This is a genomic window from Streptomyces sp. NBC_01481 (genome assembly GCF_026339995.1).
GTDB lineage: Bacteria > Actinomycetota > Actinomycetes > Streptomycetales > Streptomycetaceae > Streptomyces.
In genome coordinates, this window is record NZ_JAPEPT010000006.1 from 228308 (window position 1) to 285978 (window position 57671).

The window sequence follows — 57671 nt, forward strand, 5'->3', positions numbered from 1 at the left end:
AGCACCGTGATGTCGTGGCAGCCGGTGGTCTTGGAGACGCCGGGGTTGGTGGGCCCGCCGGGGTTTCCGCCCCCGTCGGGGCCCTCACCCGGGAAGAGCACCGGGAAGTTGACGACGGCCGCCTTCTCGGGGGACCTGCGCGGCACCTTGATGACGGAGATTCCGTCGTGGGGCGGCCGGCAGTCCGGGAAGGTGGCGTTCGGCGAGTACGAGGCCACGTAGATGTAGACGTTGCGGCGCTTCGGCACCAGCGTGTGCGTGTGGGAGCCGCACGCGGTCTCGACGGCCGCGACGTACTTCGGGTTGCGCTTGTCGCTGATGTCGAAGATCTTCATGCCCTCCCAGGACGACTTCTCCGTCGCGGGCTGCGAGGTGCTGCTGCAGGAGTTGTCGCTGCGCGAGGAGTCGGTGGAGAGGAAGAGCAGGTCACCGGAGACTGAGACGTCGTTCTGCGATCCCGGGCACAGGACCTGCGCGACCGTCGTGGGGGCCTTGGGGTTGCTGATGTCGAGGATCCGGAAGCCGTCGTAGTTGCCGGCGTAGGCGTACTTGCCCTGGAAGGCCAGGTCCGAGTTGGTGCCCTTGAGGGCGTCCTTGGGGATGTTGACGAGGTGTTCGATGTTGTCGCTGTGGACGACCGCGTCCACAGGGGGTATCTCGCCGCTCTGGATGGCCGACTTGGTGGCGGCGGCCTGTTCCGACGAGATCGCTGCCTGGGCGGGGGTGTCCCCAGGGTCCGGCGTGGCGGCCGCGGGTCCGGCCGTCAGCAGGGTGGCGAGGAGCCCGGCCGCGGCTGCCGCCACGCCCAGCCGTCTGCGCCGCACTCGGGTGGTGTGCAACAGGGTCACTGAGGTGTCCTCCCTTGTATCCGTTCGCAGTTGAACGGTTGACGGACCCCGGCAGTATCTTCCTTTCCATGTACATCTCAACAGATGGCAACAGAGACTTAATGAAAGTCCTTGATCAACCACGTGCGGAAGAGTGCTAAGACCGTCCCCGAACAACCCAAGTGCCACAGGAGGTCACCGTGTTGAACCGTCACAGGACCGCGCGTGTCCGCAGACCGGTCCTCGCTGGCGCGGTCGCTGTCGCCGTACTCGCCCTGGGCGCCTGCGAGTCGGACTCCGGCGCTCCGGACAAGGCCAAGGGGGGTGCCGGACCATCAGTGGTGGCGCCCGGCAAGCCGGGCGAACCGGCCAGGACACTCTCCGCCGAAGAGGCCGGGAAGGCCGCCCCCGACGACTCCCCCAACTCGGCGGACTTCTCCTACGCGCAGATGATGATCACGCACCACGGCCAGGCACTGCAGATGACCGCCCTGGCACCGGAGCGGGCGGGATCCACGCAGGTCAAGCGACTGGCGGAGCGCATAGCGGCCGCACAGAAGCCGGAGATGGCCGCGATGGCGGGCTGGCTGAAAACCAACGGAGCGGACAAGGGCAAGGGGGGACCGGGCAGCCACGACCACTCTCACGCGGCGATGCCGGGGATGGCCACCGCCGCCCAACTCGCCCAGCTGCGCGCCGCGAAGGGCACCGCCTTCGACGAACTCTTCCTGAAACTGATGATCACTCACCACCAGGGCGCGCTCACCATGGCCACCGACGTCCTCTCGGACGGCAACAACGTCCTGATCGAGGAGATGGCCAACGATGTGATCGCCCAGCAGACCAGCGAGATCAACCGGATGCGCTCGATGTGACGGACAGCCGCGAGGGGCAGGGACTCAGCGGGTACGGCGGCGGTTGTGGCGGGGCGCGAGATAGCCCTCGTCCCGGGCGCCCGCGATGAGCCGGAGCGATTTGCGGCGGCTGCGTCCGGTCACGGCCATCACCGCGAGCACGGGGTCGCGCCCCTCCAGCTGCGCGGCCCGGTAGGCGTCGGCGGCAAGCCGTCGGCCGGCGCTGCCGCGCACCACGACGGGTCGGCGACGGCGGGCCGGGGAGCCGCGCGAGGGTGCCGCCTCGACCGGCGGTTCGGGCAGCCGCTCGGTGACCCCGCAGGCGTCTTCGAGGGGCTCCTCGATCCGGTCGGCGAGCACCGCAAGGCTCTCCAGGGGCAGCGGTGGGTCGGCCCGCAGGTCCTCGATGGCGATCCGCCCGTCGTCGACGACGGCGAGTACATCGATACGGGCGCCGTCGGCGAAGGCCAGCCGGACGTTGAACCAGGGCGGCCGGATCGCGTGGCCGCCGGGTTCCGAGGTGACCCTCCCGGCGCCCTGCAGCTCCCAGACGGGCGGGTAGGGCAGCGCCCCATTCGGGCCATACTGATCATTACTGGTAAGAAACGTAGTTTCTTGCACAATTAACACGTAACCAGCCAAATAGTCCGCTTCCGCCGCGGCACGCACGCCGCACCGCACCAAGGCACCCCGTCAGCTCATCTCCCCAGCCCCGCACCCCGGTGCGATGCTGGAGTCCCCTGCGGGAAGGAGCGCAGCTGTGCTTCGCGTCGCCGTTGTCGGATCGGGACCCAGCGGGGTCTACGCCGCGCAGGATCTCGTCCAGCAGAGCCGGGTGCCGGATGTGCGGGTCCACGTGCTCGACCGGCTCCCCTGCCCCTACGGACTCGTGCGCTACGGGGTCGCGCCCGACCACGAGAAGATCAAGTCGCTGCAGAACAATCTCCGCACCGTGCTGGAGCACGACCGGATCGACTTCATCGGCAATGTGGAGGTCGGGGCGCACGGGCTCGGGCCGCAGCAGCTCCTGGAGCTCTATCACGCGGTCGTGTACTGCGTAGGGGCCGCCAGGGACCGCAGGCTCGGCATTCCCGGCGAGGATCTGCCGGGCAGCCACTCGGCCACCGACTTCGTGTCCTGGTACAGCGCGCACCCTGACGCGGCGGGCAACGGCTTTGCGCTCGCGGCCCGTTCGGCCGTCGTGATCGGCGTCGGGAACGTGGCCGTGGACGTGGCCCGGATCCTGGCGCGGGGCGCGGACGAGCTGCGCCCCACCGACGTTCCGCAGGCGGCGCTCGGAGCGCTCGCGCTCAGCCAGGTGCGCGAGGTGCACATGGTGGGCAGGCGCGGACCCTCGCAGGCGAAGTTCACCACCAAGGAGCTGCGGGAACTGGGCACGCTGCCCTCGGCGGACGTCATGGTCGAGCCCGATGACCTGGCTCTGGATCCGGCGTACGAGGACGCCCCGGCCGCGGCCGCGCTGCCCGCGGTCAACCGGCGCAACCTCGATGTCGTACGCGGCTGGGCCGTACAGCCCTCCCAGGGCCGGGAGCGGCGCATCCATCTGCGGTTCTTCCTGCGTCCGGTGGAGCTGCTGGAGCGGATGGGGCGGGTCGGCGGCGTACGGTTCGAGCGCACTGTTCCGGACGGCGAGGGGGGCGTGCGGGGCACCGGGGCGTACGAGGAGATCGAGGCGCAATTGGTGCTGCGGGCGGTCGGCTACCGCGGTGTGCCGCTGCCCGGGCTGCCCTTCGACGAGCGGCACGGCACGGTGCCGCATGCCGCGGGGCGGGTGCTGCGGGACGGGGTTGCTTCGCCCGGCGAGTACGTCGCGGGCTGGATCAAGCGGGGGCCCACCGGGGTGATCGGCACGAACAGGCCGTGCGCCAAGGAGACGGTGAACTCGCTGCTCGACGACGCGGCGGCGCTGGCACTGCTCCCGGTCGCGGCGGATCCGCTCGCCGTGCTGCGGGAGTCCGGGCACCGTCCCGTCCAGTGGCCGGGCTGGCTGGCGATCGAGGTGGCCGAGGCGGCGCTGGGGCGGACGCTGGGCCGGCGGTCCGTCAAGATCCCTGACTGGTCGGGGCTGTTGACGGCAGCGGGCGTGCGGGGCGGGTGAGCCGACGGGGGCGGCCTTCGGCCGCATGCCCTCGGACGCCGGACGGGCTTGAGAGCCTGGTCCTGTCCGGTCGATCGAGCCCGGCAGGATCGGCCGGACAGGACCTGGTCCTCCGCCGCCGCGAGCGCGCTGTCCAGCAGCCCGGGGAACCGTGCGTCCAGGTCCTCGCGCCGCGGCCCGTTCATCTTGGCCGTGCCCCGAAGGCAGTGCCGCGCGGGCGCCGAGCGGTGGCGGGTGGCAGGATCACCGCGGACCGAAAGGAGCTGCCTCATGTCCCGGCGCGGAGCTGAGCTCGACGAACTCGACCGTAAGATCATCGCGGCGCTGATGGCCGATGCCCGCGCGAGCCTGCGGGAGATCGGTGTGTCCATCGGCCTCTCGGCGCCCGCCGTGAAACGCCGGGTCGACCGGCTGCGGGAGCAAGAGGTGATCGCCGGTTTCACCACCGTGGTGAAACCCTCGGCGCTGGGCTGGCACACCGAGGCGTACGTGGAGGTGTTCTGCGACGACGCCGCTCCGCCGCGAAGGCTGGCGGAGGTGGTCCGCAATCACCCCGAGATCCAGTCGGCCGTGACGGTGACGGGCCGGGCGGACGCGATCCTGCACATCAGGGCGCTGGATGTGGCGCACTTCGAGGACGTCCTGGAACGCATCCGGTCGGAGTCCTTCGTGAAGGCCACCAACAGCTTCATCGTGCTCAACCACCTGCTGCCGAGCAGCCCCGAGGCCGGAACCGGACGCATCTCGCCGGAGATGACGTAACAAGTGGTGGCTCCGGGCCCCGGAGACGCAACATAGTTGCGAGTGCACGCAACTCATTCGTCTTGTTGCTGTGCGTCACCCTCTCTAGCGTGGTGAGCATCCCCCGTCCGAGGAAAGGAAGCCGAGGATGCCGCCCACCCGAACTGCGAAGCAGCGCCGGTACCTTGTCTGCCCTCCGGAGCACTTCGACGTCCGGTACGCCATCAACCCCTGGATGACTTCACTGGAGCCGGTCGACGTCCCGCTGGCCCATAAGCAGTGGGACGCGCTCGTATCCCTGTATCGCGAGCTGGGGCACACCGTCGAAACGGTGGAGCCGGTCGCGGATCTTCCCGACATGGTGTTCGCGGCCAATTCGGCGCTCGTTCTGGACGGCCGGGCATTCGGCGCGCAATTCCACGCACCGCAGCGGCAGCCGGAGGCCGGCCACTACCGGACCTGGTTCGAAGACGCCGGTTTCGAGACGCTCGTTCCGTCCCACACCTGCGAAGGGGAAGGTGACTTCACCCCGGTGGGCGGGTTCATTCTCGCGGGTACGGGATTTCGTACCCTCCCCGCGGCTCACCACGAGGCGCAGGAATTCTTCGGCACGCCGACCGTGAGCCTGCATCTGGTGGATCCGCATTTCTACCATCTGGACACGGCACTCTTCGGGCTCGACGACAGCAACATCGCCTACTATCCGGGCGCTTTCTCGAACGGCAGCCAAAAGGTCCTCAAGAAGCTCTTCCCCGACGCCGTCATATCCACCCGGGATGACGCGCTGGCCTTTGGGCTCAACTCCATATCGGACGGCCGCCATGTGGTGATGGCGCAGGACGCGACGGGCCTCATGGAGAGCGTCGCGGCGCACGGTTACGAGCCCATTCCCGTGGATCTCTCGGAGTTCCGAAAGGCGGGCGGCGGGGCGAAGTGCTGCACTCAGGAGCTCCGCGGGTAGCGTTCGACTCCTCCTTAAGGCGGGGCCAGGCACCACGCCACGGGGCAGCGCGTTCCGGCACATCGCCGGAACGCGCTGCCCCTCGCCCGTTCGGTAGAGCCGCGCATGCGCGCGTGCGTAGCCGACCTCTTTCTGGCGCTGCCGCTTCAGGTCCGGCCGGCCGGCGGCGAGGTGGCCGGCCGGCGGCCACGGCGCTGCTGTTCGCGGCGTCGGGTCTGAGCACCATCCTGTTCCAGACCCGGGTCACCGCGTGGTGCGCGGCGAGGATGGCTCCCGGACGGGCGCTCACCTGGGGGCTAGTCACGATGGGCGCCGCGTTCGAGCCACTGCTCGCCGCCGCACCGCTGTCTGTGCCACAGGGGGAGCCGGTGGGTGGCTGTCGGCCTGCGTGCCACCGGTGCTCTCGGCGCTGCTGCTGGCATTCGGCACGATGATCACGTACCCCTTCGAGATGGACACCATCGTCCGGCTCTCGTGAGACCGCCTTGTCGCCACCCACTACGGGCTCTGCAACACGGTCTGCGGCATCGGCATCACCCTCGGGAATCTGCTCACCGGCGCGTCGCTGGATGCCTCGCGGGCAGCCGGTGTCCCGGCGCTGCCGTGGCTCGCGCTTCTCAGCCTCGGGCTCGGCTGCGCCGCGGCACTGCGCAGGCTGAACCGCTCCGGCAGGCTCACCCGCGCGGCACCGATGAGTTCCGGACCCAGGCAACGTCTCCACTGAGGACGTCCGTACCAAGGAGGTACATCGTGTTGCTCGAGAACAGGAACGCCGTCGTCTACGGAGGGGGCGGCGCGATCGGCGGGGCGGTCGCCCGCGCCTTCGCCCGCGAGGGAGCCCGGGTCCATCTCGCCGGGCGCACCGGCAAGGGCCTGGAGGAGGTGGCCGAGTCCATCCGATCCGCCGGCGGCCGGGCCGACACGGATCAGGTCGACGCCCTCGACGAGGCGGCGGTGGACCGGTTCACGGACGCGGTGGTCGAGCGGGCCGGGAGCCTCGATGTCTCCTTCAGCCTCATCTCGTTCGGGGAGGTCCAGGGGATCGCGCTCACCGAGATCTCCCTGGCGGACTTCGAGCGTCCCGTGCACAACGCCGTACGCGCGATGTTCCTGACCGCAAGGTCCGCGGCTCGGCACATGATCTTGCAGAAGTCCGGCGTGATCCTTGCGTTCGGCGGCTACGGCGACCCGCCCCGCGCGCACCTGATGGGCGGGTTCCAGGTGGCGTTCGGAGCCATGGAGTCGCTTCGACGGAATCTCGCTGTCGAACTGGGGCCGCACGGCATCCGCGTCCTCACGCTCCAGACGGGCGGCGTGCCCGAGACGATCCCCGAGGGCTTGGACTACCGAGATGCCATCACCGACGAGATCGCCGGGCAGACGATGCTGGGGCGGGCGGCCTCGCTGGACGACGTGGGCAATGCGGCGGTCTTCGCCGCCTCGGACATGGCCCGCTCGATGACCGCTACGGCTCTCAACATCACAGGCGGCTCGGTCGTCGACTGAAGCCCTCACTCACCAACATCCCCAACGGGCTGACCTGCACGAAGCCCCGTCCACGAGCCACTGTCAGTGGGCAGGTGCAGACTGGCCCGTATCCGCGACAGAGTCGTCCTGGAGGCAGTAGGCCATGACCGATGTACTTCTGACCGTAGGCACACGAAAAGGGCTCTTCATCGGCCGCAGGCGCGGCGGCACATGGGAGTTCGACGGCCCGCACTTCAACGCTCAGGCCGTGTACTCGATCGGGATCGACACCCGCCGTTCCGTGCCCCGACTGCTGGTCGGGGGCGACAGCGCGCACTGGGGCCCCTCGGTGTTCCACTCCGACGACCTCGGCGCGACATGGATCGAGCCGCCGAAACCGGCCGTGAAATTCCCCAAGGACACGGGAGCCTCGCTGGAGCGGGTCTGGCAGCTGCATCCGGCCGGTCCTTCCACGCCGGATGTGGTGTACGCGGGGACGGAGCCCGCCGCGCTGTTCCGCTCGGACGACGGCGGCGAGACCTTCGAGCTCGTACGGCCGCTGTGGGAGCACCCGAGCCGCTCCCAGTGGGTGCCGGGCGGCGGCGGTGAGGCGGTGCACACAGTGGTGACCGACCGCAGGGATCCGGAGTCGGTGACGGTCGCCGTGTCGACGGCCGGGGTGTTCCGCTCCAAGGACGGCGGCGCGAGCTGGGCCCCGTCCAATCAGGGGGTGTCGGCGGTCTTTCTGCCCGACCCCGACCCGGAGTTCGGCCAGTGCGTCCACAAGATCGCGCAGGACGCGGGCGATCTGGACCGGCTGTATCTGCAGAACCACTGGGGCGTGTACCGAAGCGACGACGGGGGCGCCAAGTGGACCGACATCGGTGAGGGCCTGCCGTCCGACTTCGGATTCGCGGTGGCCGCCCATCCGCACCGCCCCGGCACGGCCTATGTCTTCCCGATCACGGCCGACGCGGACCGCGTGCCCGCCGGGCGCCGCTGTCGCGTCTACCGTACGAACGATGCGGGCAGCAGCTGGGAGGCGCTGGCGGCCGGGCTGCCCGAGGGCGACCATTTCGGCACCGTGCTGCGCGACGCCCTGTGCACCGACGACTCGGATCCGGCCGGGGTGTACTTCGGCAATCGCAATGGCGAGGTGTACGCCAGCGCGGACGACGGTGACAGCTGGCAGCTGCTCGCCTCCCATCTGCCGGATGTGCTCTGTGTTCGGGCGGTGGCCATGGCGTGAGACGGGCATCGCCGCACCAGTAGAGTGACGCCCCGTGGCAGCACGACCGTTGAAAGAAATCGTCGAGCCGGGCTGGGCGGACGCCCTCGCGCCGGTGGCCGAACGCATCGCCGGGATGGGCGACTTCCTGCGCGCGGAGATCGCCGCGGGACGCACCTATCTGCCGGCCGGACCGAATGTGCTGCGGGCATTCCAGCAGCCCTTCGAAGACGTGCGTGTCCTGATCGTCGGTCAGGATCCGTATCCGACGCCAGGGCATGCCGTGGGGCTGAGCTTCTCGGTGGCGCCCGATGTGCGGCCGGTGCCCGGCAGCCTGGACAACATCTTCCGGGAGATGCACGCGGACCTGGGACACCCTCGGCCGGCCAACGGCGACCTCACGCCCTGGACCCGGCAGGGTGTGCTGCTGCTCAACAGGGCGCTCACCACCGCGCCCCGCAAGCCCGCCGCCCACCGCGGCAAGGGCTGGGAAGAGGTGACCGAGCAGGCCATCGTGGCGCTTGCCGCGCGCGGCAAGCCGCTGGTGTCCGTGCTGTGGGGACGTGATGCCCGCAATCTGCGTCCGCTGCTCGGCGATCTCCCGGCGATCGAGTCCTCGCACCCCTCCCCCATGTCCGCCGACCGCGGCTTCTTCGGCTCCCGCCCCTTCAGCCGCGCCAATGAACTCCTCGAACGCCAGGGGGCGCGGCCGGTCGACTGGCGGCTTCCGTGACCGTTCGCCGCGGCCAGTGGGTGCTCGGGGTGGACTCCGGCGGCTCCGGGCTGCGCGCGGCGCTTGCCGACGCGGCCGATCCGGGGCGTCTGGAGACCGCCGAGTCCCACGAACCCGTGCGGACGGGCAGCGGCGGGATCGACGCGCAGCATCTGCTGGATCAGTTGCTTCCGATGGCTCGTGCGCTGCTGGAGCGGACCGGTGGTGGCTCCCTGTCGGCCGTCGCGATCGGCGCCGCCGGGATGGCGACGCTCGGCGGCCCCCTGCGTGCCGAACTCCCCGCCGCACTGGACCGGTCGCTGGGCGTACGGCGTCTGGCGCTCGCCGCCGACGCGGTCACCGCGTACGCGGGGGCACTCGGCCAGCGCCCGGGAGCCGTGGTCGCCGCGGGCACCGGCATGATCGCGACGGGCACGGATCTTCGGGCGTGGCACCGGGCGGACGGCTGGGGCCATCTGCTGGGCGACTGCGGGGGCGGGGCGTGGATCGGCCGGGCCGGTCTGGAGGCCGCGCTGCGCGCCCACGACGGGCGGCGTGGCGGTTCGTCCGGGCTGCTGACCAGGATGGAGTCGGTTTTCGGTCCGGCACAGGAGCTGCCGGGACTGCTGTATCCGCGCTCCGACCGGCCCGCGGTGCTCGCCTCCTTCGCGCCGGAGGTCGCCGGGTGCGCCGCGGCCGGTGACGAGGTGTCGGCGGGGATCCTCGCGGCGGCCGCACAGCATATCGCGGAGGCGGCCGCGGCCGCCTGCCCGCCCGTGTCGGAGGATCCGCAAGGATCCCAAGTCGCCCTCACCGGCGGATTGTTGAAACTGGGCGAGCCGCTCCTGACGCCGCTGAGGGCAGAACTGGCTGGTCAACTACCCCATGCGCGGCTCGTGTCCGCGGCCGGTGATCCGCTCTCCGGCGCGGTGCTTCTGGCGGCCGCGCTCGCCACCGATTCGCTGCTGCTGCCACGCCATCCCACGCTGTTGCACGCACCGGCAGAGCCGCACAGGTGAGGCGTACTGCATTCATCGGATAAATGCGGACAGATAACGCTTGACTGCCCCCTCCCCGAACGGAGGAGCACACAAAACCAGTAGCATGCGGCGCCATGAGCTCCCCCACTGGGCCGGCATCCGGCCTGCCTGTACGAATGCCGCGACCCCGCCAGTCAGGGCGGCACCGCCGCCCGGAACCCGTGGCGGCTCCCGAGGGTGCGCCCGCGCTGGTTCTCGCCGTGCCCGGCGCTCCCGCGCCCGCCACGCGCAGCCTGGCCGAAGAGGTCATAAGCATTGCCCGTTCCGAGCTGCCCGGCCTCGATGTCGGCATCGGCTACCTGGACGGCGACGACGCCCAGTACCCCACGCTCGCGACCGTCCTCGCCCAGAACGCCGCCCGGCGCACCGAGCGCTACGAGATCGCGAAGGCCGCCGGCCGTGAAGTGGCCGCGCCCGAAGGGCCCGCCGCCGTGGTGGTGCCGCTCCTCGCCGGTCCCGACAACGCCCTGATGCGCCGGATCCGCCAGGCCGTCATGGACAGCCGTTCCGCCGCCGAGCTGACCGATGTCCTCGGCCCGCACCCGCTGCTCGCCGAGGCCCTGCACGTCCGGCTCTCGGAGGCCGGACTGGCGCGCGCCGACCGTGCCCGGCTGTTCACCGTGGCCACCGCCGCCGACGGCATCATTCTGGCCACGGTCGGCGGCGAGGAGGCCGTCCAGGCCGCCGGGATCACCGGCATGCTGCTGGCCGCGCGCCTCGCGGTGCCGGTGATGGCTGCCGCGCTCGACCAGCAGGGCGCGGTCGGCGCGATCGCCGAGCAGCTGCGTGGCTCCGGCTCGGTGCAGCTCGCGCTTGCCCCGTATCTCGTCGGTCCCGAGCTGTCCGAGGGCCTGCTCGACGCCGCTGCGAAGGAGGCCGGCTGCGCCGCCGCCGAGGCGCTCGGCGCCTACCCGGCGATCGGCAAGCTGGTCCTGTCGCAGTACACGACCGCGCTGGGCATCGCCCCGCCTCAGGGCTCGCCCTCGCTCTGACCGTCCGGCGGTCTGCCGTACCTGCGCGGAAGGGCCCGCACCATCGAACGGTGCGGGCCCTTCGGCAGGACGCGGCCGGGTGCGGGCGTCCGTACCGCTCAGGCGAAGATCACGCAGGAAGCCGCAGGGGCGGCCAGGGAGCCCGCCCTGTGCGGCACGCCGGTGTCCGGGTCGATGTCGAACCAGGTGACGTCCCCGGAGCGCTCATTGGCGGCGTACAGCCTGCGTCCCGTGGGGTCGAGGGCCAGATCGCGCGGCCAGTGTCCGCCGCACGGCACGGTGGTGACCAGCTCCGCCTGCTCGCGTGTCTCGTCGAGCGTGAGGACGGCGATGCTGTCGTGGCCGCGGTTGGCGGTCCAGAGGTGGCGTCCGTCGTGCGAGACGACCACCTCGGACGGATAGACGGGCCCCGCCAGGCCGGGCGGCAGCACGGACTGCTCGCCGAGTGGTTCCAGCACACCGGCGTCCGCGTCCCAGCGGCAGACGGTGAGGGTCGGCTCCAGTTCGTTCAGGACATAGGCGTGGCTGCCCGCCGGGTGGAAGGCGAGGTGGCGCGGCCCCGTCCCCGGGCGCAGCGCGGTCTCGCCGTGGAGCGTCAGCTCGCCGGCCACTGGGTCGAGTGCGCAGATCCGTACGCTGTCGGTGCCGAGGTCGACCGCGAGCACCCATCGCCCGCTCGGGTCGGGCAGCACCTGGTGGGCGTGCGGGCTGCGTTGGCGCTCCGGGTCGGGGCCCGTGCCCTCGTGCTGCAGGACGCCGGTTGCCGCGCCCGGCTCCCCGGCGGTCCCGAGCGGGAGCACGCTGACGCTGCCCGAGCTGTAGTTGGCGGTCACCAAGTGGCCTTCGGCGAGCGCGAGATGCGTTGGCCCCTCGCCGCACACCGGGACCCTGGAGCCGACGGGCCTCGGCGAGGGTCCGTCGATGTCGAAGGCGGCGACCGCGCCCTCCTGCGTCTCGGAGACGGCGTAGAGGACCGGACCGCGGAGCCCGATCGCGAGGGCGAGATACGAGGGGTCGGCGAGGGCGTCGCTCACTCCCGTCTCCGTCAGCCCGCCGGTCTCCCCGTCGACGGTGGCCGCGATTATCCCGCGGCCACCGGCCGAGGTGAACGACCCGATGAATGCCCGCCCCGCGCTTGCCTCGCCCACAGCGTGTCCCCTCTCCGCCCTCTGGTTGCTTGCCGCGGGGCCGACAGTAGCAGTCGGTCTAGACCAATCCTTCTACCCGCTCCCTTCGCCGCGGGCGCGCGCCTGTGCCTCCGGGTGGTGCACGTAGGCGGGACGCCACTGCGTCGGGTCGTAGGTCCGGTGGAACACGGGCGTCGCGGAGCCCGACATCGGCGGCACGATCCACGACCAGTCGGCGCCCACGCCGCGGCCGCGGCTCTGCTCGCGGTCCACATGGGTCAGGAAGCGACGCGATTCCGTGTGGTGGTCGGTGACGGTGACTCCCGCGCGGTCGAAGGAGTGCAGCACCGCCCGGTTCAGCTCGACCAGCGCCCGGTCCTTCCACAGGGAACGGTCGTCGGCGGTGTCGAAGCCCAGCCGTTCGGCGATACGGGGCAGTTGGTCGTAGCGGTCGGTGTCGGCGAGATTGCGCGCGCCGATCTCGGTGCCCATGTACCAGCCGTTGAAGGGAGCCGCCGGGTAGCAGATCCCGCCGATCTCCAGGCACATGTTCGCGATCGCGGGCACTGCGTGCCAGCGCAGCCCCAGGTCCGCGTACCAGCTCTCCTCCGGGTGGTGCAGCTCCACTTCGAGCACGGCGTCGCGCGGCAGTTCGAAGAAGCGCGGCTTGCCGTCGCCGTCCTCGATGACCAGGGGCAGCAGGTCGAAGGGCGTGCCGGGCCCGCCGGCCCAGCCGAGCCGGAGTGCGAAGTCGGTGAGCCCGGCATTGCGCGGATCGCCGACGGCGGGCCCCTGTGCGGGGGCGTAGCCCGCGTACCGCACGAGCTGCTCGTTCCAGATCCGCGGTCCGGGCCTGCCGGGCGCGTCCGGGGCGAACACGGTTATCAGGGGGCGGATGCGGCCGCCGTTGGTGGCCACCCGCAGATGCTCCACGGACTCACGTGCCACGGAGTCGGCGTCGTCGATGTGCCGGCGGTCGCGTATGCGCAGCGAGCGCCAGTACAGACGGCCGATGCAGCGGTTGCTGTTGCGCCAGGCCACACGCGCGCCGTAGACGAGTTCGGCCCGGGTGTGGCGGTAGGTGCCGGTCGTGTCGATCTCCGCCCGTACGGCGGCGATCCGGGCTTCCGGGTCCCCCACTGCCTCCTCCCGGTGGAAGAGCCGGATGAAGTCCTCGGCCTCCTTGCGCAGTTCGGTGTCCGTGGCGGACGCGAGCGGCTCGGTGTGGCTCACCGGGCAGTGCGCCGCGGCAGACGGAGCCGGCTCCGGTCTTTCCCTATGTGCTCCGCCACTTGCTCCGTCACGTGCTCCGTTCCGGCGCAGATACCTGAGTAGAGACTTCCGCATGGTGCGCACCCCCTGGGTCCCACAGGACGTACGTGGATGCCGCTCTGGTTACCCCCCGAACACACTGATCTACCCTGTGTGTGCCGGTGGAATGTGCCCCGCCCAAGGGCTGTGCGGCGGTTCCCCAGGTCAGGCGGGCACGAGAGGGGCACGCGGAGAGGTACGCAGGGGCGCGTCGAGTTCGCCGAGCGCCTGCTCGAGTGCCTCAAGGTGCGTGAGCGCGGCCTCGGCCCCGGGGTGGTGCCGCGGCGCCGGTACGGAGTGGGCGTGGACCTTCGTCTGCCGGGTGGCGGGCGGCACCAGGGCGTGCACGGCTGCTTCGACGCGGCTGCACGCGGCGGCGAGCCGTGCGTCGTGGGACGCGTCGGGGTCGGCGGCCACGGCGGTCAGGCCGCGCACCTCGCGCGCGCAGTCGTCGAGCAGCCCGATCACCTGGCGGGCACGTGCCTTGCGGGCCCGCAGCGGACTGAGCGGGTGGACGAGCGGCGCGAGGGAGAGCCGTACGCGCCCCAGCAGCACCTCCAGTTCGGCGGCGAGCGGCGCGGGGTCGGCCTGCTCGTCCCCCGCCAGCCGTCGCGCAGCCTCGGTGGTGCAGCCGTGGACGCAACTCAGCGCCCGCCGGATCCAGGCGTCGGTCGCGGCATGCGTGGTCACAGGCAGGATCAGCGCGACACCGAGTGCCGCGCCGAGGGCGCCGACCGCCGTCTCCTGGAGGCGGAGCAGCAGCAGGCCCGGATGCAGGACACCGAGGAGTCCGTACAGCAGACCGGCCATGACGGTGACGAAGAACATCATCCAGCTGTACGAGGGCGCGGCCGTGTAGAAGATGCCGAAGACGCACACCGCGACCAGGGCGGCGGTGGGCGCGGGCGCGCCCGCGAGCGGGATGGCGATCAGCAGACCGGCGGCGATACCCGTGACGGTCCCGACGACGCGGCGGAAGCCCCGTACGAGCGTCTCGCCGCGCGAGGCGGTGTTGACGAAGATCCACCAGGCCGTGCCGACGGCCCAGTACCAGCGGTCCGGCGAGATCAGCTGCCCGGCGGCCAGCGCGACGGCGCACGCGAAGGTCGCCTGGAAGGCCTGGCGGGTGGTGAGGCGGGCGAGTCGGCGGCCGGGGAGCGGTGCCGGTGCGGCGGGCGCAGGCGTACGCCGCTCGATGCACCACAGCCCGAAGCGGACGGCCGACGAGGCGGTGACGGCCAGCGCGACCGCTCCGTACAGCTCCGGCAGCTGGGCCGGGAGCGCGTGCAGGAACTGGGTGACGAAGAACATCATGAAGGCGAAGATCCCCAGCGCATGTCCGCGCGGGCCCCATCGCCTGGCGTAGACACCGCCGAAGACCACCGCGAGCCAGGCGGCGGCGCGCAGCAGCGGCTGATCGTGCAGGGTCGTCGCGAGCGCGAGTACGGGGAAACCGGCGGCGGGCAGCAGGGCGGTGGTGACCGCCTGGCCGCGCACGCTGGTGTCGGCGACGGTGAACAGCGCGAGCATCGCTGCCAGACCGCCGGTGATGGAGGCGACGAGGGAGAGACCGGCGAGCTCGGCGGCGGCGACCGCGAGGCTCACGCCGAGCACTGCGCGTGTCGAGACGCGCAGCCGTACGCGCCCCGGATCGGGGGCGACGAACATCCTCTTCACACCGGTCAGGCTCTTCACCGCGGCCGTCCCGCCCCCTTGCTGTTCGACTTGCTGCGCGGACACGCTCCGCGGACATGGCAAAGGCGCCGCGGGTCCGGTCCGGCTCCGTCGCCGTTCCGGCGCTGCGCGGCGCCGTCTCTCCCCAGAGGAAAGCATCACGGAGGACACCGGCTCAACTCGACCGCCATGGGGTGGGCCATTGGTACAGTTCCAGTCGGCAAATCCGTACCAGAGGGAGACCAGCGGACCATGGCGGTGGACGCTCTCGACACCCGGATCCTGCGGCTGCTGATGGAGCAGCCGCGCACCAGCGTGCGTGAGTACGCCCGGATTCTGGGCATCGCTCGCGGCACCGTCCAGGCCCGGATCGACCGGATGGAGCGGGAGGGCGTGATCACCGGCACCGGCCCGTACCTCTCCCCCGCCGCGCTTGGGCACCCGGTGCTCGCGTTCGTCCATATCGAGGTCACCCAGGGGCATCTGGACGACGTCGGCGACGCGCTCGCCGCCGTACCCGAGATCATTGAGGCCTTCTCGATCACCGGCGGCGGGGATCTGATCACCAGGGTCGCCGCGCGGGACAACGGTCATCTCGAAGACGTCATCCAGCGGCTCATCCAGCTGCCTGGCGTGGTGCGCACGCGTACCGAGATGGCGCTGCGCGAGCGGGTGCCGCACCGGCTGCTGCCGCTGGTCGAGGCGGTGGGCCGGGCGGCCGGCGCGGCACGGTGAGCCACGCCTTGGCATCCTGGAGCGCATGGGCATCGTGCGCACCGCTTCGGTCATCTTCGATCTCGACGGAACACTTGTGGACAGCGAGCCGAACTACTACGAGGCGGGGCGCAGGCTCCTGGCCCAGTACGGCGTGGGGGACTTCAGCTGGGAGCACCACACGCGATTCATCGGCATCGGGACGCGGGAGACCCTGGAGATCCTGCGCGGGGAGTACGGGATCGACGCTCCGGTCGACGAACTGCTCGCCGGGAAGAACCGGAACTATCTGGAGCTGGCCCGGGCCTCGACGGACGTGTTCCCCGAGATGCGGAAGTTCGTGGAGCTGCTGCACACGGAGGAAGTGCCGATGGCGGTGGCCTCGGGCTCCTCACGCGCCGCCATCGAGGCGGTCCTGGCGGGCACCGGTCTGGACGCGTTCATCACCACGGCCGTCTCCGCGGAGGAGGTCGCGCGGGGCAAGCCGGAGCCCGACGTATTCGTGGAGGCCGCGCGCCGCCTGGGTGCCGCTCCCGCCGACTGCGTGGTCCTGGAGGACGCGGCTCCGGGCGCGGCGGCCGCGCATGCGGCGGGCATGCGCTGCATCGCCGTTCCCTACGTCCCCGAGACGGCCGGCGAACCGGCCTTCGGGGCGGCGGGGCTGCTTTTCGCCGGCGGGCAGGGCGAGTTCACGGCGCGGGCGGCGTACGACTGGCTGCGGTCGGCACAGGCCTGACGCCGCGCGGAGTCAGCCGACCCACCCGCCGGTGAGGCCCTGCACGGCCGAGCCGTCCAGGTCGGCGAGCTTCGTGCCGGTGAAGGCGCGGGCCCAGTCGGACGTCTGGACACGGAACGCGGGCCGGTCCGCCACAAGCGTCTCCAGGACGTTTTCCGCGACCTCGGCCGGGGTCTGTGCGCCGCTGAGGAACTGCGAGACAGTGCGGTCCACGTAAGCCCGCAGCGCGTCGGTGTACGGACCCGCTGCGGCGACGGCGGCCTCCGGGTCGACACCGAGGTTGTTGACGAACTCGGTTGCCACGGCTCCGGGTTCGACGACGGAGACGGTCACGCCCAGCTTGGCCGCCACCGGCGCGAGGCTCTCCATGTAGCCCTCGACGGCGAACTTCGCAGCGCAGTACGCCTCGTTGAACGGCTGCCCGACGACCCCGCCCACACTGGTGACGGTGATCAGCCGGCCGCCGGACGCGCGCAGGTGGAGCAGGGCGGCCTTGGAGACGTGAAGCACGCCGAAGAAGTTGACCTCCATGACCCGACGCCCGTCGGCCACGGTCTCGTTCTCGAGCGTGCCGAGGTGTCCGGCACCCGCGTTGTTGATCACGGCGTCGAGGCGGCCGTGGTCGCCGATCACGCCGTCGATCGCGGCGGCGACGGAAGCCTCGTCGGTGACGTCCAGCTGCCGGATGTCGAGCTCGACCCCCGCGTCCGCGGCCGCCTTGCGCAGCGCGTCGGCGCGGCCCGTGTCGCGCAGGGTCGCCACGGTCCGCCAGCCGGCCTTGGCCGTGGCGACGGCGGTGGCCAGGCCGACAGCACCATGCTCAGCCGCAGCCAGGTCTCCCGAGTGGTCGACGCCCTGCAGAGCCGCGGTCTCGTCACCCGCACCCCGTCCCCGCGGGACGCGCGCTCCGTCGAGGTGGCACTCACACCGGAGGGCCGGCGGCTCTTCGAGGAGGCCGACGCGACGCGACGCGCCTGCCTTGCGCCGGTCTTCACCGACCTCCTCGACGCGGAGGATCTCGAAGCGCTCAGCACGGTGTGGCAGAAGCTCAAGGCCAACAAGAACGCCTGAGCAGGACGGCCGGACGGGTCGGCCAATCAGCCGAGGAAGCTCAACCGAACCTGCCTGCGGCTCCCGTGCCCTGAGACCAGTCGGCCCCGAGCGGACCTCACGAGAACCGACCCCGCCATTCCGCGCGTCATGATCTACGGTCCATCAGTCACCTAAGACGGGGGAGGGGCCGTGGAGCAGGCAAGGACAGCGCTCGCCGAGCGAATTGCCGAGCAGAGAAGGGGAGTCGGTGACCCTCGTGCGCTGGTAGGTGAGATGCGGCGCTCGGTCCTTCTCGTGCCGACGGCCGGCGGAGGCCTCTGGTCGGCGCGGTCGGGCGGGGTGCGGTGGATCTGCGGGTTCACCGACGAGGCCGCACTGGCCCGGTTCGCCCTGCTGCACGCATCCGGTGATCAGCCGATGGACTACGCCGCGCTGCTGGGCGCGCGCATCGTCGACGAGGTCGTGCCGTCCCTGGACGAGCCGGCCGGCCTCGCCGTCGACATCGCCACCGAGGACGGGTCGATGTTCTTCCCACCGGTCGTTGGCATCGTCCCGGATGCGGCCGCCGTCGACTTCGGTGAGGCGGAGGAGGGGCGCAGCCATGGGCGGTGACGGGGCGGATCTGAACTTCGACAAGGCGTCCGTCGCGAAGTTCACGCAGGGCGTGGGCGCGACCATCGACCAGCTCGGTGAACTCGGCGGCGCCACCGGTTCCGTGATGGGCAAGGGCTTCTCGGAGCTGTCGATGACCGGGATGGAGGCCGGGCACCACGGCCTCTCGGTCGACTTCGAGGACTTCTGCGAGCGCTGGGAGTGGGGCGTGCGCGCCCTGGTGAGCGACGCCAGCGCGATCGCGAACCGCCTCGGCCTGGCGGCGGGCACCCAGTGGGAGCACGACCAATACGTCGAGGGCGCACTGAAGGTGGGCGTCAATTCCGTGATGGGCGGCAACCCGCACGCCACCGAGGAGGAGATCACGAAGCAGGACTGGGGCGACGTGTTCACGCCGGACTACCTGGACCCGGACTGGAGCGCCGAGTCGTGGGACCGGGCCGGTCAGGAGATGGAGCAGACGTGGAAGGACACCGGCCGCACCGTCCTCACCGAGGGCTACGGCGGCCGGCAGTCGGAGCTGCTGAACGACGAGTTCGGCATCTCCGAGGACCAGTGGAACCAGGCGCTGGACGACACCTTCGGCCCGTCGCCGGAGGAACGCGCCCAGCAGGCACCGCAGCAGGGTGAGTCCGGGGGGAACTGAGCATGGGTATCGGCGACTTCATCAGTGACATCACGCCCGATTCGGTCGAGGACGCGGTCGAGGACGGCGCCGAGTGGGTCGGCAACCGGGTCGAGGACGCCGGGAACTGGACCGCCGACCGGCTGGACGACGTCGGCTGGGAGTCCGGTGCGGACTGGGTACGCGAGCAATCCCGTTCGGTCGCCAATCGGATGGGCGCCGAGGTCGACGAGATGGACCTCGGGCAGACCGAGGACAAGACCAAGCTGATCTACGGCAGCCCGGACACGATCCGCTCCAACGCCAAGAAACTCCGCACCTTCCAGAAGTCCTTCGACAACGCCGGCAAAGGCCTCAAAGGACTCGACTCCTCACAGCTCAAGGGCGAGGCGGCCGAGGCCCTGCGGACCGCCGTGCGCACCCAGCCGCCCAAGTGGTTCACCGGTGCCGACGCCTGCGAGAAGGCGGCTTCCGCGCTGGAGGCGTTCGCCGGCACGGTCACCTGGGCGCAGGGGCAGGCACAGACGGCGATCGACAAGTGGAAGGAGGGCACCAAGGCCTCCACGGACGCCGCCGACGCCCACCGCAAGAAGATCGACCACTACAACAGCGCGGTCGACCGCTACAACGCCCAGCCCGCCGACCAGCGCAACCCGTCCACGCTCCCGCCCTGCCCCGCCCCGACGTTCGCCGACCCCGGCCAGAAGCTGATGCAGGAAGCGCAGGAGATCCTCGCCGAGGCCCGCAAGCAGCGGAACACGGCCGCGGAGACCGCGCGCACCGCGGTCCGCGCCGCCCGTGACAAGGCCCCGGAGAAGCCGTCGTACGCCGAGCAGTTGCGCGACGGGCTCCAGGAACTGCAGATCATGGGGGACCACGTCGGCGGCGGCATCATCAAGGGCACCGCGGGGATCCTGAACTTCGTCCGGGGGATCAACCCCCTGGACGCGTACAACATCACGCACCCGGCCGAGTACGCCACCTCCCTCAACAGCCTGGCCGCAGGGCTGGTGGTCGCCGCCAACGACCCGATCGGCACCGGCCGCCAGATGATCAGCGACTTCATGAAGGACCCGTACGAGGGCTTGGGCCGTCTGCTGCCCGACGCCGCTCTGACTGTGGCCACCGGCGGAGGCGGCGCCGCGGTGAAGGGCATACGCATCGCCGCGGACATGGCTGACGCCGCGAAGGCCCGCAAGCTGGTCGACAACGCCCCGGACGGCACCCACAACACCCCGGACGGCGACCGCAAGGCCGGCGGCGACCCGGTGGACCTCGCCACGGGCCGGATGTTCCTGCCCCAGACCGACATCGAACTGCCCGGCATCCTGCCGCTGGTCTTCACCCGCCGCACCGAGTCCGGTTGCGCGGTCGGCCGCTTCCTGGGTCCCGCCTGGACGTCCACCGTCGACGAGCGTCTGGAGATCGACGCCGTCGGCGTCGTCCACGTCACCGCCGACGGGCTCCTGATCCCGTACCCGCACCCGGTGCCCGGCGCGCCCACCCGGCCGGAGACGGGCAGGGCCCGCACCCTGCTGGCCCGCGACGCCGACGGCGACTACACGGTCACCGACCCCGACAGCGGCCTCACCTTCCACTTCACCGCCCCGGCCGGCAGCGAGCCGGGCGGCGACGGCGACGCCTGGCTGTCCGGAATCACCGAACGCAACGGCCACTCCCTCACCGTCGACCGCACCGAGGACGGAGTGCCGCTGGCCCTGGTCCACTCGGCGGGCCATCAGGTGAAGCTGTCCGTCGCCGACGGCCTGGTCACCGCCCTGTCCTTGGCCGGCGCGGGCGAGGGCGGCGCGGACCTGCCCCTGATGAGCTACGGCTACCAGGACGGCGACCTCACCGCCGCCACCAAGCCGTCCGGCGCCACCACCACCTTCGTGTACGACGACCGCCGCCGCGTCATCGCCTGGATCGACTCCAACGGAAGCCGCTACGACTACGTCTACGACGACCGCGACCGCGTCGTTGCGGAGGGCGGCGAGGCCGGCCACATCCAGATCACCCTGGCCTACACCGACCCGGCCCCCGAGACCGGCCACCACACCACCACGCTCAGTACCGCCGACGGGCACGCGACCCGCCACCTGTTCGGCCCCGGCTGCCGTCTCCTGGCCATCACCGACCCCCTCGGCCACACCACCCGGTTCAGCTACGACCCGCGCGGCAACCTCATGACCCGCACCGACCCGCTGGGCCTCACCACCGCCTTCGCGTACGACGAGGACGATCGGCTCATCTCCGCCACCCGCCCCGACGGGAGCGAACTGCGCACCGTGCGCGGCCTGTTCGGCCTGCCGGTGGAGGTCTTCGGGCCGGACGGCGCCCGTACGGTCCATGAGTTCGACGAACGCGGCAACCGCACGGCGGTCACCGACCCGGCCGGCACCACCACCCGCTACACCTACGACCACGGCGGCCGGCTCACCTCGGTCACCGACGCCCTCGGGGCCACAACACGCGTGGTGTGCGACGCGGTGGGGCTGCCCGTGGAGGTGACCGACCCGGCCGGCGCCATCACCCGCACGGAGCGCGACGCCCTCGGCAGGCCGATCCGCATCACCGATCCGATGGGCGGCGTCACCCGCCTGGAATGGCACGCCGACGGACAGCTCGCCCGGCGCACCGGCCCCGACGGCGCGGTGGAGTCATCGAGTTACGACGGCGAGGGCAACCTGCTCACCCGCACCGACGCCTCCGGTGGGGTCTCCCGCTTCGAGTACACCCACTGCGACCTGCCGGTCGCCCGCACCGGACCGGACGGCGCGCGCTACGAGTTCGAGCACGACGCCGGGCTGCGCCTCACCCGCGTCACCAACCCGCAAGGTCTGACCTGGACCTACGAGTACGACGGTGCCGACAACATCGTCTCCGAGACCGATTTCGACGGACGCACCCTCACCTACCGGCTGGACGCCGCGGGCCGGCTGGCCGCCCGCGTCGACGCGCTCGGCGGGACCATCGCGTTCGAGCGTGACCAGCTCGGCCAGGTGCTCGCCAAGGACGTCGACGGCCAGGTGACGACCTACGCCTACGACAGGGCCGGTCGCCTCCTGGAGGCGACCGGACCGGACAGCGAGCTGCGGTACCAGTACGACCGTCGCGGACGCACCAAGACGGAGCTGGTCGACGGCCGCCCCCTCATGTACGCGTACGACGTCCTGGGCCGCCGTACGCGCCGCACCACACCCACGGGTCACGTCACCTCCTACGTCTACGGCGCCGACGGGCAGGCCCACCGCCTCATCGCCGGCGGCCACCGCGTCGACTTCACCCACGACGCCGCCGGCCGCGAGCTGGCCCGTGTCTTCGGCGACGCGATCACCATGACCTCCGCCTGGGACGAGGCCGGACGGCTCTCCGCGCAGCACATCACCGCCGGCGGACGCGCCGTCAACAGCCGCGCCTACTCATACCGCGCGGACGGTCACCTGACCTCCGTCGCGGACCGGCTGTCGGGCACCCGCACCTTCGATCTCGACCGGGCAGGCCGGGTCACCGCCGTCCATGCCCAGGGCTGGACGGAGCGGTACGCCTACGACGACGCCGGCAACCAGACCTCGGCGTCCTGGCCGTCCGGCCACCCCGGCAGCGAGGCCATCGGACCACGCGCCTACACGGGCACCACCATCACCCGAGCCGGAGGCGTGCGTTTCGAGCACGACGCCCTCGGAAGGGTCGTCCTGCGGCAGAAGACCCGTCTCTCCCGCAAGCCAGACACCTGGCGCTACGCGTGGGACACGGAGAACCGCCTCACCTCCGTGACCACGCCCGACGGAACACGGTGGAGGTACCGCTACGACGCCCTGGGCCGCCGCACCGCGAAGCAGCGGCTGGCGGCCGACGACGAGAGCGTGGTGGAGGAGGTCCGCTTCACCTGGGACGGCCTGACCCTGTGCGAACAGACCAGCCACCAACCGGACCTCCCGCACACGGTCGCCCTCACCTGGGACCACCGTGCCGACGTCCCCCTGGCCCAGACCGAGCGCATCCTCACGCCCGACGGACGCCAGGAGGAGATCGACCGCCGCTTCTTCGCCATCGCCACCGACCTCATCGGCACCCCCACCGAACTGATCGACGAGTCCGGCGACATCGCGTGGCACTCCCGGTCCACCCTGTGGGGCACCACCGCCTGGACCCGCAACAGCAGCACGTACACCCCGCTGCGTTTCCCCGGCCAGTACTTCGACCCCGAGACCGGCTTCCACTACAACTACTTCCGGCACTACGACCCGGAGAGCGGCCGCTACACCTCCCCGGACCCCCTCGGCCTGGCTCCCGCCCCGAACCCCCTCGCGTACGTGGACAACCCGCACAGCGGGTGCGACCCGTTGGGCCTCATGCCCAAGTACACGAAGGAGGAGAAGGCCCAGCAGGCCAGGGAAAAGGCCATCGAGACCGCAGACAAGGTTGTCGAGAGAGCCCAGGGCGACCGGATGAACAAGGCAGGCAACTACCACGGGGACTCCATGCACGGCTTCAGGGACGAACGGGTCCTGGAGATCCTCAAGAGCCCGGACGCGGTGTACCACTCGACGGCGGGCAGCGGAAGGTTGATCTTCCGTCAGGGTGAGGACATCGTGGTGGCGGAGGGTGGCGGCGCCGGCGCAGGCAACGTCATCACGGCATACGGCCCGTCCGGCATCAGGGGCGACTCCGGCGTGAGGGCGCTCGGCGGCTTGCCGACCGATCCCGGTGGGCCGATTACCCACGCAGACGTGGTGGAGGGCAGGATTCCCGCCAAGAACGGCTACATGGCTCCCGGAGTGCAGATTCGATGAGGCGGCAAGCACGATGAGACTCACCCTCGACGGCGACTGGAATGCAACGGTGACGGGCGATCCACTGCGCAGCACCCCGCGTTTCGACTTCCCGGGCCAATGTGTGCGCATTGCGGAGTACGCCGACGTGGAGGAATGGCAGCGGTTCCTCGTGGAGACTTTCGGCAGCCAGGAGTGGCTGTGGGACGCTCCCGACGAGCTCCGGTTCGATCCGGCCGGCCGGGAACTCGTCGGCGTCGGGTTCCGATTGCCCTATGAGTCCGCCGATGCCGAGGACTCTGCGCGCGTTCCCGCCACACCCCCCGTCCATCCGGGCGGCCTCCGCGCGGACGAGGCCCGGGACTTCCGCCTGGAGGTGACCACTGAGCTGTGCCGAGCCCCCGGGGACACCGTGCTGACCTGCCTGCGCGATCTCGACGTGCTCGACGAGCCGCTGGAGGCCCGCATCGGCATCGCCCCCGATGTGGCACTCCTCGTCCAGCACGACACCGTCGTCGGCTGGAGCCTCACCGACCCCGTGCGGTACCTGACAACTGCCTTCGCCGCCCCCGATCCGACTCCCCCCGCCCCGGCCACCCGGCGCCTCTTCACCGCATGCATGGACATGATCACCACGCCGCTCCTCGACGCGGTGAAGAGCCGGAACCCGGCCGCCCTGGCCAAGCTCCGGGAACTCGACCACAGCCTGCGGAGCCAACACGAGGACCGCCACCGAGCCGACGCGCTGCTCGCGCTCCTCGGCGACCTGGTGGAGGACTACGCCGACCGACCCACCGAGCAGAAGCCGTGAAGCCCGGGCCCGGCACTCCTCGTCCAGGGCGACTCGATCGCTGGCCGTCGAGGCGCCCGGTGGACGCCCCCTCCGTTCCTGGCGATCTCCGGACGCCGCCCCGAACCCCTGCGGCTCGTGGCGGAGGACACCAGGTCCTTCGCCCTCCCGCCAGACAGCGGCGACCCCGACCTGGAACGCGCATCTCCGGGAATGCAGATCAGATGAGGCAAGAATGACCATGAAACTGTCGTTCGACGGTGACTGGTCGGCGACGGTGACGGTGACGGACGATCCGCTGCCCATCGCCCCCCGCTTGACGGGCGACTCTGTGGACGTCGCGCGCTACGCGGACGTGATGGAGCGTGAGCGGTTCGTCGCGGATACCTTCGGTAGCCAGCACTGGCTGTGGGACACGCCTGACGTCTTCCGGTTCGACCCGGACAGCCGGAAGCTGGTCGGGGCCGAACTCCAGATGCCGTACCTCTCCGCGTACGCCGAGACCTCCGTTCGCGTTCCCGTCCTACCCGCGGTACGCCAGGGCGGGCTCCGCGCGGACGAGGTCCGGGACTTCCGGCAGGAGATGTGCACGGTGCTGTGCCGCGCTCCCGGGGATGCCGTGCTGATCTGTCTGCGCGACCTCGACGTCCTCGACGAGCCGCTGGAAGCCTGTATCGGCATCGCCCCCGACGTGGCGCTCGTGGTCCAGCACGGCACAGTGGTCGGCTGGACCCTCACAGATCCCGCACAGTACCTGGCGAACACGTTCACGGACCCCGACCCCGACCCGCCCTCCCCCGCGACTCGTCGCCTGCTCACCGAATGCCTGGACCTGGTCACCACGCCGGTGGTCGACGACGTGGTGGACGGTGAGCCGGCCGCCCTGGCCCGCCTCCGGGCCGCGGATGAGGCCCTGCGCGCCCAGCGCGAGGACCGCCACCGAGCCGACGCCCTGCTCGAGCTGATCGCCACTTACGTGGAGGACTACGGGAACTGGTGAACGAGGACGAAGGCCAGGGCTTCGGGTGCAGGTTCGATGGGGTGGCATCCAGCATGAGACTCACCATCGACGACTGGAACGCGACGGTGATGGGCGATCCGCTGCGCGTGGTGCCGCGCTTCGATTTCCGGGACTTTCGTGTGCGCATCGCGGCGTACGCGAACGTGGAGGAATGGCAGCGGTTCCTGCTGGACACGTTCGGCAGCGGGCCGTGGCTGTGGGACACGCCTGACGAGCTCCGGTTCGATCAGGGCAGCCTCGAACTGGTCGGCGCCGAGCTTCATTTGGCCGGAGCGGCCGCCGATGCCGCGGACTCCTCCCGCGTTCCCGCCGCGCCCCCCGTCCGCCCGGGCAGCCTTCGCGCGGACGAGGCCCGGGACTTCCGCCTGGAGGTGACCACGGAGCTCTGCCGCGCCCCCGGGGACACTGTGCTCACCTGTCTGCGCGACCTCGATGTCCTCGACGAGCCGCTGGAAGCCCGCATCGGCATCGCCCCCGACGTGGCGCTCCTCGTCCAGCACGGCAGCGTCGTCGGCTGGAGCCTCACCGACCCCGCTCGGTACCTGACCACCGCCTTCGGCGCCCCGGACCCGGCTCCCCCCGCCCCGGCGACCCGGCTTCTCTTCACCGCATGCATGGACTTGATCACCACGCCGCTGCTCGACGCGGTAAGAAGCCGGGACCCGGCCGCCCTGGCCAAGCTCCGGGAACTCGACCACAGCCTGCGGAGCCAACGCGAGGACCGGCACCGGGTCGACGCCCTGCTCGCGCTCATCGGCGACCTGGTCGAGGACTACGCCAGGCCGACCGAACAGAAGCCGTGAACAGGATCGCACCGCCTGCCTGACGCCCGACCTCTGACGCCTGGTCAGGGAAGGTTCCGTCGAAGCCGTGCGGAAAGGTGGTGCTGCAGGGGCTGACCGACCGCCGCGAGGTCGTGGACGAAGTCGAGCGTGTCCTCGTCCGTCACGGTGTAGCGGCGGCGGGTGGCGTTCACCTCCTTGGCCGTGGGAGTGAGAGCCACCTCGTGGCTCGTGAGGTCGACCGTGCCGGCGACGGCATTGCCGACCAGGATCTCCGCGATGCCGGTGGGCTGGGTGATCAACGCCTCGACCCGTCCATCGGGTTGCAGCCGCCACCAGCCGGCCTCTCGGGCCGACGGCCGCAGCGGGGTACCGTCCGCGTCGAGCAGCCAGGCGCGCGCCTCGTAGTGGAGGAACGGCCGCCCGTCGTGGCTGAAGGTGACCTCCTGCGCGTACGTGAACTCCTTGTCGAGCGTCGGATATCCGCCCCGGCCCCGGCCGACCCAGGTACCCAGCAGCCCGATCACCGGCACGAGCAGTGCGTGCGGTGCGGGTGCCTCGCCCAATCCCAGGGCGTCGGGATACGGGGGCTTCTGGGCGGGGTCGGACATGATGTGCGCTCCTGGGTCGCGGCCGGTGCCGAATGGCAGCTTAGGCGGACGCACCTACCGGCCGAGCGTAGGCTTCGCTCAGCATGAACGCGGCGCGGGGGGCGGAGTACATGACGGCTGAGCCGGCACACAGGTGGGGGTCGACCCTCGATTCGGTCGTGGTGTACGCGCAAGGCGCGGTCTGCCGCCGTCTGACCCGGGGCAGCGTGCCGCCCGACGGCCGGGTGCGGGTGACGGGACTGCCCCGCTCGCTGGACCCGGGTTCGCTGCGGGCCCGTGCCGTGGGCGCCCCCGGGGTGCGCGTCACCGAGGCCCGGGTGGAAGTCGAGGCCGAGCCGCTCGCGACGGGGACGCCCGACGCGTTGCGACGCGAGGTCGAGCGGCTGCGCGACGAGTACGCGGCGGCCGAGGGGCGCCGGGACCGGCAGCTGAGTCTGATCGAGGAGGTCAGGGCTCTCCACCCGGTTCCGCCTGCCCGCAAGCGCGAGGACCCGCACCGCCGCACCCCGGTCGACGCGTGGCTGGGGCTCGCCGACTTCGTCGACGAGCGGCTGACGGGACTGCACACCCGCCTCGTCGAGCTGGAGGAGGCGCTGCGCGAGGTCGAGCACGAGCTCGACCTCGCCGCCGACAGGCTCGACCGCGCATCCACCGACGCACCGCCGGCGCACGTGGAGACCACGGTCTGCGCGGTCCTCACCCTCGACGGCACCGGGGACACGGAGGTGGAGCTGGAGTACGGGGTGCCGGGCGCCGTCTGGGTACCGACGTACCGTCTCACTCACCGTCAGGGCGACGGCAGCGGCCGTCTGGTGCTGCGCGCCTCGGTCGCCCAGCGGACCGGCGAGGACTGGGCCGGCGTACGCATCGCCCTGGCCACCGCCGATCTTCGGCGCCGCACCGACCTCCAGAGGCTCCGCTCGGTCCGCATCGGACGCCGTCAGCCCGCCCCCGCGCCGTCCGGCTGGCGCGAGCCCCCGGCGGGTCTCGCCGACCTGTTCGCTGCCTACGACGCGGCAGGCCCTCGCCCCGCCCCGATCGCCGGACCCGGACCCGAGGCCGTCGGGGCCGGCTCCGCGCCCGGTCCCGTGCCGCCACCGCCCCCTCCCCCGCCGGCACCGCAGAGTTACGGCGGGCCGCCCTCGGCGCTCCCGGTGCCCGGCGGCGCGTACGGTGCTCCCCCGGAGGCCTTCGGCGGCGGCATGCCCGACCTTGCGCAGCCGGCTCGGTCGCGAGGGGCCGGCAGGCTGGGTGCCGGCGGCGGATCCTTCGCCGGGGCCCCCGCTCCCATGGCACCCGTGGCTCCCGGTTCGGCCGCGCCGCCGCCACCCCCTCCGGCACCGGCAGCCGCTCCGCCGCAGCCGAGCGGCGCCGAGCTCGACTATGCCGCCCTTGTCCTGTGCGGCCCTGACGAGCAGGGCGGTCGCAGAGGCCGGCTGTTTCCCGACTCTCCCTTCGACCCGGTGGCGGCCGAGTACCGCCGCCGCGCCGAAGCGGTGGCCGCGCTGCCGCTGCCCGGACAGGCCGTGCGGCCCCGCGAGTCGGCGGGTTCCTTCGACCACCGCTTCGATGCCACCGCCCGCGCCGACATTCCGTCGGACGGCACCTGGCACACCGTCACCGTCGGCGAGATCCCGGTCGGCCTGCGCACCGAGTACCTCTGCGTGCCGTCCGTGGAGCAGACCGTGTACGCGACGTTGGTGCTCTCCAACGCCACCGACCAGGCACTGCTGGCCGGACCGGTGGAGGTCACCGTCGACGACGACTTCCTGCTGACCGCAGCACTGCCCACGCTCGCCCCCGGCGGTGTCCGCCGGGTGGGGCTCGGGCCGGCCGAGGGCATCCGGGTCACCCGCCGTACGAACCTGCACGAGTCGACCTCGGGCCTGCGCAACAACACCACCGTGCTCGACCACCGTGTCCACGTGGAGCTGGCCAACCGGCTCGCCAGACCCGTCACCGTCGAAGTCCGCGAGCGGGTGCCGGTCACCTCCGAACCGGACGTCCGGATCGAGGAACGGGCCGACTGGACGGCACCCGAGGACGGCACGGGGCCCGATCGCCATGCGCCGGGCACCCGCGTCTGGCGGCTGGACCTGCCCGCAGGCGCCACTGCCGCTCTCGACGGCGGCTACGAGATCCGCATCCCGACCGGCAAGGCCCTGGTCGGCGGCAACCGCAGGAGCTGACACACGCCATGTCCACGGCCCCGAAGCCGATCGCCCTCCCCGTCACCGCCGTCACGTGCCTCGAGGATCGCGCCCACATCGAGCGCGCCGTCGTGCTCGACCTGGAGGCCGGGGTCCAGCGGCTGCGTCTCGGGCCGGTCAGTGCGCTGGCCGTCGACCGGACCCTCCATGCCGAGCTGACCGCCGATCACCCCTCGACCGTGCTCGACGTGCGGATCGTCCGCAGCTGGACGCCGCGCGGGCCGCTGCCGTCCACCGACGACGACTCCGCTCTGCGCCACCGCGTACACGCCCTCGAAGAGGAGCGGCTGGCCCTGGGGCAGCGACGCGACCGGCTGCATGCCCGCATTGACCTGCTCGGCCGCCTCGCCGCCGATCTGCTGCGGGAGATCGGCGAAGGCGCCGGCTCCGGGGAGACCGAACGGTCCCGCTGGGCCCGCGAACTGGACCGGGTGGACGACGAGCGCGACGCGTACGGCGAGCAACTCCGCACCGTGGAGGCCCGGCTGGCCGCCCTCGCTGCCGAACTCGGGGAAGCCCAGCGGACCATGCATCTCTCCGAGGAGGAGCCCGCCGAGCTGGTCGGCCATATCGAGTTGACCGTGGAGGCCGCGGTCGCCGGGCCGGTCGCGCTGCGCCTGAGCCACCTCACCCCGTGTGCGCTGTGGCGGCCCGCCTACCGGGCCGTGCTCGACGGGGACTCCCTGACACTGGAGACCGACGCGATGGTCTGGCAGCGCACCGGTGAGGACTGGTCGGACGTACGGCTGACATTGTCGACGGCCCGCTCGGCGCTGGCCACCGATCCGCCACGGCTGGGCGAGGACCGGCTGACGCTCAAGGACCGCTCCGCAGCGGAGCGCCGCACGGTCGATGTCGAACTGCGCGAGGAGGAGATCGGGACCCTCGGCCCGGCCCCGGTGCTCGGCCTGCCGGGGGTGGACGACGGCGGCGAGGCGCTGGTGTGGAGATCCCCCGCGCCGGTCTCGGTGCCCGGTGACGGCCGCGCCCACCGAGTGCCGCTCTCCGCATTCACCACGGCCGCGCGCAGTGAGTACGCCTGCTCACCGGAGTTGTCCCCCCTGGTCACCCAGGTGGTGCGGTTCGAGAACCTGTCCGGCCACGCGCTGCTCGCCGGGCCCGTGGACCTGGTCCGCGGCAGCGGATTCAGCGGCCGCGGCACGCTGGACTTCACCGCCCCCGGCGCCCCCGTTGAGCTGGCCTTCGGCAGCTGCGACGACTACAGGGTGGTCCGGGATGCCGAGGAGTCCCGCGACTCCGCCGGAATCACCCAGCGGACCGTTGTCACCCGCACGGTCCGGCTGCACCTGTCCCGGTTCTCCGCCCCCGGGGAGCACGGCGAGCGGGTGGTCGTCCTTCGGGAGCGGATCCCGGTCTCCGAGATCTCGGCGGTGGAGATACGCCTGCACAAGGATTCGTGCTCCCCTGCGCCCGACGTGGTCGACGCCGAGGGCATCGCCCGCTGGGACGTCACCCTCCCACCCGGCGGCCGCCGCACGGTCACCCTGGTCTACGAGCTGTCGGCGAGCGCCAAAGTCACCGGGCTCTGAGCTCGGTGGGCCGCTGCACGCCGGCTGGTGCAGGCCTGATCCGGGCTCCCGCCCCCAGCCGGGGGCCGGGGATGCCGGGCACGGTCTCGCTCGCGACCGCTACCCAAGGAAGCTCAACCGAACCTGACGGTTGGCATTGTCTTTGTTGGTGTCGACCAGGCACACGGACTGCCACGTGCCGAGCTCCAGACGGCCGCCGATCACGGGCAGGGTGGCGTGCGGCGGGACGAAGGCGGGCACGACGTGGTCCCTGCCGTGGCCCGGGCTGCCGTGGCGGTGCTGCCAGCGGTCGTCGGCGGGCAGCATGGTGTGCAGCGCGGCGAGCAGATCGGCGTCGCTGCCCGCGCCCGTCTCGATGAGGGCGATACCGGCCGTCGCATGCGGGACGAAGACATTGAGCAGGCCGTCCCTGCCGCCCGCCGCCTCCGTGAGGAACTCCTTGCAGGCGCGGGTCAGGTCGGTCACCGTCTCGGTCGAGCCGCTGGAGATGGTCAGGGTCCTGGTGGTGAAGGGTCCGGGCATGAGTCCATCTTCCCGTTCGCACCGTACGATCGCGCGCGCACGCTCGCGCCGCACGGAGTCCTCTCAGGCCCCGGCCGTCGCCCCCTGCCGCAGCGCCTCGATGAGCATCTCCACCGACGGCCGCCCCCGCGCGGCAGCCCGCACCGCCACCACGACATGGCGTTCGACCGGATCGTCCAGCGGCACCGGCGCGATCCCCTCGGAGCGCAGCCGCAGCATCAGGCCGGTCAGCGGCGCCACGCCCAGCCCCGCCCCGACCATGGCCAGCGAGGTGGCGGTGTCGGTGACCTCGTGGACGACGCGCGGTTCGAATCCTGCCCGGCGGCAGGCCGTACGGATGGCCCTTCCGTAGTACGTACGGGCCGCGGGCAGAATCCAGTCCCGGTCGGCCAGCTCGGTCAGCCGCCACGACGTCCCCGCGGGCGGCGCCCCGGCCGCCGGTACCGCCAGCGAGAAGCGCTCGGAGTGGAGCCGTACCAGCTCGGAGGCCTCGTCCCGGGGCAGCGGGGCATCCGGGTAGTCCAGGCCGAGCGCCAGGTCGACCCGGCCCGCGGAGACCTCCGCGTGGGCCTGGTCGACATCCACCTCCTGGCTGACCAGGCGCACGCCGGGGTGGTGCTCGGCCAGCCAGCGCAGCGCGGGCGGCAGAAACGCCGCGGCCGCCGTGCCGAACACCCCGAGCCGCAGCCTCGCCGCGATCTCCGCGCGGGTGCGCTCGATGGCGGCCGCCGCCTCGGCCTGCGCCCGCAGGATGTGCCCGGCGTGGACGACCAGCGTGTGCCCGGCGTCGGTGAGTTCGACCCGGCGTCCCGCGCGCCTGATCAGCTGCGCGCCCGCGGTCCGCTCCAGCTGGGCGATCTGCTGGGAGATCGCGCCGGGGGTGTAGCCGAGGGCCGCGGCGGCGGCCGTCATGGTGCCGCAGCGGGCGAGTTCGACCAGCGCGCGCAGATGTGCTCCACCCAGTTCCATACAGGGGATCTAAAAGATCGACTGCTGAAACTGTCAATGGACGCGAAGAGTCGGCCCGTCCACCATGGCTTTCATGGGTCACAGTGCTGAGGTCGTCATCGTCGGCGGTGGTGTCGTCGGGGCGAGCATTGCCTTCCATCTGGCCGAGGCCGGGGTGGAGGACGTCCTGGTCCTGGAGCGTGACGAACCGGCGTCGGGCTCGTCGGGCAAGCCGATCGGCGGGATTCGCGCCCAGTTCTCCGATCCGCTCAACATCAGGCTGGGGCAGCGCAGCCTGGAGGCGTGGCGGGCGTTCACCTCCCGCCCGGGGGCCGATGTCGGGGTCGAGAGCGTCGGCTATCTCTTCCTGCTCGGCAGCGAGGCCGAGGTGACGGCCTTCCAGCAGGCCGTGGACGTACAGAACGAGCTCGGGGTCCGCAGCGGGATCATCACGCCGCGCGAGGCGCACGAACTGTGCCCGTATGTGGATCCGGGTTCCTTCGTCGCCGCCGCGTACTCCCCCGACGACGGCTTCGCGCTTCCGAGGGCGGCGGTCGAGGGGTATCTGCGCGCGGCCCAGCGCCTCGGCGCGAGACTCCGTACGCACTGTGGCGTCACTGGCATCGACACCGTCGGCGGCCGGGTGCGGGCGGTGCGCACGACGGCAGGCACGATCCGTACCTCGGCCGTGATCTGCGCGGCGGGCCCCTGGTCCGCCGCCGTCGGTGCGATGGCCGGGGTGAAGCTGCCGGTCACCCCGCTGCGTCGGCAGATCGCGCTGACCGGGCGGCTGTCCCCCGCGCCGCCGCGGATCCCCTTCACCCTCGACTTCGCATCGACACTCTATTTCCACAACGACCGCGCGGACGGGCTGGTCCTCGGCCTGTCCGACCGGCGCCAGAAGCCGGGATTCGGACGGGAGTTCAGCCGGGAGTGGCTGGAGCCGTTCCGTGAGGCGGCCGGGCGGCGGGCTCCGGCGCTCGCCGGTATTACGGCCGGGAGCGGCTGGGCGGGGCTTTACGAGATGACGCCCGACCGCAATGCGCTGATCGGCCGGTCGGGCGACGTGGACGGCTTCCTGTACGCCACCGGTTTCTCCGGGCACGGGTTTCTGCAGGCGCCCGCGGTCGGCGAGATCGTCCGTGATCTGTATCTGGAGCGGACCCCGTTCATCGATGTGGGCCCGCTGTCCGCGGCCCGCTTCGAGGGGCGGGCCGCCGCCGTACGCCCCGAGGCTCACATCATCTGACCCCGGCACGACCGGTACGGGAAGGAGAACGCAATGGTCCCCACCTGGTGGCTGCGGGCCGCGTTCGCCCGTCGGCTCTCCGACATGTACGGGGCGGAGGTCCCCGCGTACACCACGCTTCTTCAGGTGTCGGTGCAGGTCAACGACGAGGTGATCGGCAAGGGCGGTGACGCGGGACGGCTCGGCGGCATCGAGCGGGTCACGGCCGAGCGGCACGGCGCCATCCGTGTGGGTACGCCGCGCGAGATGCGCCAGGTCGCCCAGATCTTCGCCGCGTTCGGCATGCGGCCGGTGGGCTTCTACGATCTGCGCGAGGCGGCGGCCAGCTCCGTGCCGGTCGTCTCCACCGCGTTCCGGCCCATCGACGCCGAGGAGCTGGAGCGCAATCCGTTCCGCGTCTTCACCTCCCTGCTCACCACCGCCGACCGGCGGTTCTTCGACGCAGATCTTCAAGCGCGCCTCGAATCGTTCCTGGCCCGGCGTGAGCTCTTCCCTCCCGAGCTTCTGGACCTCGCGGCGCGCGCCGAGCGGGAGCAGGGACTCGACGAATGGTCCGCCGAGCGCTTCCTCACCCTGGCGGTGGCCGCCTTCGAGCTCTCCCGGGAGCCGGTGGACCGCGCCTGGTACACCGAACTGGAGCGGATCTCCGCCGTCGCCGCCGACATCGGCGGCGTCGCCGGCACCCATGTCAACCACCTCACGCCGCGGGTTCTCGACATCGACGAGCTCTACCGGCGTATGGGCGAGCGCGGCATCACGATGATCGACCGGATCCAGGGTCCGCCGCGATGGGACGGGCCGGATGTGCTGCTGCGCCAGACGTCGTTCCGCGCGCTGGCCGAACCGCGCCGTTTCCGCGAGCCGGACGGCAGCGTCGCGGTGGGATCGCTGCGGGTGCGCTTCGGCGAGGTCGAGGCCCGCGGAATCGCGCTGACAAGGGCGGGCCGTGCTCTCTACGACGAGTTGGCGGGTGAGCCGGCCGAGGTCTGGGAGCAGCGGTTCCCGCGTACGGAACGTCAACTGGCCGTCCAGGAGCGAGCGTTCTTCCGCTACGAACCGGGCGGCGACCGGCCCCGCGACGACCGCACCCCGCCGGACGATCTGGCGGGCCTCCTCGACGGGCGATGGGTGCGCGCCCGCCCCATCGTCTACGAGGACTTCCTCCCCAGGTCGGCCGCCGGGATCTTCCAGTCGAACCTCTCCGACGAGGGCACCTGGGACTCCGCGGCCCAGGGCGCCCATTACGACCAGCAGTGGCTCTCCGGCGTACTGGAGCGCCCCGTCCACGACCCCTTCGACCTCTACGCCGCTCAGCAGGACAGCTCAATTCGCCAGGCCCGTCAGGCCCTCGGACTCCCCAAGGACACACCGTGACCAGCACCGGCACCACGCTTCCCGACAACGACTCGTTGCGCGCCCGGGCCCGCGAGAGCCTGCGCGGCTGCGGCGCCCGACTGCCCGTGGACGGCGGCGATGTCATCGCCCGTACGCCGCTGACGGGCACCACTTTGTTCACCCTGCCCGCGACGACACCCGAGCAGGCCGACACGGCGATCGGCGCGGCTGACGCGGCGTTCCGCGAGTGGCGCACGGTCCCGGCGCCGCAGCGCGGGGCGCTGGTCAAGCGGCTGGGTGAACTGCTGAGCGAGCACAAGGAGCAGCTGGCCGACCTCGTCACCATCGAGGCGGGCAAGATCCGCTCCGAGGCGCTCGGCGAAGTGCAGGAAATGATCGACATCTGTGAGTTCGCGGTCGGGCTCTCCCGGCAGCTGTACGGGCGGACCATGGCATCCGAGCGTCCTGGCCACCGCCTCTCGGAGAGCTGGCACCCGCTCGGCGTGGTGGGTGTGATCTCGGCGTTCAACTTCCCGGTGGCGGTCTGGGCGTGGAACACCGCGATCGCTCTGGTCTGCGGTGACACGGTGGTCTGGAAGCCCTCGGAGCTCACCCCGCTGACCGCTGTGGCCTGCGACGCCCTGCTCGCGCGCGCCGCCGCCGACACCGGTGCGCCGGCCGGTGTGCACGGGCTTGTGCTGGGCGGCCGCGAGACGGGCGAGCGGCTGGTCGACGACGAGCGGGTGGCTCTGGTGAGCGCGACGGGGTCGGTCCGGATGGGGCGGGAGGTCGGCCCGCGGGTGGCCGCGCGCTTCGGCCGCTGTCTGCTCGAACTGGGCGGCAACAACGCGGCGATCGTCACGGCCTCCGCCGATCTCGACCTCTCGGTGCGCGGGATCGTGTTCTCCGCGGCGGGCACGGCGGGCCAGCGCTGCACCACCCTGCGCCGGCTGATCGTCCACGAGGACATCGCGGACCGGCTGGTGGAGAAGATCGTCCACGCGTACGGCCAGCTGCCCGTGGGCGACCCGTTCCAGGAGGCCACCCTGGTGGGCCCGTTGATCTCTCCCGCGGCTCACCGGGCGATGACCGAGGCGCTGGCGGCGGCCGAGGCCGACGGCGGGAAGATCCTCACCGGCGGCGACCGGCAGCTGGGCGAGCAGGCGCCGGACGCGGCATACGTCCGGCCCGCGGTGGTGCGGATGCCCGCGCAGACGGACGTCGTACGCCGGGAGACCTTCGCGCCGATCCTCTATGTGCTCACCTACCGGACGCTTCAGGAGGCCGTCGCGCTGCAGAACGGGGTCCCGCAAGGCCTGTCCTCCAGCATCTTCACGCAGGACCAGCGGGAGGCGGAGCGCTTCCTCGCGGCGGACGGCTCCGACTGCGGGATCGCCAACGTCAACATCGGTACCTCGGGCGCCGAGATCGGCGGGGCGTTCGGCGGCGAGAAGGAGACCGGCGGCGGGCGCGAGTCGGGTTCGGACGCGTGGCGGGCGTACATGAGGCGGGCGACGAACACGGTGAACTACTCCGACAGCCTGCCGCTCGCGCAGGGAGTGAACTTCCTGTAGCCCCGTACGGGGTCAGGAATAGGACCGGGAAGCGGACCGGGAAGATCCACGCACCCTGCACGGTTGGTAGAAACGTGAACAACTTCGGGGTACGTGACGTGGACGTGGTCGTCATAGGCGCCGGACAGGCAGGACTGTCCGGCGCCTACCATCTGCGGCGCGCCGGACTGGTGCCGGACCGCGATTTCGTGGTGCTCGACCATGCCCCGCGAGCCGGGGGTGCCTGGCAGTTCCGCTGGCCGTCCCTCACCTACGGCAAGGTGCACGGCATGCACGCGCTGCCGGGCATGGAACTGACGGGTGCGGATGACGGGCACCCCTCCTCCGAGGTGATCGGCGCGTACTTCACCGCGTACGAAAGGCGCTTCGATCTGCGCGTACACCGGCCCGTCGATGTCACGGCCGTGCGCGAGGGCGAGGGCGGTCGGCTGCTCGTCGAGACCTCCGAGGGGACCTGGGCGGCGCGGGCGCTGATCAACGCGACGGGCACCTGGGACCGCCCCTTCTGGCCGCGCTACCCGGGTCAGGAGACCTTCCGGGGGCGGCAGTTGCACACGGTGAACTATCCGGGACCCGAGGAGTTCGCCGGACAGAGCGTGATCGTGGTGGGGGGCGGGGCTTCGGGCACCCAGCATCTGATGGAGATCGCGGACTACGCGGCGGACACCACCTGGGTGACGCGGCGGCCGCCCCTCTTCCGCGAGGGCCCCTTCGACGAGGACGCCGGGCGGGCGGCCGTCGCCATGGTCGAGGAGCGCGTACGCCGCGGGCTGCCGCCTCAGAGCGTGGTCTCGGTGACCGGGCTGCCGCTCACCGACGCCGTGCTGCGGGCCCGCGAGTCGGGCGTTCTGGACCGGCTGCCGATGTTCGACCGGATCACGCCGACGGGCGTGGCCTGGGACGACGGGCGGACTGTGGAGGCGGATGTGATCCTCTGGGCGACCGGATTCCGCGCGGCGATCGACCATCTCGCGCCGCTGAAACTGCGCGAGCCAGGTGGCGGCATCCAGGTGGTCGGCACCCGCGCGGTACGGGACGCCCGCGTCCATCTCGTCGGATACGGGCCTTCGGCCTCGACGATCGGCGCCAACCGGGCGGGCCGGGCAGCGGTCCGCGAGATCAAGCGGCTGCTGGAGCGCGAACCGGCCCTGGCCTGACGCCCGTCAGCCGCTACTGCTCGCGCTTCTGCGCCTGGCGTTGAACTCCGCGACGTTGCGCCGATGCTCTTCGTAACCGGCCGTGAAGCGCGTGTCCCCCGGCGCCACGGTGACGAAGTAGAGCCAGTTGCCGGGCGGGGGACTGATCGCCGCGCGCATGGCCTGCTCCCCCGGATTGTCGATGGGGGTCGGCGGCAGCCCGCGGCGCTGATAGCTGTTGTACGGGCTGTCGATGCGGGTGTCGGCGGCCGTGGTGTCCAGCGTGCTGCGGTTCAGCGCGTAGTTCAGGGTCGAGTCCATCTGCAGCGGCATCCCCTGCGCGAGCCGGTTGTAGATGACGCGGGCGACCTTCCCCATGTCCTCCGGTGTGTCGGCCTCGGCCTGAACGATGCTGGCGATGCTCACCGTCTGATAGGCCGTCAGCCCGCTGCGCTCGGCGCCGCTGCTCATGCGATCGGCCCCGAACCGCTGATGGGCCGTGTTGACCATGTAACTGAGCAGACTCTGAGGAGTGGACGTGGAGTCGACGGGATACGTGGCCGGGAAGAGGTAGCCCTCGGGATTGCCCCGGGCGTCGGCCGGGAGTTTCAGCCGCGCCGTGCCGACCGCCTTCGCAGTGGTGCCCGGCGGCTCGTCCAGGGCCTTGTCGATCGCCGCGTAGACCTGAGTGGCGCGCCAGCCCTCGGGGACCAGCAGCAACTTCTTCTCCTCCTGGGCCCCGTTCAGTAGCAGCGGCACCAGGACCGCGACGGCCGCGACGGCCGCGACGGCCGCGACGACAAAGGCGGTCACGGTCAGCACCAGTCGGCCCCGCCGGGTCAGCCCGAACCTGCGACCGGGCGGTCCCGACGACGGTTCATTCTTCATACAGGCACGCTAACCCGGGGCTCGCCCCGATCCCCGCACCCGGTGCTGGGCGACACATGACTGTGCCGCGGCCGACGGCCGGCCGGAGGCTCAGGGAGCGAAAGGCGGCAGCGCGGCGAACTCGGGCACCACCTGGACCGCCCCGGCGAGCGCGTCGAGTGTGCGTCGCACGCGACTCAGCGGATGGTCCGGGAACTGCGCGTCCCACTGCGCGTGGTCGGCGGCATGGAAGGGCAGACCACCCTGCACCTCCGGCGCGTAGGGGTGCGGCCGGAAGTACTTGTCGTGGCCGACCTGCGCCATCACCATGGCCTCCCGCATCCCCGTCATGCCCCGCTCGGGTGCCTGGATCTTCACCACGGTGCTGCAAGTCGCGCGCGGCACGGTGAAGCTGCCGATGAATGCCTGGCCGCTGGGCTGTCCCGGCAGCGGCAGCTTCAGTATCTGCTTCAGCGCGGGCAGCGGGCCGAGCGACTTCACGGATGCCTCGATCAGGCCACCACCTGCCTGGGCGGTCAGGCGGGTGAGCGCGGCGCGCAGCGAGGGGCCGTCGTCGAGCGAGGCGGGCAGGTCCGGCGGCAGCCCGAAGAAGTGCAGCGACAGCACATCGCCTTCGTCGTTGGCCCAGACGTCCTGGTCGACGGGCCGGTATCCGGGCAGTTCCACACCGAGGAGAGCTCTCATGGGCGGTGATCATGCCGTACCCGGACGGGCGACGGTCCGTCAGGGTGCCACCGGGGCCAACCGGGCGTCCCTGCGGACCAGTTCGGCATATCGGCCGTCCCGGTCGAGCAGCTCCTCATGGCTGCCGCGCTCGGCTATGCGCCCCGCGTCGAGGACCACGATCTGGTCGGCGCCCCTGACCGTGGAGAGCCGGTGGGCGATGGTGATGGTGGTCCGGCCCGCCGAGAGCGCGTCGATCGCCTGCTGCACCGCCTGCTCCGTACGGGTGTCGAGCGCGCTGGTCGCCTCGTCGAGGATGAGGACCGGCGGGTCGCGCAGAATCGTCCTGGCGATGGCGAGGCGTTGCTTCTCGCCGCCGGAGAAGCGGTAGCCACGTTCGCCGACCAGGGTGTCGTAGCCGTCGGGCAGCGTTGCGATGTGGTCGTGGATCTGTGCCGCCCTCGCGGCCGCCTCCATCTCTGCCTGGGTCGCGTCCGGCTTGGCGAAGCGCAGGTTCTCGGCGACAGAGGCGTGGAAGAGATACGTCTCCTGGGAGACGACTCCCACGGCCCGGGCGAGGCTGTCGAAGTCCAGCTCCCGGACATCGACACCGTCGATCGTGACCCTGCCACCGGTGACGTCGTACAGCCGCGGGACGAGATAGCTGAGCGTGGACTTGCCGGAGCCGGTCGGGCCGACGACGGCGAGGCTGCCGCCGGCCGGGACGGCCACGTCGATCCTGTCGAGGGTCGGCCGCTTCTGCGTGTCGTCGTACACGAAGTCGACGTCCTCGAACCGGACTTCGCCACGGATCTTCTCCAGCCGGACCGGCTTCTCGGGCTCGGTGATGTCCACCGGCAGATCGAGATACTCGAAGATCCGCTGGAACAGGGCGAGCGAGGTCTGCATCTGCACTCCGGTGGAGAGCAGGCTCACCGCGGGGCGGAACAGGCCCTGCTGGAGCGAGACGAAGGCGACGAGCGTGCCGATCGATATCGCGGCTCCGCCCGACTGGAGGGCGAGTCCGGCGGCCCAGTAGATGAGGGCGGGCATGGCGGCCATGACGATGCCGATGGTCGACATCCGCCACCGCCCGGCCATGCTGGAGCGGACTTCGAGGTCGACGAGCCGCTCGGACTCCTCGGCGAAGGACTTGGTGAGCGAGTCGGCCCGGCCCATGGTGCGGCCGAGCAGGATGCCGCTGACGGAGAGCGACTCGGTGACGGTGGCGGCCATCGCGGCCATCTGCTTCTGGCGCTGCGTGGTGATCTTCTTGCGCTCGCGGCCGACGCGGCGGCTGATCCAGACGAACAGCGGCAGCAGGAGCAACGAGACGGCGGTGAGCCGCCAGTCGAGCGCCAGCATCGCGACGACGGTGGCGACCACGGCAGTGAGGTTGGAGACCAGGGAGGTCGCCGTCGAGGTCACGGTCGCCTGCATCCCGCCGATGTCGTTGGCGATGCGCGACTGGACCTCTCCGGTGCGGGTTCTGGTGAAGAACGCGAGCGGCATGCGCTGCAGCTGGGCGTAGACGCCGGTACGCAGATCATGCATGACACGCTGGCCGACGGTGGTGGAGATCAGTGTCTGGAGTACGCCGAAGACGCTGGTCATCACCGCGGTGAGGATCATGCCGAGAGCGAGCAGGCTGAGCAGCCCGGTGCGGCCCTGCGGAATGGCGGTGTCGAGGATCTCGCGCAGCAGGAACGGCGAGGCGACCGAGACGAGCGACGCGGCACCGACGAGCAGGCCGACGACGGCGAGGCGGCCGCGGTAGGGGTGGAAGAGCCGGAGAATCCGCCGCACTTCGGCGGGCGGTTGCTCCGCATCACGGGATGGTGGTGTCCAGTTGGACTCGGCGTCGATACGCATGGGCTCCTTCGACCAGGGGCGAGACGGCGGGGACGGTGAAGCAACAGGAAGGGTGGTGCGGCAAAGATTTTGAGAGCATAGCTCATTGTTACCTATACTCACAATGAGCCCGGTCCTGATATTGTTCCCGGCATGAGCACCGACCCCGACGGCCTGCTGGCCGAGCAGCTCCTGCGGCTGACCCGACGGCTGCACCGCAGCCAGAAGCGCCAGCTGGAGTCGGCCGACATCGCGATCACGCCCGCCCAGTCCCGCCTCCTGCGCACCCTCGCACATTACGACGAGCCGCCCCGCATGGCCGATCTCGCGGCCCGCCTGGAGGTGGTCCCGCGCGCCGTGACCAGCCTGGTCGACGGCCTGGAGGCGAGCGACTGCGTCCGCCGCGTACCCGACCCGACCAATCGCCGGGTGATCCGGATCGAGCTCACCGACACCGGCCGCGCCGCGCTCAGGGCGCTGCGCAGCGCACGCCGGGCGGCTGCGGAGGACATCCTGGCTCCCTTGACCACCGACCAGCGCGAGGTGCTCGGCGGACTGCTGTCCACCCTGGTCGACGGGCCGGGGCCACGCTGCTGAAGCGGGGCGACCCGTCGCCGTCCGAGCAGACCCTCAGAGCAGGTCAGCAGTACCGCCGGTCCTCGGTCAGCACCCCCTGGACCGTCCGCAGGGCGCGGTCGTAGCATCCGCCGGAGCCGTGGAGCCGGTAGCGCTCGGCCGACGTGCCGACCGCGTGCCGCTGATCACGCGGCACATTGGCCGTGTAGGTCGCATCGCCGGTGTACATGTCGTCGAGGCGCGACCATGCCAAGCGCCGCCCGCTCCGCGCCACGACGGTGTCGGCCTTGTCCCCCAGGGTGAGGACAGTGCGCAGCCGGTCACCTTCGCCCAGTGTCGTGACACCGTCCATCGTGTAGGTCCGATGGCTGCGCGTGACCTGCCCCCCGCTGGTGACGCGCTCGTCGTCGCTCCAGGTCCCCTTGAGTGCGTCCATGTTCTCGCCCTCGGTCCAGCGGTGGACGGAGGTGTTCGTGAGCGCGCGGCTGACGGTCGTGGCGACCCGTCCGTGCGAGGTGTCGAGGTGGCCGCCGACGGTGAGCCGATGGGCGCCCTCGGTGTCGAGCCGGTGCTCCGAACCGGGCGTGTACGTCACGGAGTTGACCGGCGTGGATTCCTCGTGCCGGGTCAGCGCGCCCGTCACCACCGCGCTCCCCTCGTCCTGCCAGACCAGCACATTGGTGGGCGTGCTCCAGCCGGTCTGACCCTGCGGAACTCCGACGACGGACACCTCGATCCGGTGGGGCATGCCGTCGTTGAGCCGGGCGGCGAAGGGAGTGAGGTCGTACTGGACGGGCTTGATGTCGAAGGCGCGCGGCCCCGGAATCACGTACCAGAGGAAGGGGTTGGACCAGCCGCCCGTCCAGACCGTCGGGAACGGCGCTGCGATTCCGGCGAGTTGTCCGTCGACCTTGATCTGCACCTCGCGGTACGGCCCGCCCGCGGCCTTGCAGGAGTACGGCACGGAGTCCGGGACGGTCAGATACCAGTACTCCTCGCAGCCGCCGCCCGACCCGGTCGCGTACACCTCGGCGAGGATCCGCTCGGAGTTGCGCGGCGTGGTGAGTGAAGTGCCGGCCGGCGCAAGCACCTTGTCGGGCGTGGCGGGCGCCTTCGCCGTGCCGCCCGCCATGTAGAAGGTCAGCGTCACCTTGACGTCGAGTACCCCGGTGTACGTCTCGTTGACCACGTTGCCGATGAGCATCTCGACCGGCTGGGCGCTGCGCAGGGTGTCGCTGTAGCGCGTGATGTCCTTCTCGACCGACCAGGCGATGCCGTCCGGCGAGGGCTGCGGGGTGGACGTACGAAGGATCTCGACGCCGCCGACGGTGAGATGGCCGAGCCGGTCGTACTGACGTCCCTTGACGCTGCCGTCCAGCCGCAGCACCACCCGGCTCCAGCTCGTGCCGCAGCCCTTCGGGGGCGTGTAACTCCCCTTGTACGGCGTGAAATCGCGGAACTGCGCCTCGGCGAGCGTCACATGGCAGGACTTCGTGTCCGGGCGGGCGACGGGCGGCGCGGCGGTCACCGGGTCGTGCCAGTCGGTTCCGAACTCGGCAGGGGGCTCGTCGGCCGCGGCGGCGGGCCCGGCACCGAGCAGCGATCCGGCCGCCAGCGCGAGACCGGCGAGCATGGACATGATCTGTCGTCGTCTCATGCGTCAGGAGTGAAGCGTGCGGCGGGTGCCGGGCGCCAGACCCGCGTGTTCGACCTTGGCGCGTTGTGTGTGCTGCGCACAAAATTCGATTGCGGGAAGGGGCTCCGAAAGGCGAACCTTGCACGGTTTCCGCCACACTTTCGAGCTCTGGGACATCATGCAGATTCGCGATCTTCCCTACCCCGACCCTGGTGTGGCCGATGCCAGGTCCGGGCCGCGTTTCCTGCTCTGGCTCGGGCGGAATCAGCTGGGCGGACAATGCAAGGCACTGGCCTGGGGCCTGCTGCACTTCTGCGGTGTGGCCGGGCTGCCGCTGGGCGTCGGCCGGGCCGTACAGGCGGTCGTGGACCGTTCCGGCAGCGCCCTGGCACTCGCCGGCGCGCTGATCGTCCTGTGCGGCGTCGCGATCACCTTCGGCGACACTATGCTGCACCGCGCCGCCGTCACCAACTGGATCACCGCCGCGGCACGTGTCCAGCAGCTGCTGGCCCGCAAGGCGGCCGAGCTGGGCTCGGCCCTGACCCGCCGGGTCGCGGCCGGCGAGGTGGTCGCGGTCTCCACGGGCGACGTGGAGAAGATCGGCTGGTTCGTCGAGGCGGTCTCGCGCTTCGCCGCGGCCGCCATCACGGTGGTTCTGGTCTGCGTCGGCCTCGTCCTGTACGTACCGGCGCTGGGCTTGGTGGTCGCGATCGGCGTCCCCGTGCTGGCGCTGGCCGTGCTGCCGCTGCTTCCGCGCGCCACCGGGCGCGCCGACATCCAGCGCGAGAAGGCGGGCAGGGCCACCGAGCTGGCCTCGGACACCGTCGCGGGACTGCGGGTGCTGCGGGGCATCGGCGGCGAGGAGCTGTTCCTCGGCCGCTACCGGCAGGCATCCCAGGAGGTGCGCAGGGCGGCTGTGCGCAGCGCCCGTATGTGGTCGCTCATCTCGGCCATCCAGGTGCTGCTGCCGGGCCTGCTGCTGATCGCGGTCGTCTGGTACGGGGCCGGGCTCGCCCAGGACGGCCGGATCGAGGTCGGTGAACTGGTCACCGCCTTCAGCGCGGTGACGCTGCTGATGTACCCGCTGCGGCACTTCGAGGAGATCGCCATGGCGTACTCCTTCTCGCGGCCCTCCGCGAAACGGGCCGCGCGAGTGCTGTCACTGCGGCGGGCGACCGAGCCCTCCGGAGTGGAGTACGGGCGCCCGAGCGGCGATCTGTACGACCCCGCCACCGGCGTCCTCGCGCCCGCGAGCCGGTTCACGGCCGTGGTCTGCGGCGACCCGGACGCGGCGGGACTGCTCGCGGAACGGCTGGGCGGGCATCCGGCCGCCGACGTGGCAGGCGCGCCGTCCGTGCTGCTCGGCGGGGTGCCGCTGGACGACCTGGCGCTGGACGAGGCCCGTGCCGCCGTCCTCGTACAGGACAAGGATCCGGTGCTGCTCTCCGGAACGCTGCGGGAGCTCCTCGACGTCCCCTCCTCCGGCAAGGTCTCCGCACAGGACGCCCTGCGGGCCGCGCAGTGCGGCGATGTGCTGGACGCGCTCGCCCAGGCGTCATTCGACACTGACGGCGACCCGATGCGCACGCGGATCACCGAGCGCGGACGGTCGCTGTCCGGCGGGCAACGCCAGCGGCTTGCCCTGGCGCGCTCCCTGGTAACCGACCCCGAGGTGCTGGTCCTCGACGAGCCCACCTCCGCCGTGGACTCGCACACGGAGGCACGGATCGCCGAGGGCATCAAACGGCTGCGGACCGGCCGCACCACGGTCGTGTTCGCTTCCTCACCGCTGCTGCTGGACCGCGCGGACCGGGTGGTGTTCGTGCACGACGGCAAGGTGGCCGCGGTCGGTGTGCACCGCGAACTGCTGCACACCACCGCCGGCTACCGAGCGGTGGTCACCCGCGAGACCGAGGAAGAACAGCTCGGCGGGATCACCGTCATCGGCGAACTGGAAGCACTGGAAGAGATCGAGGAGTCGGCATGATCGGCGTGGCGCCACCGGCGTACGACCCGGCGGCCCCGGAGACGGCGGCGACCCTGCCCGTCGGCACACCGGCGACCGTGCGGGCGTACGTCCGCGAACTGCTGCGGCGGCACCGCAGGGCCTTTGTGCTGCTGGTCTCGGCCAACGCCGTCGCGGTGATCGCCTCGATGATCGGTCCCTATCTGCTGGGCGGGCTCGTCCAGGACCTGGCGGACGGGGCGCGGGATCTCCATCTGGAGCGCACCGCCGCGCTGTTCGCGCTCGCGCTGGTCGTCCAGACCGTGTTCGTACGGGTGATGCGGCTGCGCGGTGCGATGCTCGGCGAACAGATGCTGGCGGACCTCCGCGAGGACTTCCTCGTGCGGTCGGTCGGGCTGCCTCCGGGTGTCCTGGAGCGGGCCGGCACCGGTGACCTGCTCTCCCGTATCACCACCGACATCGACCGGCTGGCCAACGCCATGCGCGAAGCCGTGCCGCAGTTGGCGATCGGCGTCGTCTGGGCCGCGCTGCTGATCGGCGCGCTCACCGTGACCGCGCCGCCGCTGGCGCTCGCGGTGCTCGTCGCCGTTCCTGTGCTGGTGATCGGCTGCCGCTGGTACTTCAGGCGTGCGCCCTCGGCGTACCGCTCGGAGGCCGCCGGGTACGCGGCGGTGGCCGCGATGCTGGCCGAGACCGTAGACGCCGGGCGGACGGTCGAGGCGCACCGCCTCGGCGGACGCCGGGTGGCACTGTCCGAGCAGCGGATCAGGGAGTGGACCGCCTGGGAGCGCTACACGCTCTATCTGCGGTCGGTGCTCTTCCCCGTCATCAACGTGACGCATGTGACGATCCTCTGCTCCGTGCTGCTGATCGGCGGCGTCTTCGTCCTCCAGGACTGGATCAGCGTCGGGCAGTTGACGACGGGCGCCCTGCTCGCGCAGATGCTGGTCGACCCGGTCAATCTGATCCTTCGCTGGTACGACGAGCTCCAGGTCGCCCAGGTGTCGATCGCGCGGCTCGTCGGCGTACGCGAGATCGAGCCGGACGCGGGCGACGCGGGCGTCGTGCCGGACGGCCGCGATGTCCGGGCGGACGAGGTGCACTTCGGCTACCGCGAAGGCGTGGACGTCCTGCACCAGGTGTCCCTGGCGGTCGCGCCGGGCACCCGGCTCGCCCTCGTCGGCCCGTCCGGCGCGGGCAAGTCGACGCTGGGCCGCCTGCTCGCGGGCATCTACGCCCCGCGGGCCGGACAGATCACGCTCGGCGCCGCCGAGCTGTCCCGGATGCCCGCGGAGCGCGTCCGCGAGCATGTCGCCCTGGTCAACCAGGAGCACCACGTCTTCGTGGGCTCGCTGCGCGACAACCTGCTGCTGGCCCGTACCGACGCGTCCGACGCCGAGCTGCTGGCGGCACTCGGCGCGGTCGACGCGGACTCCTGGTCACAGGGACTGGACAACGGCCTGGACACCGAGGTCGGCTCGGGCGGCTTCGCGCTCACCCCGGCTCAGGCCCAGCAGATCGCGCTGGCCCGCCTGGTGCTCGCGGACCCGCACACGCTGGTCCTGGACGAGGCGACGTCACTGCTCGACCCCCGGGCGGCCCGTCATCTGGAGCGCTCGCTGTCGCGGGTGCTGGACGGCCGCACGGTGGTGGCCATCGCCCACCGCCTGCACACCGCGCACGACGCGGATGTGATCGCGGTGGTGGAGGACGGCCGGATCAGCGAGCTGGGCAGCCATGACGCGCTGGTGGCGGCGGACGGGGCGTATGCGGCGCTGTGGCGGTCCTGGCACGGGTGAGGTGATCGCGGCCAGCCCTCCAGGGCCTGAGCCAAACGGCAGGCTCAAGGTCCTGTCCGGTCGATCAGGCCGGATCAGCGAGCGGGGTCTGGTGCGGTGCATCGCAAGGCGGAGGAGGGAGCCCACGCGGAGCGTAGGCGACTGACGACAACGCGGCGAGGTGCCGCACCAGGGCACGCGAGCCCGGCAAGATCGGCCGGACAGGACCTAGATGTACCCCAGCGCCGCCGCGCCGCCCACTCCGCCGAGCAGCATGAACACCGGCATCAGCACCTTCAGCTCGATCCAGCTCCCGGCCCGGAACCGCATCGCCTTCGGCGGGCCAAGCGCGTACCAGCGCTTGCGGCCGACCGGGATGGGCCACAGGATCGGGCAGCCCGAGACCGTCAGCGCGTCGCCGATGTCGTGCACGAGCGCGCCCAGCACGATGGGCAGGCCCAGCCACAGGTACTCCTGGCCGGGGGCCGTGAACAGCCAGTCCGCGCCATTGCCCGGCTTGTCGAGCACTCCCGCCAGGATCCATGCGCTCGTGGCGCCGAGCAGCCAGACCAATATGTCGCTGGAGACCCGCGCCGCCCGCCACAGCAGGCCCTCCACCGCGAGTACCAGATGGATGAAGAGGATCGCGAGGACCGCCCACCGGCCTCCGAAGATGGCCAGCGCCGAGGTGCCCGCGCCGATCATGACTGCCCACAGCCAGGTGTGGGTGAGCGTGCGATGGCCGCCGGTCCTGCGCTTGTCGCCCTGCTTCTTTGTCGCTGTGTAGACCGCGTACGACAGCTTGTCGACGATCTCGCACAGTCCGCGCGATATGGGCCCGAAGGCGCGCGAGATCGTCGCCGCCTTGTGGTCGAGGTCCGGCGCCAGCGCCGCACCGGCGCATATCAGCGCTCCGACCACGAGGACCGGCCACGGCATCGGATGGCCGGCGGCGGCTGTCGCCGCGCCCACCCCCAGCCAGGCAGCCGCCCCGGACAGTGAGTGCGCCGGTCCCATCATGTGCGTTTCCCGCCCCATTGTTCTTGTGGTGAAGCCCAGTTGACAGGGCAGCGTATCGCCCGCGATCTTGCCGCCGACGTCCGGTTCCCTGATCCGGGGTGAAGGCAGGCAAGATGGGGGGCGTGACCCTTATCGATCAGCTGCCGCCGGATACCGACCCCGATGTTCTCTTCGAAGCCTTCTCCTCATGGGCCGAAGGCCAGGGCATCACGCTCTATCCGGCTCAGGAGGAGGCGCTGATCGAGGTGGTTTCCGGGGCGAATGTGATCCTTTCGACCCCCACCGGCTCCGGAAAGAGCCTCGTTGCGGCGGGCGCGCACTTCGCCGCTCTCGCCCATGACCAGGTGACCTTCTACACCGCGCCGATCAAGGCGCTGGTCTCCGAGAAGTTCTTCGACCTGTGCAAGCTCTTCGGCACGGAGAACGTCGGAATGCTGACGGGCGACGCGTCCGTCAACGCGGACGCCCCGGTCATCTGCTGCACTGCCGAGGTGCTGGCCTCCATCGCCCTGCGCGACGGCAAAAACGCCGATATCGGCCAGGTCGTGATGGATGAATTCCATTTCTACGCCGAGCCGGACCGCGGCTGGGCCTGGCAGATCCCGCTTCTGGAGCTGCCGCAGGCGCAGTTCATCCTGATGTCGGCGACCCTCGGCGATGTCTCCATGTTCGAGAAGGATCTGACCCGTCGCACCGGCCGCGAGACCGCCGTCGTGCGGTCCGCGACCCGGCCCGTGCCGCTCTCGTACGAGTACGTCACGACGCCCATCACGGAAACGCTGACCGAGCTGCTCGAAACCCGGCAGTCGCCGGTCTACATCGTGCACTTCACGCAGGCCCAGGCGGTCGAGCGGGCGCAGTCGCTGATGAGCATCAACATGTGCACGCGCGAGGAGAAGGACAAGATCGCCGATCTGATCGGCAGTTTCCGCTTCACCACCAAGTTCGGGCAGAACCTGTCCCGTTACGTACGCCATGGCATCGGTGTACACCACGCGGGCATGCTGCCCAAGTACCGCCGTCTGGTCGAAAAGCTCGCGCAGGCAGGCCTGTTGAAGGTCATCTGCGGTACCGACACTCTCGGGGTGGGTGTCAACGTCCCCATCCGCACGGTGCTGTTCACCGCGCTCACCAAGTACGACGGCAGTCGGGTACGGACCCTTCGCGCCCGCGAGTTCCATCAGATCGCCGGGCGCGCCGGGCGGGCCGGCTTCGACACCGCCGGTTTCGTGGTCGCCCAGGCCCCCGAGCATGTCATCGAGAACGAGAAGGCGCTCGCGAAGGCCGGCGACGATCCCAAGAAGCGCCGGAAGGTGGTCAGAAAGAAGGCTCCCGAGGGCTTTGTCGCCTGGTCGGACACCACGTTCGAGAAGCTGATCGCCTCCGAGCCGGAGCCGCTGACCTCCCGCTTCAGGGTCACCAACATCATGCTGCTCTCGGTGATCGCCCGGCCCGGGAACGCCTTCAAGGCGATGCGCCACCTGCTGGAGGACAATCACGAGCCGCGCAAGGCGCAGCTGCGCCACATCCGCAGGGCCATCGCCATCTACCGCTCGCTGCTCGACGGCGGAGTGGTGGAGCAGATGGACAAGCCCGACGCCGAGGGCCGCACCATCCGGCTCACCGTCGACCTCCAGCAGGACTTCGCGCTGAACCAGCCGCTGTCGACCTTCGCGCTGGCCGCCTTCGACCTGCTCGACCCGGAGTCCCCGTCCTACGCCCTGGACATGGTCTCCGTCGTCGAGTCGACGCTCGACGACCCCCGCCAGATCCTGGCCGCCATGCAGAACAAGGCGCGCGGTGAGGCGGTCGGCCAGATGAAGGCGGACGGCATCGAGTATGAGGAGCGCATGGAGCGCCTCCAGGACATCTCGTACCCCAAGCCGCTGGAAGAGCTGCTCTGGCACGCGTACAACGTCTACAAGAAGTCGCACCCCTGGGTCGGTGACCACCCGGTCTCGCCCAAGTCCGTCATCCGTGACATGTACGAACGGGCCCTGACCTTCACGGAGTTCACCTCCTGGTACGAGCTGGCACGCACCGAGGGCATCGTGCTGCGCTACCTCGCGAGCGCGTACAAGGCGCTCGACCACACCATCCCCGACGACCTCAAGACCGAGGACCTCGAAGACCTGATCGCCTGGCTCGGCGAGATGGTGCGGCAGGTCGACTCCAGCCTGCTCGACGAGTGGGAGCAGCTCGCCAACCCGGAGATCGAGACCGCCGAGCAGGCCCAGGAGAAGGCCGACCAGGTCAAGCCCGTCACCGCGAACGCACGCGCCTTCCGGGTGCTGGTGCGCAACGCGATGTTCCGCCGGGTGGAGCTCGCCGCGCTCGACAGGGTCGACGACCTCGGGGAGCTGGACGCCGAGTCCGGCTGGGACGAGGACGCCTGGGGCGAGGCGATGGACGCGTACTGGGACGAGTACGAGGAGCTGGGCACCGGGCCCGACGCCCGCGGGCCCAAGCTGCTGCTGATCGAGGAGGACGCCGAGCACGGGCTGTGGCGCGTCCGGCAGATCTTCGCCGACCCGAACGGCGACCATGACTGGGGTATCAGCGCCGAGGTCGATCTGGCAGCCTCCGACGAGGAAGGCCGGGCGGTCGTGCGCGTCACGTCCGTCGGCCAGCTCTGACACCTGCCCCGCCCCCTGGGAACACAGGAGAACACCCGATGACGAACCCGGCCGAGCGCCTGGTCGATCTGCTCGACCTGGAGCAGATCGAGGTCAACATCTTCCGCGGACTCAGCCCGAACGAATCCCTGCAACGCGTCTTCGGCGGGCAGGTGGCGGGTCAGGCGCTGGTCGCGGCCGGCCGCACCACCGACGGCGAGCGGCCGGTCCACTCGCTGCACGCCTACTTCCTGCGGCCGGGCATCCCCGGCGTGCCGATCGTCTATCAGGTCGAACGGGTCAGGGACGGCCGCTCCTTCACCACCCGCCGGGTCACCGCGATCCAGGAGGGCAAGACGATCTTCAATCTGACCGCCTCCTTCCACCGGCCGGAGACGGGCAGCATCGAGCACCAGCTGCCGCCGCGGCTGGATTTCCCGGACCCCGAGACGCTCCCGACAGTCGCCACGGAGATCCGTGAGCACCTGGGTGCGCTGCCCGAGGCGCTGGAGCGGATGGAGCGGCGCCAGCCCTTCGACATCCGCTATGTCGACCGGCTGCGCTGGACGCCGGAGGAGCTCAAGGAGGCGGACCCGCGCAGCGCGGTGTGGATGCGCGCGGTCGGCCCGCTGGGCGACGACCCGCTGGTGCACACGTGCGCGCTCACCTACGCGAGCGACATGACGCTGCTGGACGCGGTCCGTATCCCGGTGGAGCCGCTGTGGGGCAGGCGCGGCTTCGACATGGCCTCGCTCGACCACGCGATGTGGTTCCACCGGCCCTTCCGCGCGGACGAGTGGTTCCTCTACGACCAGGAGTCCCCGATCGCCACGGGAGGCCGCGGGCTGGCGCGCGGCCGTATCTACGACCTGGCGGGCAATCTGCTGGTTTCGGTCGTCCAGGAAGGTCTCTTCCGTCCCTGGGGTTCACAATGAACGTCGATTGCCTGCCCCTGAGGAGATTTCCATGACCCTGTACGACATCCCGCTGCGCACGCTCAACGGCGAGCCGACGTCCCTGGCCGACTACGAGGGCAAGGCCGTCCTGCTGGTGAACGTGGCCTCCAAGTGCGGTCTCACCCCGCAGTACGCAGGTCTGGAGCGGCTGCAGAAGCAGTTCGGCGAGCAGGGCTTCAGCGTCGTCGGCGTGCCGTGCAACCAGTTCGCGGGCCAGGAGCCGGGCAGCGCGGAGGAGATCGAGTCCTTCTGCTCGGCGACGTACGGTGTGACCTTCCCCATGCTGGAGAAGACGGATGTGAACGGGGCCGACCGGCACCCGCTCTTCGCGGAGCTGACGAAGGTCGCGGACGCGGAGGGCGAGGCCGGGGACATCCAGTGGAACTTCGAGAAGTTCCTGATCGGCAAGGACGGCCAGGTCGTGTCCCGCATCCGCCCGCGCACGGAGCCGGAGGACCCGGCGGTCATAGCCGCGATCGAGGCGCTGCTCTCCGCGTAACGACGACAAGCGCCGGACGGGCTCGGTCGAGCGCGTCCGGCGCTTGTCGATGGGGGCCCGGGGCCTGTCGTTTGGATCAGGCCTAGCGGATCGGCATGCCCGACAGGGTGCGGGCGATCACCAGGCGCTGGATCTCGCTGGTGCCCTCGAAGATCGTGTAGATCGCGGCGTCGCGGTGCATGCGCTCCACCGGGTATTCCCGGGTGAAGCCGTTGCCGCCGAGGATCTGGATGGCCTGGGCCGTGACCTTCTTCGCGGTCTCGGAGGCGAACAGCTTCGACATCGAGCCCTCGGCCGACTCGAAGGGTTTGCCCGCCGCCGCCATCCACGAGGCGCGCCACACCATGAGCCGCGCGGCGTCGATCTGGGTGCGCATGTCGGCCAGTTGGAAGGCGATGCCCTGGTTGTCGATGATCGGGCGGCCGAACTGGCTGCGGGTCATGGCGTAGTCGAGCGCGACCTCGTACGCGGCACGGGCAGTGCCGACCGCCATCGCGCCGACCGCCGGGCGGGACGCCTCGAAGGTGGCCATCGCCGCGTTCTTCACGCGCTCGCCGCCCTTCTTGACGCTCTCGCGCGCCCGGGCCAGACGCTCGTCCAGCTTCTCCTTGCCGCCGAGCAGGCAGTGGCCGGGGACACGGACGTCCTCCAGGACCACCTCGGCGGTGTGGCTGGCGCGGATGCCGTGCTTCTTGAACTTCTGGCCCTGCGAGAGACCGGGTGTCTGCGGCGGGACGATGAAGGAGGCGTGGCCCTTGGAACCGATCTCCGGGTCGACGACGGCGACGACGACATGGACGTTGGCGATGCCGCCGTTGGTGGCCCACGTCTTGGTGCCGTTGAGCACCCATTCGTCCGTGGCCTCGTCGTAGACGGCGCGGGTACGCATGGACCCGACATCGGAGCCCGCGTCGGGCTCGGAGGAGCAGAAGGCCGCGAGCTTCAGATCGTCGACGTCGCCGTACATCTGCGGGATCCAGGTGCCGATCTGCTCCTGGGTGCCGTTGGCGAGGACACCGACGGCCGCGAGTCCGGTGCCGACGATGGACAGACCGATGCCCGCGTCACCCCAGAAGAGCTCCTCCATCGCCACGGGGACGCCGAGGCCGGTGGGGTCGAAGAACTGCTGGGCGTAGAAGTCGAGGGAGTAGATTCCGACCTTGGCCGCCTCCTGGATCACCGGCCAGGGGGTCTCCTCACGCTCGTCCCATTCTGCGGCGGCCGGGCGCATCACGTCCTTGGCGAACCCGTTCAGCCAGTCGCGGACCTGCTTCTGGTCGTCGTTGAGCTCGAACGTGAACTCGGCCATGTTCCCCTCCAGTACTGCGGTGACGCTTTGCTTGTTACTTGCGGTAACTAGAGTCTGTTACCGGCAAGTAGCCCCTGTCAACCGGCGACGGGCCGATCCACTGGACGGTCAGGCATGGTGTTACGTTGCGCAGGCGCCGCGCAATCCCAGGCGTAGCGCAATCGCTCGGGCGGGGAGAAACACCTATGGAGACCACACAGCAGGCGGCGGGCCAGCAGCGGACTGCCGACCAGCGGCGACGGGAGCTGCTGGAGGCGGCCGACCGGGTGGTGCTCCGGGACGGGCCGCAGGCGTCGATGAACGCCATCGCCGCGGAGGCGGGCATCACCAAGCCCATCCTGTACCGGCACTTCGGCGACAAGGGCGGCCTGTACCGGGCCCTCGCCAAGCGCCACACCGACGCGCTGCTCGACGCGCTGCGGGCCGCTGTCGACGCCCCGGCCGACCGGCGCGAGCGGGTCGAAGCCACGCTCGACACGTATCTCGCGGCGATCGAGGCACGGCCGCAGGTCTACCGCTTCCTGATGCATCCGTCCGAGGACCAGCAGCCCGCGGACGCGGGTTCGGACGGCGCCTTCGACGTCGGCCGCCACTCGGCGCCGCTGCTGCGCCGGCTCGGCGAGGAGCTGGCGAAGGTCATTCACGACCGGGTCGACCTGGGTCCGGGCAGCGAACAGCTGGCCCGGGTGTGGGGCCACGGCATCGTCGGCATGATGTATGCGGCCGGGGACTGGTGGCTGGGTGAACGCCCCTGCTCCCGGGCGGAGTTGGTGCGCTGCCTGGCGGACCTGCTCTGGGGCCGGCTGGCGGCGGCGGCGGACCGCGCGGGGAGTCCGGGGTTCTGACTGGGCGCCTGTGGCGGGGCGTTTCCCCACCCCGCCCTCCCCCTACGGCCTGGCGGCCGTGGGAGGTACGCCCATCCCGAACTGGGGCTCCGCCCCAGACCCCGTACGCGCTTCGCGCGTGTCCTCAAACGCCGGACGGGCTGAATGTGCGGCCCAGCCGCACATTTCAGCCCCGTGGGGGTCCCCCCGGACGAAGTCTGGGGGAGTTTGAGGCGCAGGGTCTGGGGCGGAGCCCCAGTTACGGGATGGGGGTACCTCCCACGGCCGCCAGGCAAGAGGCGGGTGAGACAGCCCCGCGCAGCGGCACCTACCCCCACTTCGCCCGCCGCGCCGCCCGCAGCACCCTCGCCCGGCGCCACCCCGTCAACCGGTCCGTGTAGACCAGCCCCTCCAAGTGGTCGCACTCGTGCTGCAGGCACCGCGCAAAGAACCCGGTGCCGGCCACCCGCACCGGCTCCCCGTCCACCGTCACACCCTCCACCACCGCGTGGTCGAAGCGCTCCGTCCCGGCTTCGAGGCCGGGCAGCGAGAGACAGCCCTCCGGTCCGCGCACGGCGACCCCGTCCGCCTCCACCAGACGCGGGTTGACGATGTGTCCGAGATGGCGGACGTCCTCGTCGTCGGGGCAGTCGTAGACGAACACCCGCAGCGGGACGCCCACCTGGTTCGCCGCGAGGCCCACGCCCTGCGCCGCGTACATCGTCGCGAACATGTCCTCGACCAGCTGCTTCAGCGCGGGCGAGAAGTCGGTGACGGGCTCACAGGGGGCGTGCAGCTGCGGATCCCCGAGCAGGCTCATGGCCTTCACGAGTCCAGAACTGCCGGGGATGGGCCGGTTTCGCATGGCCGTAAGGGTACGGTCCTCGATGACCTCCACATTCTCCGGCGGTGCCGCCGTACGGGCGCCTGGCCGGACCTCGATAGGCTGGGCCGGACCGATGCAAGGAGGATCAAGGACGATGTCAGGCAACTCGGAGCCCCTGACGCCGCGCGCCAAGCTGGCCGTGACGGCAGGCAAGGCCGCTGCGGCGGTGTCGCGCGCCGCCGGACGCGGCAGCGGATCGGTGATCGGCGGCCGGGTCGCGCTCAAGCTCGACCCCGATCTGCTGGGGCGGCTGGCGCAGCACCTGGACGTTGTCCTCGTGTCGGCGACCAACGGCAAGACCACGACGACCCGGTTGATCGCCGAAGCACTGCGGGCCAGCGGACCGGTCGTCTCCAACGCGCTCGGCGCCAATATGCCCGCGGGCATCACCTCGGCGCTGGCCGGTGGCTCCGACGCCAAGTTCGGTGTGATCGAGGTCGACGAGAAGTACCTCGCGGGCGTGGCCCGTGATGTGACACCCAAGGCGATCGCACTGCTCAATCTGTCGCGCGACCAGCTGGACCGCGCCGCCGAGACCCGGATGCTGGCCGAGAAGTGGCGCGAGGGTCTGGCCGGTACGAAGGCCATGGTCATCGCCAACGCCGACGACCCACTGATCGTGTGGGCCGCCTCCTCCTCGCCCAACGTCGTGTGGGTGGCCGCCGGCCAGGAGTGGAAGGACGACGCCTGGTCGTGCCCGTCCTGCGGCGGTGTGATGCAGCGCCCGGGCGACGACTGGTTCTGCGGCGAGTGCGGCTTCCGCCGTCCCGCCCCCAGCTGGGTGCTCAGCGGAGACCATGTCCTCGACCCGCACGGCTCGGCCTGGCCGATCCACCTCCAGCTGCCCGGCCGCGCGAACAAGGCGAACGCCGCCACCTCGGCCGCGGTCGCCGCCTGCTTCGGCGTACCGCCGCAGGTCGCCCTGGAGCGCATGTACTCCGTGCAGGCCGTCGCAGGACGCTATGACGTCGTCTCCTTCCTCGGCCGCGATCTGCGTCTGCTGCTGGCGAAGAACCCGGCCGGCTGGCTCGAAACGTTTTCCCTGATCGACCCGCCGCCGACCCCGGTGATCCTCTCGGTCAACGCCCGCGGCGCCGACGGCACGGACACCTCCTGGCTCTGGGACGTCGACTACACCCGGCTCGCCGGTCACCCGATCTTCGTGATCGGCGACCGCCGGCTGGACCTGGCCGTACGGCTCGAAGTCGCGGGCCTGGACTTCCGGGTGTGCGAGAGCGTCGACGAGGCGGTGCAGCTCTCCCCGCCCGGGCGGATCGAGCTGATCGCCAACTACACCGCCTTCCAGGACGTGCGCCGCCGCGTCGGCAACTGACCCGCGGACCCCGAAAAGGACTTATGAGCATGAGCGACAACAGCCTGCGTCTGGTCTGGGTCTACCCGGACCTGCTCAGCACCTACGGCGACCAGGGCAACGCGCTGGTCGTCGAGCGCCGGGCCCGGCAGCGTGGCCTGGATGTGATGCGCGTCGACGTACGCAGCGACCAGCCCGTCCCCACCTCCGGCGACATCTATCTGATCGGCGGCGGCGAGGACCGGCCGCAGCGGCTCGCGGCCGAGCGGCTGCGCCGCGACGGCGGGCTGAGCCGGGCCGCGTCCAACGGCGCGATCATCTTCTCGGTCTGCGCGGGCTACCAGATCCTGGGCCACGAGTTCATCAACGACCTCGGCGAGCGCGAGGCGGGCCTGGGCCTGATCGATGTGATCTCCACGCGCGGCGAGGGCGGCCGGTGCGTCGGTGACGTACTGGCGGACATCGACCCGCAGTTGGGCCTGCCGCAGCTGACCGGCTTCGAGAACCACCAGGGCATCACGCACCTCGGCCCGTCGGCCCGCCCGTTCGCGCGCACCATCCTGGGCCGCGGCAACGGCACCGGCGACGGCACCGAGGGCGCGTACAACGAGACCGTCTTCGGCACGTACATGCACGGCCCCGTGATGGCGCGCAATCCGCAGATCGCGGATCTGCTGCTCAAGCTGGCCCTCGATGTGAACGCGCTGCCGCCGACGGACGACCGGTGGTACGAGGCGCTGCGCGCCGAGCGCATCGCCTCCGCGACCCAGCCCGCCTGACAGCAGCCCGCCCGACTGCCCGCCCGAGTGTCCGACTGACAGCCCGGCTGACAGAAAGCTGACGTCCATCAGTCGGACATCCGGTTCGGCCCCGTCACCCGGCGCCGGTAGGGTGGCGGGGATCCGACCGGACGACGTGGTCCGGGACTCTGCCCACGTTGTAAAGGTATTTCGGGCTATGCGCATTGGTGTGCTCACCTCCGGCGGCGACTGCCCCGGTCTGAACGCCGTCATCCGCTCCGTCGTACACCGCGCCGTCGTCGACCACGGCGACGAGGTCATCGGCTTCCACGACGGCTGGAAGGGCCTTCTGGAGTGCGACTACCGAAAGCTCGACCTTGACGCGGTCGGCGGCATTCTCGCTCGCGGCGGCACGATTCTCGGCTCCTCCCGCGTCCAGCCCGCGCATCTGCGCGACGGTGTGGAGCGGGCCAAGGGCCATGTCGCCGAGCTCGGTCTCGACGCGATCATCCCGATCGGCGGCGAAGGCACCCTCAAGGCCGCCAACCTCCTCTCCGAGGCCGGGCTGCCGATCGTGGGCGTCCCGAAGACGATCGACAACGACATCGCGTCGACCGATGTCACCTTCGGCTTCGACACCGCCGTCGGCGTCGCCACCGAGGCCCTCGACCGGCTGAAGACCACCGCCGAGTCGCACCAGCGGGTGCTGATCGTCGAGGTCATGGGCCGCCACACGGGCTGGATCGCACTCCACTCCGGCATGGCCGCGGGCGCGCACGCCATTGTGGTGCCCGAGCGTCCCTTCGACATCGATGAGCTGACCAAGCGGGTCGGCGAGCGCTTCTCGGCGGGCAAG

General features: G+C 71.1%; 49 protein-coding genes and 3 pseudogenes (2 of these 52 running past the window's edge). 35 read left to right on the plus strand and 17 right to left on the minus strand.

Annotated elements, in window-relative coordinates; genetic code table 11:
• Positions 1-848, minus strand: partial view of an LVIVD repeat-containing protein gene (locus tag OOK40_RS30865; RefSeq protein WP_266488110.1) — the 5' portion only. The gene continues 667 nt to the left of window position 1, outside the view; the window shows 848 of its 1515 coding nt (coding positions 1-848); it begins with the start codon at positions 846-848; its stop codon lies off the left edge, out of view.
• A gap of 179 nt (positions 849-1027) precedes the next feature.
• On the opposite strand from OOK40_RS30865, the gene OOK40_RS30870 reads away from it, so the two are divergent.
• Positions 1028-1702 (plus strand): DUF305 domain-containing protein, encoded by a 675-nt coding sequence (locus tag OOK40_RS30870; protein WP_266488113.1) that lies wholly within the window; start codon positions 1028-1030, stop codon positions 1700-1702.
• A 24-nt stretch (positions 1703-1726) separates the two neighbouring features.
• On the opposite strand, the gene OOK40_RS30875 is transcribed toward OOK40_RS30870, so the two are convergent.
• On the minus strand, positions 1727-2302 hold the full coding sequence (locus OOK40_RS30875; RefSeq protein WP_266488115.1) for a DUF6214 family protein: 576 nt from the start codon (positions 2300-2302) through the stop codon (positions 1727-1729).
• 139 nt (positions 2303-2441) lie between these two features.
• On the opposite strand from OOK40_RS30875, the gene OOK40_RS30880 reads away from it, so the two are divergent.
• Positions 2442-3800: an FAD-dependent oxidoreductase gene (locus OOK40_RS30880; RefSeq protein WP_266488116.1), complete on the plus strand. Its 1359-nt coding sequence runs from the start codon at positions 2442-2444 to the stop codon at positions 3798-3800.
• 104 nt (positions 3801-3904) lie between these two features.
• On the opposite strand, the pseudogene OOK40_RS30885 reads toward OOK40_RS30880, so the two are convergent.
• A pseudogene (locus OOK40_RS30885) lies at positions 3905-4000 on the minus strand (transcriptional regulator); the annotation flags it as partial.
• 70 nt (positions 4001-4070) lie between these two features.
• On the opposite strand from OOK40_RS30885, the gene OOK40_RS30890 reads away from it, so the two are divergent.
• The 8 genes and pseudogenes from OOK40_RS30890 to OOK40_RS30925 all read left to right on the plus strand — a co-directional run bounded on the left by OOK40_RS30890 (position 4071) and on the right by OOK40_RS30925 (position 10941).
• Positions 4071-4562 carry an Lrp/AsnC family transcriptional regulator gene (locus tag OOK40_RS30890; protein ID WP_266488118.1) on the plus strand — a complete coding sequence of 164 codons (492 nt, stop codon included), beginning with the start codon at positions 4071-4073 and terminating at the stop codon, positions 4560-4562.
• Between the two features lie 127 nt (positions 4563-4689).
• Entirely contained in the window at positions 4690-5502 is an 813-nt protein-coding gene (ddaH, locus tag OOK40_RS30895) for a dimethylargininase (RefSeq protein ID WP_266488120.1), read from the plus strand.
• A gap of 126 nt (positions 5503-5628) precedes the next feature.
• Positions 5629-6226: pseudogene (locus OOK40_RS30900) on the plus strand (MFS transporter); the annotation flags it as partial.
• A gap of 26 nt (positions 6227-6252) precedes the next feature.
• Positions 6253-7008 carry an SDR family NAD(P)-dependent oxidoreductase gene (locus OOK40_RS30905; protein ID WP_266488123.1) on the plus strand — a complete coding sequence of 252 codons (756 nt, stop codon included), beginning with the start codon at positions 6253-6255 and terminating at the stop codon, positions 7006-7008.
• A 124-nt stretch (positions 7009-7132) separates the two neighbouring features.
• The gene (locus OOK40_RS30910; RefSeq protein WP_266488125.1) at positions 7133-8218 is read left to right on the plus strand and encodes a sialidase family protein; all 1086 of its coding nucleotides are present in this window, start codon (positions 7133-7135) and stop codon (positions 8216-8218) included.
• Between the two features lie 34 nt (positions 8219-8252).
• The gene (locus OOK40_RS30915) at positions 8253-8930 is read left to right on the plus strand and encodes a uracil-DNA glycosylase (protein ID WP_266488127.1); all 678 of its coding nucleotides are present in this window, start codon (positions 8253-8255) and stop codon (positions 8928-8930) included.
• Positions 8927-9928 (plus strand): N-acetylglucosamine kinase, encoded by a 1002-nt coding sequence (locus tag OOK40_RS30920; protein WP_266488129.1) that lies wholly within the window; start codon positions 8927-8929, stop codon positions 9926-9928. Before OOK40_RS30915 ends, OOK40_RS30920 begins: the two co-directional genes overlap by 4 nt.
• A 95-nt stretch (positions 9929-10023) precedes the next feature.
• The gene (locus OOK40_RS30925; protein ID WP_266488131.1) at positions 10024-10941 is read left to right on the plus strand and encodes a sirohydrochlorin chelatase; all 918 of its coding nucleotides are present in this window, start codon (positions 10024-10026) and stop codon (positions 10939-10941) included.
• Positions 10942-11039: 98 nt separating this feature from the next.
• On the opposite strand, the gene OOK40_RS30930 is transcribed toward OOK40_RS30925, so the two are convergent.
• From OOK40_RS30930 to OOK40_RS30940, 3 genes are all read right to left on the minus strand, one after another.
• Entirely contained in the window at positions 11040-12089 is a 1050-nt protein-coding gene (locus OOK40_RS30930) for a lactonase family protein (protein ID WP_266488133.1), read from the minus strand.
• A gap of 72 nt (positions 12090-12161) precedes the next feature.
• The gene (locus tag OOK40_RS30935; protein WP_266488135.1) at positions 12162-13301 is read right to left on the minus strand and encodes a nitric oxide synthase oxygenase; all 1140 of its coding nucleotides are present in this window, start codon (positions 13299-13301) and stop codon (positions 12162-12164) included.
• Positions 13302-13544: 243 nt separating this feature from the next.
• Positions 13545-15047, minus strand: coding sequence for an FUSC family protein (locus OOK40_RS30940; protein WP_266488537.1), 1503 nt, complete (start codon positions 15045-15047; stop codon positions 13545-13547).
• Between the two features lie 258 nt (positions 15048-15305).
• On the opposite strand from OOK40_RS30940, the gene OOK40_RS30945 reads away from it, so the two are divergent.
• Entirely contained in the window at positions 15306-15788 is a 483-nt protein-coding gene (locus OOK40_RS30945) for an Lrp/AsnC family transcriptional regulator (protein WP_266488138.1), read from the plus strand.
• A gap of 25 nt (positions 15789-15813) precedes the next feature.
• Positions 15814-16503 carry an HAD family phosphatase gene (locus OOK40_RS30950; protein WP_266488139.1) on the plus strand — a complete coding sequence of 230 codons (690 nt, stop codon included), beginning with the start codon at positions 15814-15816 and terminating at the stop codon, positions 16501-16503.
• A gap of 12 nt (positions 16504-16515) precedes the next feature.
• Here OOK40_RS30950 and OOK40_RS30955 read toward each other — a convergent pair whose 3' ends face one another.
• Complete coding sequence (locus OOK40_RS30955) at positions 16516-17364, minus strand: SDR family NAD(P)-dependent oxidoreductase (RefSeq protein ID WP_266488539.1); 849 nt, start codon at positions 17362-17364, stop codon at positions 16516-16518.
• Between OOK40_RS30955 and OOK40_RS30960 the strand changes: the two are divergent.
• The 7 genes and pseudogenes from OOK40_RS30960 to OOK40_RS30990 all read left to right on the plus strand — a co-directional run.
• Positions 17311-17574, plus strand: a pseudogene (locus OOK40_RS30960) (MarR family winged helix-turn-helix transcriptional regulator); the annotation flags it as partial. The gene OOK40_RS30955 and the pseudogene OOK40_RS30960 sit on opposite strands and share 54 nt — an antisense overlap.
• 171 nt (positions 17575-17745) lie before the next feature.
• Complete coding sequence (locus OOK40_RS30965) at positions 17746-18168, plus strand: hypothetical protein (RefSeq protein ID WP_266488141.1); 423 nt, start codon at positions 17746-17748, stop codon at positions 18166-18168.
• A complete protein-coding gene (locus OOK40_RS30970; protein WP_266488143.1) occupies positions 18158-18814 on the plus strand; it encodes a hypothetical protein in 657 nt (218 codons plus the stop codon). Before OOK40_RS30965 ends, OOK40_RS30970 begins: the two co-directional genes overlap by 11 nt.
• A gap of 2 nt (positions 18815-18816) precedes the next feature.
• Entirely contained in the window at positions 18817-23589 is a 4773-nt protein-coding gene (locus OOK40_RS30975) for a putative T7SS-secreted protein (protein WP_266488145.1), read from the plus strand.
• Positions 23590-23602: 13 nt separating this feature from the next.
• Positions 23603-24379: a hypothetical protein gene (locus OOK40_RS30980; RefSeq protein ID WP_266488148.1), complete on the plus strand. Its 777-nt coding sequence runs from the start codon at positions 23603-23605 to the stop codon at positions 24377-24379.
• Between the two features lie 214 nt (positions 24380-24593).
• Positions 24594-25358 (plus strand): hypothetical protein, encoded by a 765-nt coding sequence (locus OOK40_RS30985; RefSeq protein ID WP_266488149.1) that lies wholly within the window; start codon positions 24594-24596, stop codon positions 25356-25358.
• A gap of 53 nt (positions 25359-25411) precedes the next feature.
• Positions 25412-26182 carry a hypothetical protein gene (locus OOK40_RS30990; protein ID WP_266488151.1) on the plus strand — a complete coding sequence of 257 codons (771 nt, stop codon included), beginning with the start codon at positions 25412-25414 and terminating at the stop codon, positions 26180-26182.
• A 44-nt stretch (positions 26183-26226) separates the two neighbouring features.
• Here OOK40_RS30990 and OOK40_RS30995 read toward each other — a convergent pair whose 3' ends face one another.
• Complete coding sequence (locus tag OOK40_RS30995; RefSeq protein WP_266488153.1) at positions 26227-26772, minus strand: FABP family protein; 546 nt, start codon at positions 26770-26772, stop codon at positions 26227-26229.
• Between the two features lie 110 nt (positions 26773-26882).
• Here OOK40_RS30995 and OOK40_RS31000 point away from each other — a divergent pair, with 110 nt between their 5' ends.
• The gene (locus OOK40_RS31000; protein ID WP_266488154.1) at positions 26883-28961 is read left to right on the plus strand and encodes a DUF4139 domain-containing protein; all 2079 of its coding nucleotides are present in this window, start codon (positions 26883-26885) and stop codon (positions 28959-28961) included.
• Positions 28962-28969: 8 nt separating this feature from the next.
• Positions 28970-30532, plus strand: coding sequence for a mucoidy inhibitor MuiA family protein (locus tag OOK40_RS31005; protein ID WP_266488157.1), 1563 nt, complete (start codon positions 28970-28972; stop codon positions 30530-30532).
• A 99-nt stretch (positions 30533-30631) separates the two neighbouring features.
• Here the strand turns inward: OOK40_RS31005 and OOK40_RS31010 are convergent, their stop codons facing one another.
• Positions 30632-31054: a YjbQ family protein gene (locus OOK40_RS31010; protein WP_266488160.1), complete on the minus strand. Its 423-nt coding sequence runs from the start codon at positions 31052-31054 to the stop codon at positions 30632-30634.
• A 63-nt stretch (positions 31055-31117) separates the two neighbouring features.
• Complete coding sequence (locus tag OOK40_RS31015; protein WP_266488162.1) at positions 31118-32023, minus strand: LysR family transcriptional regulator; 906 nt, start codon at positions 32021-32023, stop codon at positions 31118-31120.
• A gap of 73 nt (positions 32024-32096) precedes the next feature.
• Here OOK40_RS31015 and OOK40_RS31020 point away from each other — a divergent pair, with 73 nt between their 5' ends.
• The 4 genes from OOK40_RS31020 (at position 32097) to OOK40_RS31035 (ending at position 37317) form a co-directional block, all read left to right on the plus strand.
• Positions 32097-33251, plus strand: a complete 1155-nt coding sequence (locus OOK40_RS31020) for an FAD-binding oxidoreductase (RefSeq protein ID WP_266488165.1) — start codon at positions 32097-32099, stop codon at positions 33249-33251.
• Between the two features lie 33 nt (positions 33252-33284).
• Positions 33285-34625 carry a VOC family protein gene (locus tag OOK40_RS31025; protein ID WP_266488167.1) on the plus strand — a complete coding sequence of 447 codons (1341 nt, stop codon included), beginning with the start codon at positions 33285-33287 and terminating at the stop codon, positions 34623-34625.
• Complete coding sequence (locus tag OOK40_RS31030) at positions 34622-36160, plus strand: aldehyde dehydrogenase family protein (RefSeq protein WP_266488170.1); 1539 nt, start codon at positions 34622-34624, stop codon at positions 36158-36160. Before OOK40_RS31025 ends, OOK40_RS31030 begins: the two co-directional genes overlap by 4 nt.
• 74 nt (positions 36161-36234) lie before the next feature.
• Positions 36235-37317, plus strand: coding sequence for an NAD(P)-binding domain-containing protein (locus OOK40_RS31035; protein WP_266488173.1), 1083 nt, complete (start codon positions 36235-36237; stop codon positions 37315-37317).
• 6 nt (positions 37318-37323) lie between these two features.
• On the opposite strand, the gene mltG is transcribed toward OOK40_RS31035, so the two are convergent.
• From mltG to OOK40_RS31050, 3 genes are all read right to left on the minus strand, one after another.
• Complete coding sequence (gene mltG / locus OOK40_RS31040; RefSeq protein ID WP_266488174.1) at positions 37324-38184, minus strand: endolytic transglycosylase MltG; 861 nt, start codon at positions 38182-38184, stop codon at positions 37324-37326.
• 90 nt (positions 38185-38274) lie between these two features.
• Positions 38275-38868, minus strand: a complete 594-nt coding sequence (locus OOK40_RS31045) for a hypothetical protein (protein ID WP_266488177.1) — start codon at positions 38866-38868, stop codon at positions 38275-38277.
• 39 nt (positions 38869-38907) lie between these two features.
• Entirely contained in the window at positions 38908-40719 is a 1812-nt protein-coding gene (locus OOK40_RS31050) for an ABC transporter ATP-binding protein (protein WP_266488179.1), read from the minus strand.
• Between the two features lie 132 nt (positions 40720-40851).
• On the opposite strand from OOK40_RS31050, the gene OOK40_RS31055 reads away from it, so the two are divergent.
• Complete coding sequence (locus tag OOK40_RS31055; protein ID WP_266488181.1) at positions 40852-41295, plus strand: MarR family winged helix-turn-helix transcriptional regulator; 444 nt, start codon at positions 40852-40854, stop codon at positions 41293-41295.
• Positions 41296-41338: 43 nt separating this feature from the next.
• Here OOK40_RS31055 and OOK40_RS31060 read toward each other — a convergent pair whose 3' ends face one another.
• Complete coding sequence (locus OOK40_RS31060; protein ID WP_266488182.1) at positions 41339-42931, minus strand: peptide-N4-asparagine amidase; 1593 nt, start codon at positions 42929-42931, stop codon at positions 41339-41341.
• 157 nt (positions 42932-43088) lie between these two features.
• Between OOK40_RS31060 and OOK40_RS31065 the strand changes: the two genes are divergently transcribed.
• A complete protein-coding gene (locus tag OOK40_RS31065; protein WP_266488541.1) occupies positions 43089-44897 on the plus strand; it encodes an ABC transporter ATP-binding protein in 1809 nt (602 codons plus the stop codon).
• Positions 44894-46675, plus strand: coding sequence for an ABC transporter ATP-binding protein (locus OOK40_RS31070; RefSeq protein ID WP_266488185.1), 1782 nt, complete (start codon positions 44894-44896; stop codon positions 46673-46675). Before OOK40_RS31065 ends, OOK40_RS31070 begins: the two co-directional genes overlap by 4 nt.
• 207 nt (positions 46676-46882) lie before the next feature.
• On the opposite strand, the gene OOK40_RS31075 is transcribed toward OOK40_RS31070, so the two are convergent.
• Positions 46883-47674, minus strand: coding sequence for a metal-dependent hydrolase (locus tag OOK40_RS31075; protein WP_266488187.1), 792 nt, complete (start codon positions 47672-47674; stop codon positions 46883-46885).
• A 122-nt stretch (positions 47675-47796) separates the two neighbouring features.
• Between OOK40_RS31075 and OOK40_RS31080 the strand changes: the two genes are divergently transcribed.
• The 3 genes from OOK40_RS31080 to OOK40_RS31090 are packed head-to-tail and all read left to right on the plus strand — an operon-like array spanning position 47797 to position 51744.
• Positions 47797-50310 (plus strand): DUF3516 domain-containing protein, encoded by a 2514-nt coding sequence (locus OOK40_RS31080; RefSeq protein WP_323136134.1) that lies wholly within the window; start codon positions 47797-47799, stop codon positions 50308-50310.
• A gap of 38 nt (positions 50311-50348) precedes the next feature.
• Complete coding sequence (locus OOK40_RS31085) at positions 50349-51224, plus strand: acyl-CoA thioesterase II (protein ID WP_266488193.1); 876 nt, start codon at positions 50349-50351, stop codon at positions 51222-51224.
• Between the two features lie 31 nt (positions 51225-51255).
• A complete protein-coding gene (locus OOK40_RS31090) occupies positions 51256-51744 on the plus strand; it encodes a glutathione peroxidase (protein WP_266488195.1) in 489 nt (162 codons plus the stop codon).
• 82 nt (positions 51745-51826) lie between these two features.
• Here OOK40_RS31090 and OOK40_RS31095 read toward each other — a convergent pair whose 3' ends face one another.
• A complete protein-coding gene (locus OOK40_RS31095; protein ID WP_266488196.1) occupies positions 51827-53053 on the minus strand; it encodes an acyl-CoA dehydrogenase family protein in 1227 nt (408 codons plus the stop codon).
• 185 nt (positions 53054-53238) lie between these two features.
• On the opposite strand from OOK40_RS31095, the gene OOK40_RS31100 reads away from it, so the two are divergent.
• Positions 53239-53898 carry a TetR family transcriptional regulator gene (locus tag OOK40_RS31100; protein ID WP_266488198.1) on the plus strand — a complete coding sequence of 220 codons (660 nt, stop codon included), beginning with the start codon at positions 53239-53241 and terminating at the stop codon, positions 53896-53898.
• A 307-nt stretch (positions 53899-54205) separates the two neighbouring features.
• Here the strand turns inward: OOK40_RS31100 and def are convergent, their stop codons facing one another.
• The gene (gene def, locus OOK40_RS31105) at positions 54206-54742 is read right to left on the minus strand and encodes a peptide deformylase (protein WP_266488200.1); all 537 of its coding nucleotides are present in this window, start codon (positions 54740-54742) and stop codon (positions 54206-54208) included.
• Between the two features lie 115 nt (positions 54743-54857).
• On the opposite strand from def, the gene OOK40_RS31110 reads away from it, so the two are divergent.
• From OOK40_RS31110 to OOK40_RS31120, 3 genes are all read left to right on the plus strand, one after another.
• Positions 54858-56096: a MurT ligase domain-containing protein gene (locus tag OOK40_RS31110; protein ID WP_266488203.1), complete on the plus strand. Its 1239-nt coding sequence runs from the start codon at positions 54858-54860 to the stop codon at positions 56094-56096.
• Between the two features lie 29 nt (positions 56097-56125).
• Entirely contained in the window at positions 56126-56854 is a 729-nt protein-coding gene (locus OOK40_RS31115) for a type 1 glutamine amidotransferase (RefSeq protein WP_266488205.1), read from the plus strand.
• A 178-nt stretch (positions 56855-57032) separates the two neighbouring features.
• A protein-coding gene (locus OOK40_RS31120) for a 6-phosphofructokinase (RefSeq protein WP_266488207.1) crosses the window boundary here: on the plus strand, positions 57033-57671 show its 5' portion. 387 nt of this gene lie beyond the right edge of the window; only the first 639 of its 1026 coding nucleotides appear in the window; it begins with the start codon at positions 57033-57035; its stop codon lies beyond the right edge, outside the window.

Excerpts from the sequence above, each read along its gene's own strand:
- OOK40_RS31060 (WP_266488182.1), bottom strand. The coding sequence starts at position 42,931 with ATGAGACGACGACAGATCATGTCCATGCTCGCCGGTCTCGCGCTGGCG.
- OOK40_RS30975 (WP_266488145.1), top strand. The coding sequence starts at position 18,817 with ATGGGTATCGGCGACTTCATCAGTGACATCACGCCCGATTCGGTCGAG.
- OOK40_RS31050 (WP_266488179.1), bottom strand. The coding sequence starts at position 40,719 with ATGCGTATCGACGCCGAGTCCAACTGGACACCACCATCCCGTGATGCG.
- OOK40_RS31065 (WP_266488541.1), top strand. The coding sequence starts at position 43,089 with ATGCAGATTCGCGATCTTCCCTACCCCGACCCTGGTGTGGCCGATGCC.
- OOK40_RS31015 (WP_266488162.1), bottom strand. The coding sequence starts at position 32,023 with ATGGAACTGGGTGGAGCACATCTGCGCGCGCTGGTCGAACTCGCCCGC.
- OOK40_RS31070 (WP_266488185.1), top strand. The coding sequence starts at position 44,894 with ATGATCGGCGTGGCGCCACCGGCGTACGACCCGGCGGCCCCGGAGACG.
- OOK40_RS31110 (WP_266488203.1), top strand. The coding sequence starts at position 54,858 with ATGTCAGGCAACTCGGAGCCCCTGACGCCGCGCGCCAAGCTGGCCGTG.
- OOK40_RS31025 (WP_266488167.1), top strand. The coding sequence starts at position 33,285 with ATGGTCCCCACCTGGTGGCTGCGGGCCGCGTTCGCCCGTCGGCTCTCC.
- OOK40_RS31075 (WP_266488187.1), bottom strand. The coding sequence starts at position 47,674 with ATGATGGGACCGGCGCACTCACTGTCCGGGGCGGCTGCCTGGCTGGGG.
- OOK40_RS31055 (WP_266488181.1), top strand. The coding sequence starts at position 40,852 with ATGAGCACCGACCCCGACGGCCTGCTGGCCGAGCAGCTCCTGCGGCTG.
- OOK40_RS31115 (WP_266488205.1), top strand. The coding sequence starts at position 56,126 with ATGAGCGACAACAGCCTGCGTCTGGTCTGGGTCTACCCGGACCTGCTC.
- mltG (WP_266488174.1), bottom strand. The coding sequence starts at position 38,184 with ATGAAGAATGAACCGTCGTCGGGACCGCCCGGTCGCAGGTTCGGGCTG.
- OOK40_RS31090 (WP_266488195.1), top strand. The coding sequence starts at position 51,256 with ATGACCCTGTACGACATCCCGCTGCGCACGCTCAACGGCGAGCCGACG.
- ddaH (WP_266488120.1), top strand. The coding sequence starts at position 4,690 with ATGCCGCCCACCCGAACTGCGAAGCAGCGCCGGTACCTTGTCTGCCCT.
- OOK40_RS30985 (WP_266488149.1), top strand. The coding sequence starts at position 24,594 with ATGACCATGAAACTGTCGTTCGACGGTGACTGGTCGGCGACGGTGACG.
- OOK40_RS31020 (WP_266488165.1), top strand. The coding sequence starts at position 32,097 with ATGGGTCACAGTGCTGAGGTCGTCATCGTCGGCGGTGGTGTCGTCGGG.
- OOK40_RS30995 (WP_266488153.1), bottom strand. The coding sequence starts at position 26,772 with ATGTCCGACCCCGCCCAGAAGCCCCCGTATCCCGACGCCCTGGGATTG.
- OOK40_RS30980 (WP_266488148.1), top strand. The coding sequence starts at position 23,603 with ATGAGACTCACCCTCGACGGCGACTGGAATGCAACGGTGACGGGCGAT.
- OOK40_RS31000 (WP_266488154.1), top strand. The coding sequence starts at position 26,883 with ATGACGGCTGAGCCGGCACACAGGTGGGGGTCGACCCTCGATTCGGTC.
- OOK40_RS31045 (WP_266488177.1), bottom strand. The coding sequence starts at position 38,868 with ATGAGAGCTCTCCTCGGTGTGGAACTGCCCGGATACCGGCCCGTCGAC.
- OOK40_RS31010 (WP_266488160.1), bottom strand. The coding sequence starts at position 31,054 with ATGCCCGGACCCTTCACCACCAGGACCCTGACCATCTCCAGCGGCTCG.
- OOK40_RS30950 (WP_266488139.1), top strand. The coding sequence starts at position 15,814 with ATGGGCATCGTGCGCACCGCTTCGGTCATCTTCGATCTCGACGGAACA.
- OOK40_RS31005 (WP_266488157.1), top strand. The coding sequence starts at position 28,970 with ATGTCCACGGCCCCGAAGCCGATCGCCCTCCCCGTCACCGCCGTCACG.
- OOK40_RS30990 (WP_266488151.1), top strand. The coding sequence starts at position 25,412 with ATGAGACTCACCATCGACGACTGGAACGCGACGGTGATGGGCGATCCG.
- OOK40_RS30940 (WP_266488537.1), bottom strand. The coding sequence starts at position 15,047 with ATGTTCGTCGCCCCCGATCCGGGGCGCGTACGGCTGCGCGTCTCGACA.
- OOK40_RS30890 (WP_266488118.1), top strand. The coding sequence starts at position 4,071 with ATGTCCCGGCGCGGAGCTGAGCTCGACGAACTCGACCGTAAGATCATC.
- OOK40_RS30970 (WP_266488143.1), top strand. The coding sequence starts at position 18,158 with ATGGGCGGTGACGGGGCGGATCTGAACTTCGACAAGGCGTCCGTCGCG.
- OOK40_RS31100 (WP_266488198.1), top strand. The coding sequence starts at position 53,239 with ATGGAGACCACACAGCAGGCGGCGGGCCAGCAGCGGACTGCCGACCAG.
- def (WP_266488200.1), bottom strand. The coding sequence starts at position 54,742 with ATGCGAAACCGGCCCATCCCCGGCAGTTCTGGACTCGTGAAGGCCATG.
- OOK40_RS31095 (WP_266488196.1), bottom strand. The coding sequence starts at position 53,053 with ATGGCCGAGTTCACGTTCGAGCTCAACGACGACCAGAAGCAGGTCCGC.
- OOK40_RS30925 (WP_266488131.1), top strand. The coding sequence starts at position 10,024 with ATGAGCTCCCCCACTGGGCCGGCATCCGGCCTGCCTGTACGAATGCCG.
- OOK40_RS31085 (WP_266488193.1), top strand. The coding sequence starts at position 50,349 with ATGACGAACCCGGCCGAGCGCCTGGTCGATCTGCTCGACCTGGAGCAG.
- OOK40_RS30945 (WP_266488138.1), top strand. The coding sequence starts at position 15,306 with ATGGCGGTGGACGCTCTCGACACCCGGATCCTGCGGCTGCTGATGGAG.
- OOK40_RS30910 (WP_266488125.1), top strand. The coding sequence starts at position 7,133 with ATGACCGATGTACTTCTGACCGTAGGCACACGAAAAGGGCTCTTCATC.